Genomic DNA, 57,671 nt, shown 5'->3' with positions numbered 1-57,671 from the left:
GTCCAGGGAGTGGCCGAGACGGGTGGTGCACTCCCACAGGCGGGCCCCGTCGAAGTGCACCACGGCGTCGCGTTCGCGCGCCGCGTCCGTGACGGCGACCAGTTCCTCCCAGGAGGGCAGCACGAAACCGGCCTCCCTGAGGGGCAGTTCGAGGAAGAGCGTCCCGAAGGGCTCCGCCAGGTCGCGTATCTCCTCGGCGGAGGGCATCCGCGGCTCGCGGGTCGGATGGACGGTCCGCAGGCCGCTGACCGTGCCGAGGGCATTCCGTTCGTGGACCTCCGGGTGGGAGAGGGGATGCATCGCCACCGTCGTACTGCCCGTACGGCCCGCCCAGCAGCGCAGCGCGACCTGCTGGGCCATCGTGCCCGAGGGGAAGAAGGCGGCGGCCTCCTTGCCGAGCAGAGCCGCGACCCGCTCCTCCAGGGTCTCGACGATCCCGTCGCCGTACATGTCCACCGGCTTGTCCAGGTCGTACACGTCCGGTGCGGCGTCCGTCAGCCGGGCCAGCAACTCACCGACCGTGGCGTGGAAACCGGGCCGCCACAGCACCCGCCGCGCCCCTCGCCAGGCGACCCTTCGCCGCTCGCGCCGCTGCTCGGCCGTCTCCTCCGCGGCCTGCCCGGCCGAACCGTCCGCCGCCCGCTCAGATGCCTGGTCCGCCGCCCGCGCAGTCGCCTGGTCCGCCGCCTGTTCCACCGAATGCTCCGTCGTATCGCCCATGCCCGGATCATGCAGGACACGACGGCGACCGGTCATATGAATTCCCCACAGCCTGTGGACAAAAAAACGGCCCTCGGACCAATCGCGTTAACATGACGAGAAATCGTCCGGTACCCCGAGCGGACTGGAACGGAAGGCCGCCGTCGAGTGAGTACATTCCCCCAGCCAGACCCCAAGGACCGCCCCGCACGGCTCACCGTCGGTGTGGTCGGCGCCGGTCGTGTGGGCCCCGCCCTGGCCGCGTCGCTGCGGCTCGCCGGACACCGCCCGGTGGCCGCCTCCGGAGTCTCCGACGCCTCCCGGCGACGAGCGGCGCAGCTGCTGCCCGACGTGCCGCTGGTGACCCCCGAGCAGGTCCTGGAGCGGGCCGACCTGGTGCTCCTGACCGTCCCGGACGACGCCCTGCCGGGACTGGCGGAGGGCCTCGCCGAGACCGGTGCCGTACGGCCGGGACAGCTCATCGTGCACACCTCCGGGCGGTACGGCACGAGGGTCCTGGACCCCATGCTGCGCGCCGGTGCGCTGCCGCTCGCGCTGCACCCCGCGATGACGTTCACCGGCACCCCCGTGGACGTGCAGCGCCTCGCCGGATGCTCCTTCGGGGTCACCGCGCCCGAGGAGCTGCGTCTGGCCGCCGAGGCCCTGGTCATCGAGATGGGCGGCGAGCCCGAGTGGATCGCCGAGGCCTCCCGGCCGCTCTACCACGCGGCCCTCGCGCTCGGCGCCAACCACCTGGTGACGCTGGTCGCCGAGTCCATGGAGCTGCTGCGCGCGGCGGGCGTCGAGGCCCCGGACCGGATGCTCGGCCCGCTGCTGGGCGCCGCCCTGGACAACGCGCTGAGGTCGGGCGACGCGGCCCTCACCGGACCGGTGGCGCGCGGTGACGCGGGCACGGTCGCGGCCCATGTCGCCGAGTTGCGCAAGCACGCGCCCCAGACCGTCGCCGGCTATCTGGCGATGGCCCGTGCGACCGCCGACCGGGCCCTCGCCCACGGCCTGCTCAAGCCGGAACTCGCCGAGGACCTCCTCGGAGTACTCGCCAACGGGACGGCCGGAACGGCCGGGACCGCCGGGACCGCCGGGCCGGGCGGACCGAACGGCCCGAGCGGAACCGACGGAACGAACGGACCCGACGGGCCCGAAGGAGACGCCCGATGACGCGCGCAGGTGCCGAGAACGGAGCCACCCGATGACCACCACCGTGCTGCGCACCGCCGACGAGCTCCACGCGCGCGTGCGCACCGGCCGCCGTGCCGTCGTGATGACCATGGGCGCCCTGCACGAGGGCCACGCGACGCTGATCCGCACCGCCCGTGAGATCGCGGGCGACGGCGAGGTCGTCGTCACCGTCTTCGTGAACCCTCTCCAGTTCGGCGCGGGCGAGGACCTCGACCGCTACCCGCGCACCCTGGACGCCGACGTCAAGATCGCCGGACTGGCGGGCGCGGACGTCGTGTTCGCCCCCTCCGTGGACGAGGTCTACCCGGGCGGCGAACCCCAGGTCCGCATCAGCGCCGGCCCCATGGGCGGGCGCCTGGAGGGCTCGACGCGGCCCGGGCACTTCGACGGCATGCTCACCGTCGTCGCCAAGCTGCTGCACCTCACCCGCCCCGATCTGGCGCTGTTCGGGCAGAAGGACGCCCAGCAGCTCGCCCTGATCCGCCGCATGGTGCGCGACCTGAACTTCGGCGTGGAGATCGTCGGCGTCCCGACGGTGCGCGAGGCGGACGGCCTGGCCCTGTCCAGCCGCAACCGCTATCTGTCGGCCACCGAGCGCCGTACCGCGCTGGCCCTGTCCCAGGCCCTGTTCGCGGGCAGCGACCGGCACGCCGCCCAGGAGGCCCTGCGCGCGCGTGCCCGTGAGGTGCCCGCCACGCACGCGCGTGCCGCGGCCCTCAGCGCCATCGGCGAGTCCCGCGCCGCGGCCGACACGCACGCCGTCGCCAAGGCGGCCCCCGGCGGCCCCGCCGCGGTCCGCGCCGCAGCCCGCCTGGTCCTGGACGACGCGGCCCGCCTCAACCCGCCGCTCGCGCTCGACTACCTCGCGCTGGTCGATCCGTCCGACTTCACCGAGATCCCGGACGACCACACCGGCGAGGCGGTCCTCGCCGTCGCCGCCCGGGTCGGGACGACCCGGCTGATCGACAACATTCCTCTGACCTTCGGAGCCGCCTCGTGACCAGCACAGGCACCAGCACAGGCATACGTCTGCACGCGCCCGCACCCGGCTGGTCCCTCACCGCCGACGTCGTGGTCGTCGGCTCCGGAGTCGCCGGACTCACCGCGGCCCTGCGCTGCGACGCCGCCGGTCTGCGCACCGTCGTCGTCACCAAGGCCCGCCTCGACGACGGCTCCACCCGCTGGGCCCAGGGCGGCATAGCGGCGGCCCTGGGCGAGGGCGACACCCCCGAGCAGCACCTCGACGACACGCTGGTGGCGGGCGCGGGCCTGTGCGACGAGGACGCCGTCCGCATCCTTGTCACCGAGGGCCCCGACGCCGTACGCCGGCTCATCGAGACCGGCGCCCACTTCGACGAGTCCGAAGGGGGTGTCCTGGAGCTGACCCGCGAGGGCGGCCACCACCGCCGGCGCATCGCCCACGCGGGCGGCGACGCCACCGGCGCCGAGATCTCCCGCGCCCTGGTCGAGGCGGTACGCGCGCGTGGACTGCGTACGGTGGAGAACGCGCTCGTCCTGGACCTCCTCACGGACACCGAAGGGCACACCGCGGGCGTGACCCTGCACGTCATGGGAGAGGGCCAGCACGACGGCGTGGGAGCCGTCCACGCCCCCGCCGTGGTCCTCGCGACCGGCGGCATGGGCCAGGTCTTCTCGGCGACCACCAACCCCTCCGTCTCCACCGGCGACGGCGTGGCGCTCGCCCTGCGCGCCGGCGCCGAGGTCAGCGACCTCGAGTTCGTGCAGTTCCACCCGACCGTGCTGTTCCTCGGTGCGGACGCCGAGGGCCAGCAGCCGCTGGTCTCCGAGGCGGTCCGCGGCGAGGGCGCCCACCTGGTCGACGCGCACGGCACGCGCTTCATGCTGGGCCAGCACGAACTGGCCGAACTCGCCCCCCGCGACATCGTCGCCAAGGGCATCATGCGGCGCATGCAGGAGCAGGACGCCGAGCACATGTACCTGGACGCCCGGCACTTCGGCGCCCACATGTGGGAGCACCGCTTCCCGACGATCCTCGCCGCCTGCCGCGCCCACGGCATCGACCCGGTCACCGAGCCCGTCCCGGTCGCCCCGGCCGCCCACTACGCCTCCGGAGGCGTCCGCACGGACTCCCGGGGCCGTACGACCGTCCCCGGCCTGTACGCGTGCGGCGAGGTCGCCTGCACCGGCGTCCACGGCGCCAACCGGCTCGCCTCCAACTCGCTCCTGGAGGGCCTGGTCTACGCCGAGCGCATCGCGGCCGACATCGTGGGCAGCCACCAGGAGAACCGCCTCCACGCGCGCGTGCCCGCGCCGGTCGCCCACCCGGAGAGGCCCGCCCATCCGCTGCTCGCCCCCGAGGCACGCTTCGCGATCCAGCGGATCATGACCGACGGCGCCGGCGTCCTCCGCTCGGCCGCCTCCCTGGAGACCGCGGCCGAGCGCATCCAGCAGTTGCACACCGAAGCCCGCGACGCCCTCGACGAGAACGGCAAGACGGCCGAGCCCGGCGTCGACACCTGGGAGGCCACCAACCTCCTGTGCGTGGCCCGCGTCCTCGTCGCCGCCGCCCGGCTGCGCGAGGAGACCCGCGGCTGCCACTGGCGCGAGGACAAAGGTGAACGGGACGACACGAACTGGCGGCGCCACATCGTCGTACGGCTGAATCCCGACCGGACACTCGCCGTACACACCACCGACACCCCAGACTTCCCCCCGACACAGCAGTCCCGTCCCCAGGAGCAGTGACAGAAGTGAGCACCCCCGACCTTCCCCTCCTCACCGGCGGTGGCTGCGGCGACGGCTGCGGCTGCGGCGCCGCAGGGGAGTACGACGTCGATCCCCTGGAGTACGCCGAGTGCGGGCTCGACCCCGCCCTCGCGCAGCTCCTCGCCGACGCCGGGCTCGACCCCGTAGAGATCGAGGACATCGCCCATCTGGCCATCGAGGAGGACCTCGACCACGGCGTGGACGTGACCACCGTCGCGACCATCCCCGAAGAGGCCGTCTCCACCGCCGACTTCACCGCCCGCGAGGCCGGTGTCGTCGCGGGCCTCAGGGTCGCCGAGGCGGTCGTCTCCGTGGTCTGCACGGACGAGTTCGAGGTCGAACGGCACGTCGACGACGGCGACCGCGTCGAGGCCGGCCAGAAGCTCCTGAGCGTCACCACCCGCACCCGCGACCTGCTGACGGCCGAGCGCAGCGCCCTGAACCTCCTGTGCCGCCTCTCCGGCATCGCGACGGCCACGCGCGCGTGGGCCGACGTTCTGGAGGGCACCGACACGCGCGTGCGCGACACCCGCAAGACGACGCCGGGACTGCGCTCCCTGGAGAAGTTCGCGGTCCGCATGGGCGGCGGTGTCAACCACCGCATGTCCCTCTCGGACGCGGCCCTCGTCAAGGACAACCACGTGGTCGCCGCGGGCGGCGTCACCCAGGCATTCAAGGCCGTACGGGAGACCTTCCCGGACGTGCCGATCGAGGTCGAGGTCGACACCCTGCATCAGCTCCGCGAGGTCGTGGACGCGGGCGCCGACCTGATCCTCCTGGACAACTTCACGCCCGGCGAGTGCGAGGAGGCCGTGGCCATCGTGGACGGCCGCGCCCTCCTGGAGGCCTCGGGCCGCCTCACCCTGGACACCGCCCTCACGTACGCGAAGACCGGCGTCGACTTCCTCGCGGTGGGCGCCCTCACCCACTCCTCGCCCATCCTGGACATCGGCCTCGACCTGCGCGAGGCCGACGAGATGTCCGAGGCCTCCGACGCGTCGACGACGAGCGAGGCTGAGTAGGCATGCTGCTCACGATCGACGTAGGCAACACGCACACCGTCCTCGGCCTCTTCGACGGCGAGGACATCGTCGAGCACTGGCGCATCTCCACGGACGCCCGCCGCACCGCGGACGAGCTGGCCGTACTCCTCCAGGGCCTGATGGGCATGCACCCGCTCCTGGGCGACGAGCTGGGCGACGGCATCGACGGCATCGCGATCTGCTCGACGGTCCCCTCGGTCCTGCACGAGCTGCGCGAGGTCACCCGCCGCTACTACGGTGACGTACCCGCCGTCCTCGTCGAGCCGGGCATCAAGACGGGCGTCCCGATCCTGATGGACAACCCCAAGGAGGTCGGCGCCGACCGCATCATCAACGCGGTCGCGGCCGTCGAGCTCTACGGGGGACCGGCCATCGTCGTCGACTTCGGCACGGCGACGACGTTCGACGCGGTCTCCGCGCGCGGGGAGTACGCGGGAGGCGTCATCGCCCCCGGCATCGAGATCTCCGTCGAGGCACTCGGCGTCCGCGGCGCCCAGCTCCGCAAGATCGAGATCGCCCGCCCCCGCACCGTCATCGGCAAGAACACCGTCGAGGCCATGCAGTCGGGCATCATCTACGGCTTCGCCGGCCAGGTCGACGGCGTCGTCAGCCGCATGGCCCGCGAACTCTCCGAGGACCCCGACGACGTCACGGTCATCGCGACCGGCGGCCTGGCCCCCATGGTCCTCGGCGAGTCCTCGGTCATCGACGAACACGAACCCTGGCTGACACTGATCGGCCTCCGCCTGGTCTACGAAAGAAACGTCTCCAGAACCTGACAGCGCCCCCGGCGGCGCCCCAAAGGGGCGCGGGGAACTGCGCGACAAGCCCCCACTCACCCGCAGACAACAACTGAACCGGCGGAGCCACGCCAATCAACATGGCGAAGCCACGCCACACGGTATCCGATCTACGGATTTTGTCTGATTAGCGCGTATCGTCGCGAGCATGCCCACGCCCTATGGATCCCGCGGCGGCATGGCGTTCGGTGCGGAGGAGCTGCGAGTGCTCCGACGCGCGCTCGCTCTCGCCCTCCACCCCCGCCCCGCCTCGGCCGAGGACGTGCAGGACTGCCTCCGCCTGGCGGAGGCAGTCGACGAGGCGGCCCGCGAGGGCGCCCGGCTGCGCGCCTTCCTGCTGGCCGACCTCGCCCGCTACCGCGCCGCGCTCCCCGGCACGGCGGCCGGCTTTCTGACGCTTCTGGAGGAGGCCCTAGTGGTTGGCTACCGCCCGGTCCCGGACGACCTCGCCGCGCTGCGCGCCCTGCGCGGCAACCCCGTCGCGGCCGCTCTCCTCGACCGCTGCCACGACCTCGCGGAGCAGGACGTACGCATGCGTCTCGCCCTCCGTACGGTCCCGGCCTCCCGCGGTCGTGCGCGGACCCGTCTGACGGCCCTCCCGGGCGGCCTCGCCGCCGCCACGGAGGAACCCGGCAGGAAGAAGCCCGCGGAAAAGCCCGCCGAGAAGCCGGCCGCCCCCCAGCCCAAGCCGCAGACCCCGCGCCGCGACCGCCCCATCCCCACCCCCGGCGAGGTCTTCCCCCCGAGGCGCAAACCGGCCGCCCCGCCCGCGAACGCACCGCAGCAGCTCGCCGCGGTCTAGTCGCACCCGGGGGCGGTCCAGGCCACCCCCACCCCGCACCCGCTCCGCGGCCCCTGGCTACTCTGGACGGCATGGACTACGTCTCCGCGCTCGTGCCCCCGGTAGTGATGGCCGTGTTCTTCACCGGTCTGATCGTGACGATCGTGAAGACCCAGGGCGGCGCCAACAAGGCCAAGGAGGACGCGGTCGTCGACGCGGCCCTCGCCCGCGCCGAGAGCACCCGCCAGGCCTCCCGCGACACCGGCGCCTGAGCTCCACCGGGGCGCCGGACGGCGTCCACCCCGTGGCGTACGACTCATCAGCTTTTCGAGTCGTACGCCCTTTTTGTTGCTGTTTGTCATCCAAAGCCACGTCCACCACATGATTGGCGACATCTCCCCCTATTGTTCTGAGCTGTGCCTCGCCCATTGGGAGAACTCGAAGACGCGGTCATGACGCGGGTGTGGAAGTGGAACCGCCCGGTGACCGTTCGGGAAGTCCTGGAAGACCTTCAGCAGGAGCGGTCCATCGCGTACACGACGGTGATGACCGTTTTGGACAATCTCCATCAGAAGGGCTGGGTGCGCCGCGAAGCGGAAGGCCGGGCCTATCGATATGAGGCGGTCTCGACCAGGGCCGCCTACTCGGCGGCACTGATGAACGAAGCCTGGACCCAGAGTGACAACCCGGCCGCCGCTCTCGTCGCCTTCTTCGGCATGATGTCCGCGGAACAGCGCGAAGCACTGCGCGATGCCGTGCGTATGGTCCAAGGGCCGGAGGAAACCCCGGCGCCACAGAAGCCAGAGCCACAGAACCCGGCGCCACAGAACCCGACGGCGGAGAACCCGGCAGCCGAGAACTCGAAGGCCGGGAACTCGACGGTCGAGAACCCGGCGGTCGAGAACGCCGTCGGCGAGAACCCCGCCGCCGCTGGGGGCGAGACCGGGCGATAACGTCCGCTCATGCCAGCAGAGCAGCCCGAAGCCGCCACTAAAGCCCTCACCGTCCGCCGGGCCAGGACCAGCGATGTCCCGGCGGTTCGCCGTCTCCTCGACGCGTACGTCCGCGGCGGCATCCTGCTCGACAAAGCGACGGTGACGCTTTACGAGGACATCCAGGAGTTCTGGGTGGCGGAACGCGACACCGGTTCAACTACGGAGGTCGTGGGCTGCGGCGCGCTGCACGTCATGTGGGAAGACCTCGCGGAAGTCCGCACTCTCGCCGTGGACGGCTCGATGAAGGGCGCCGGCGTCGGACATCAGTTGCTGGGGAAGTTGCTGGAGACCGCCCGCTGGCTCGGTGTTCGCCGCGTATTCTGCCTGACCTTCGAAGTCGACTTCTTCGCGAAGCACGGCTTCGTGGAGATCGGTGAGACGCCTGTAGACACCGATGTCTACGCCGAGCTGTTGCGTTCCTATGACGAGGGCGTGGCCGAGTTCCTCGGTCTCGAACGAGTGAAACCGAACACCTTGGGCAACAGCCGGATGCTTCTGCATCTGTGATCGCCGCCCCGCAATACCCGTGGCATACCCCTGCCACTAGCCCGGAGCCCCTTGCCCGCGGGCCCTATGTCCGAAACGCGCACGTTTCCGGTCTTCCCGGGTCCGTCGGTCTCTGCCAGGGGTTTGTGTTTTTCCAGCAAAAGCGGTTTGCTTTCCGACGTACTGCAGTAGTGCATATAACAGGGACGTGAAACAGCGGCGGCCGCCGCGGACCCCGCCCCTGAAGATATCGATGAAAGGAAATCCGGTGGCACAGAAGGTTCAGGTCCTTCTTGTCGACGACCTCGACGGTGGCGAGGCGGACGAGACCGTGACGTTCGCGTTGGACGGCAAGACGTACGAGATCGATCTCACGACTGCCAATGCGGACAAGCTCCGTGGACTTCTCGAGCCGTACGTCAAGGGCGGTCGTCGTACCGGAGGCCGCGCCTCGGGGAGCCGTGGAAAGGCGCGTGCCGCTTCCGGTGGCAGCCAGGACACCGCGCAGATCCGCGCGTGGGCGAAGGAGAACGGCTACGAGGTCAATGACCGCGGTCGCGTTCCGGCGTCCATTCGTGAGGCTTACGAGAAGGCCAACGGCTGAGCAGAGGCCTACGACATGGCCAAAGGCTGAGCACAGGAACGGCGCAGCCGGACGCGATGGCATTCAGTCGCCATCGTGTCCACGAGTCGTACGAGATCGGGGGCGCCCCCAACGCCCCCACCGAGCGCCGACAGTGTCGGCAGCGACGGCTCCACCTCGCAGCCAGGCTCAGGGGGTCGCAGCCAGACGGCGGCCCCCTGCGAGCTGTCCACAGCGGTATCCACAGCAATATCAGCAGCGGTTTCCACAGATGTGTGCGGTGTGCGCGACGTATGCGCGGGGATGTGTACGGGGGTCCCTGCGGGTCGCGGAGTGCAGGGCGCCGGAGTGCCGGGCGGCAGTGGCGCCTCGATGCGCCCGCCCTCGCCGATCGCCCTGAGATCCAGCGTGAGAGCCCCCCACTCCAGCCAGTCGAGCAGCCCGGGCAGTTCGTCCGCGCTTCCCGCCGCCACCAGAATCCGCATCCGGTCCGCCCGCAGGGCCACCGGAGAGCCCGGCGCCAGATGCCGCAGCGCCGCGTAACCCGCCTCCACTGGCGCGTCCATTACGTCGAAACGCAGCCCCGTCGGCAGGTCCACGGGAGTGCCGGGCACGGTCGGCCAGCCCAGTTCGTTCTCGTACCAATGCCGGACCGCGCGACTCGTGTGGCTCGGGTGACCCGAGTCGCTCGGGTGGCTCGTGTCGAGCGGTCGGCGGGGAGAAGGGACCGTGAAGACCATGCAGAGCCAACCGCCACAGAGGCGTTCGAGTTACGCTGGGTGGCTTCGCGTGTGCGCAGAGTGTCTGAAAAGTGGGCGCTCCGAAGCGGTCCGCGGCGCAAGGATGTTCGCCCATAGCGGAGGGAACCGGTGCGTTCGGCATGGAGTGTCAGTGCGTGCGGGTAAGACATCCCTAGTGGGAGGGGCGACACGCATGGCTCGGGCATCTCACGTTCGCCATCGGCGTACAGATGGTGGGGGTATCTGCCTGGCCTGCGGGAACATCGTCTCGCACCATCAGGTTGGAGCAGATGTCGGCGTTCGGGGTCAGGAGGCCAAGGACGGTGTCGGCAGTTGGAATGAGCGGTCCCCGCTTGCGGGACTAAGCTGCGGAAGGACAGGGAGGGGAGCGTCCCCTTACTGCCTGACCGCTCTGAGGAGCGATTAACGATGTTCGAGAGGTTCACCGACCGCGCGCGGCGGGTTGTCGTCCTGGCTCAGGAAGAAGCCCGGATGCTCAACCACAACTACATCGGCACCGAGCACATCCTCCTGGGCCTGATCCACGAGGGTGAGGGTGTCGCCGCTAAGGCCCTGGAGAGCCTCGGGATTTCGCTCGAGGCGGTCCGCCAGCAGGTGGAGGAGATCATCGGCCAGGGCCAGCAGGCCCCGTCCGGGCACATCCCCTTCACCCCCCGTGCCAAGAAGGTCCTGGAGCTGTCGCTCCGCGAGGCCCTTCAGCTGGGCCACAACTACATCGGCACGGAGCACATCCTGCTCGGCCTGATCCGCGAGGGCGAGGGCGTCGCCGCCCAGGTCCTGGTCAAGCTGGGCGCAGATCTCAACCGGGTGCGGCAGCAGGTCATCCAGCTGCTCTCCGGTTACCAGGGCAAGGAGACCGCCGGCGCCAGTGGCGGTCCCGCCGAGGGCACCCCCTCGACGTCCCTGGTCCTCGACCAGTTCGGCCGGAACCTCACCCAGGCCGCTCGTGAGTCCAAGCTCGACCCGGTCATCGGGCGCGAGAAGGAGATCGAGCGGGTCATGCAGGTGCTGTCCCGGCGTACGAAGAACAACCCGGTCCTGATCGGTGAGCCCGGCGTCGGCAAGACCGCCGTCGTCGAAGGTCTCGCCCAGGCCATCGTCAAGGGCGAGGTGCCCGAGACCCTCAAGGACAAGCACCTCTACACCCTGGACCTCGGCGCGCTGGTCGCCGGCTCCCGCTACCGCGGTGACTTCGAGGAGCGCCTGAAGAAGGTCCTCAAGGAGATCCGCACCCGCGGCGACATCATCCTGTTCATCGACGAGCTGCACACGCTCGTGGGTGCGGGTGCCGCGGAAGGCGCCATCGACGCGGCTTCGATCCTGAAGCCCATGCTGGCGCGCGGCGAGCTGCAGACCATCGGTGCCACCACGCTGGACGAGTACCGCAAGCACCTGGAGAAGGACGCCGCGCTGGAGCGCCGCTTCCAGCCCATCCAGGTCGCGGAGCCGTCGCTGCCGCACACCATCGAGATCCTCAAGGGTCTGCGCGACCGCTACGAGGCACACCACCGCGTGTCCATCACGGACGAGGCCCTGGTGCAGGCGGCGACGCTCGCCGACCGGTACATCTCGGACCGCTTCCTGCCGGACAAGGCGATCGACCTGATCGACGAGGCCGGCTCCCGGATGCGCATTCGCCGGATGACCGCGCCGCCGGACCTCCGCGAGTTCGACGAGAAGATCGCCGGCGTCCGCCGCGACAAGGAGTCCGCGATCGACTCGCAGGACTTCGAGAAGGCCGCCTCCTTGCGCGACAAGGAGAAGCAGCTCCTCGCCGCGAAGGCCAAGCGGGAGAAGGAGTGGAAGGCCGGCGACATGGACGTCGTGGCCGAGGTCGACGGCGAGCTGATCGCCGAGGTCCTCGCGACCGCCACCGGCATCCCGGTCTTCAAGCTGACCGAGGAGGAGTCCTCGCGTCTGCTGCGCATGGAGGACGAGCTCCACAAGCGGGTCATCGGCCAGGTCGACGCCGTCAAGGCGCTGTCCAAGGCGATCCGTCGTACGCGCGCCGGTCTGAAGGACCCGAAGCGTCCCGGTGGTTCGTTCATCTTCGCGGGCCCGTCCGGTGTCGGTAAGACGGAACTCTCCAAGGCTCTGGCCGAGTTCCTCTTCGGCGACGAGGACGCGCTGATCTCCCTCGACATGTCGGAGTTCAGCGAGAAGCACACGGTCTCGCGTCTCTTCGGCTCGCCTCCCGGTTACGTGGGCTACGAAGAGGGCGGCCAGCTGACCGAGAAGGTCCGCCGCAAGCCGTTCTCCGTCGTCCTCTTCGACGAGGTCGAGAAGGCCCACCCGGACATCTTCAACTCGCTGCTGCAGATCCTGGAGGACGGTCGCCTGACCGACTCCCAGGGCCGGGTCGTGGACTTCAAGAACACGGTCATCATCATGACGACCAACCTCGGCACCCGGGACATCTCCAAGGGCTTCAACCTGGGCTTCGCGGCCTCGGGCGACAAGAAGACCAACTACGAGCGCATGAAGAACAAGGTCTCGGACGAGCTGAAGCAGCACTTCCGGCCCGAGTTCCTCAACCGCGTCGACGACGTGGTCGTCTTCCCGCAGCTCACCCAGGAAGACATCCTCCGGATCGTCGACCTGATGATCGGCAAGGTCGACGAGCGCCTCAAGGACCGGGACATGGGCATCGAGCTCTCCCAGTCCGCGAAGGAGCTGCTGGCGCAGAAGGGTTACGACCCGGTGCTCGGCGCGCGTCCGCTGCGGCGCACGATCCAGCGCGAGGTCGAGGACTCGCTGTCGGAGAAGATCCTCTTCGGCGAGCTGCGTCCCGGCCACATCGTGGTCGTCGACACGGAGGGCGAGGGTGAGGCCAAGACCTTCACCTTCCGCGGCGAGGAGAAGTCCGCGCTGCCGGACGTCCCGCCGATCGAGCAGGCGGCCGGCGGCGCCGGTCCCAACCTGAGCAAGGAGGCGTGACCCCCAGGGGTTCCGTCTGAGAACGCCCGAAGGGGCCGGTGCCGACAAGGCACCGGCCCCTTCGTCGTGCCCGGCGGTGTCGTAGCGCCCGGCAGTGGTTACGACAGCTGGCCGTCGTAGTCCGGCAGCTTGTACGCCTTCTCGGCGTGCCCGCCCGACAGGTCGGTGGCGCTGTTGCCGATGTTCGCGATGATCGTGTAGCCCTTGGCCTCGATGGCCGTGCGCTGGGCCGTCTTGTACTCGGCCACGTCCCTGAACAGGTCGATGAAGTTGCGTACGTACAGGCCGGAGACCTTGTAGCCGACGTGCTTGAGGTTGTACTCGGTCACCGACTTGATGATGTCCGGGCGGGCCGTCACGAAGAACAGGGCGACGCCGCGGTCCTGGGCGTACTTGGCGACGTCCAGGACGGGCGCGTTGGCCGGCGACGGGTAGCTGAAGCCGAAGTCGGTCTCCAGCGTGGTGTTGTCGATGTCGAAGACGATGGCCTGCTTCTCGCCGGATGACGCGTCGGCGATTCGTTCCTTCAGGTAGGGCAGCGCGTCGGCCATGACGGCCCGGCAGTCCTTCTGCCAGGTGTCGTAGTCCACGTCCGCCGCGGCGGCGGAGGCGGCGGTCGCGACGGTGGTGGTCGCGACGGTGGCGGCCGCGGCGGGGGCGGCGGCCGGGGTCGCGGCGGTGGCAGGGATCGCCAGGGCCGCGGTGACGGCGGTGGCGGCGGCGGTCAGGCCTATGAGGCGCTGCCAGCTTCTTCCTGTCATGGGATGGGGGGTTCCTCTCGCGTCGGAGCGCTGCGGACATGGGTCGTGGTGCATGCTCATGTGCGTGTGAGGCCACAGGGAAGCGAAGGGATTACTCGCCGGTAACTGTAGGGTGCCCAGGTGGGGTTGGGCTAGAGGACGGTGTGCGTCCTCGTCACCGTGTGGATCCCGGGGAAGAGTTCCAGGACGTGTTCCGGCACTTCCGACACCTCCGGAAGGAGGCGGAATGCGACGGACTCGAGACCAGGAAAGAGAACCGGCACCGCCGAGAGGTCTTCGTCTCCGGTGAAATTGTTCAGCCAAAGACGCCTGACGCCGGGCAGGACGGGCCCGTTGGTCCACGGGACCGCAGCCCAGCGGAGGCGCAATTCCTGCAGCTGGGGGAGGAGCGCGACTTCTGCGCAATCCTCCGGCGTGAGCGGTTCGTACAGGCTTGCCAGGCTCAGGCTCTTCACCGAGTGCATATGGCGCAAGCCGCGCAGCCCGGTCAGGCGAAGGGCGTTCTTGGTGAACCGCAGATACGTCAGCGGCAACCCCTGGGGGAGTGCGGCATCAAGGGAATCGCCTATGAGCGGCACACCGGTGTCGAACTCGCGCAGGGTGGCCGACGCCGAAAGCGGAGCCAGCGCATCCGGCCTTTCCAGCCCCTCCATGAGATCCAACGACAGCCATTTCAAAGGGAGCCCGGCCAGGGATTCGATGTTGTCGACGGATGGAATGCCGGAGATATCCAGGTGAGTGAGTTCGCGCAGCGGTGAAACGAAGTCCAGGTCGCGCAGTGAGCGGTTGTCCTTCAGAACGAGCTTGCGCGTCGTGTCCGGCGCAAGGGCGATGCTCAGTTCCGAGGCCTCTACGTCCCCGACGACCTGGAGCCGGGGTCGGCCCCCGAGTTCGCGCAGGGCGCGCAGGTGCGCGGCGGAGTGCGCCGTGAAGTAGAGGTCGGCCGGCGGCAGGTGGGCGATGACATCGGCCGCGTACCGCTCGGTGTCGAACCGGTGCCAGGTCCAGGTGAGCTGGCCCAGGACCGACACGGCCGGGTGGGAGCGGAAGCGGGCAAGGATCGGGATCGCCGCGTCGCCGCCGATGAGGGATGCGGTGACCACGACGGCCCTCGCCTCCGCGTCGGAGAGGTCCTCCGGCCCGGGCAGCAGCTCCAGGACCAGGGCGCCGGCCGAGGCCAGATCCTTGGCCTCCTCCGGCGTACGCGGCGGAATGAGCGTGGCCGCCTGTTCCTCCACGCCGGCCCGGACCTGCGGGTCGAGTTCCGTGGCGTGTTCGAGGCCGGCCAGGGCGAGGAGGCGGACACGGGTGCCCGCGGTGCCCTCGACGCCCTCGGCGGAGTCGACCAGGTCGCGCAGGAGCTGGGCCCGTTCGCGCGGACGGGCGTGGGCGACGGCCATGCGGATCACGTCGGACCACTGGGAGTCGGCGGCGTTGCGGACGAGGAGCCCGAAGTCGCCGTCCTCCACCGCGGCCTTCGCACCCAGGTAGTCCTGGAAGGTGCGGTGGACGAACTCGACGGTCCCCACCGCGGGTTCGCGGAGCAGGCCGCTGCGGATGAGCAGATAGCGGTAGATCGCGGGCGCGTCTCCCTGGCTCGCCACCGCGGGAAGAGAGGGCAGTGCGTCGGCGATGATGCGCTCGGCCCGTTCGCGGTCCATCTCCGCCTGGTTGTTGCGGATCAGCCAGTAGGCCAGGCGCTGGAGCAGCTGGATCTGCGGGAGTTCGCTGAGCTGGATGTGGTCGAGCTCCATCGACCGCTCCTGGTCGCGGCGCGAGAGGAGTGCGGAGAGAGCCGCGTCGTACAACTCCTGGCGCCCGTGCGGGAGATAGCCGCGCCGGTCGCGGTGCAGGGCGCAGATGAGGCCGCACATCAGCGGGTTGGTGGCGAGGCGGCCGAGATCCTGTTTGACGCCGACGGCCTCCAGGAGCGAGTGCTCGTACGAGGCGAGCAGTTCCCTGTCCGGTGCGTCGGCGGCGGCCGCCGTGTGCCAGCGCCGGATGAAGGCGGTGACATCGGCGCGGCTCATGGCCGTCAGGAGCAGTTCGGTGAAGCCGTCCGGGGTGAGCCAGTCCTCGCCCACGGCGGAGGGGCGGGAGGTGACCAGCCACTGGTTGCCGGGGTACGCGTCGAGGAGGTCCCGCAGCCAGTGCCTCGTCCGCTCGCGGTCGCACTCGGGGATCTCGTCGATGCCGTCGACGAGGAGGAGCCCGCGGCCCGCGGCCAGGACCCGGTCCGCCCAGCCGTCCGGGGCCGTGCCGTGGAACGGCACGCGCACGGCCGCCAGGAAGTCGGCGGGCGCCGGCAGTCCGTCGGCGCGGCGGATGAGCGTACGCAGCGGAAGCACGAAGGGGATACGGTCCCCGCGCTCGGCCCGGGCGGCCGTCACCGCGAGCCACTGGACGAGGGTCGTCTTGCCCGAGCCCGCCACTCCGCGCAGCAGCACCAGGTCCTGGTCCGCGAGCGCCTCCTCGGCGGGCAGCGGGGTACCCGGCGAGGCGAGGTAGGCGTCCCCGGAGGCGGCCGACTCCCCGTCCGTGGAGCGGCGCATCGCCTGCAGGGTCATATAGGCGGCGTCGAGCTGCCAGCGGTTCGGGGTGTTGACGAGGTCGATGCCGTAGATGGTCAGCTTGCTGTGCTTGGTGGCGACGTACGCGAGATACCGCCCCTCGAACGCCCCGTCCCCGTCGCCCGGTCGCGGAGTGCGGGCGATCAACTCGTCGACCTTGGCGATGAGTTCGGACTGGCGGCGGGTCTGCTCGACGAGGGTGCGGGGGACGAACGTCGAGCGCTGGGTGAAGAAGTGCAGGATGTGCAGACAGGCCGTGTCGAGCAGCCGCTCGTAGAAGACGGCCGCGTCGAAGTCGAGGTCCCGGTCGGGGCTCCCGGCGGCATGACGGAGATGTAGCGCGAGGCCCGCGTGGCCGAGCGCCACCGCCTGGGCGTCCGTCATGGTGATGTCGCCGAGGGCACGGAGGGTGTCGGCCAGGGCGTGGACGACGGGTTGCGCCTCGTCGGGGGCGATGGGGCGCTCATCGGCTTCCTTCAGAGCCCGCCTGACCAGCTCGGAGGCGAGCCGGGTGACGTCCTTCTCGTCGAGCGTGCGCTGCTCGCCCTTGAAGGAGACGCGGGACGAGATGCGTACGGGCCTGTCGACCAGCCCCGCGCCCGGCCCCTCCGGCGTGAAGAGCTTCTTGATCAGCGGTGTGGCCACGGTGGATGCCAGTCGGACTCCGACGGCCGCTGGTTCCATGGCGCGCTCCCCCGAGGGCATGGTTTGTCGTCTGCGGGTTCGTTGTGGCTGGTGGCGCAGTTCCCCGCGCCCCTTTGGGCCGCTGGACCAGCCTAACCGCCGGGGCGCGCCCCTTGGGGCGGCAAAAACCGTTGGCCCTGGCGTCCGGTTCGACGGGATGATCCGCGATGACCGGACTGTCTGCAGAGGGAGCCGTGATGGGCGCCGACGAACCCGAGGTCCGTACGACAGCAGGTGTGGTGCGGGGAGCCGGACAGGCGTCGGGATCGGCGGTGTTCAAGGGCATCCCGTTCGCCGAACCGCCCGTGGGAGCACTGCGGTTCGGGGCGCCGGTGCCCGTGCGGAACTGGGACGGCGTACGGAAGGCGGTCGCGTACGGGACGCCGCCTCCGCAGTCCGCCGCGTTCGGCATGGACGCGCTGGTGTCCGGCGACGCGGTGGACGAGGGGGACTGGCTGACCCTCAACGTCTGGACGCCCGACCCCGGCCCCGACGCGGGGCTGCCGGTCATCGTGTGGATGCACGGCGGCGCGTACGTCATCGGGATGTCCGGACTGCCCGAGTACGACGGCGGCCGGCTGGCGCGCGAGGGTGCCGTCGTCGTGGTGACGCTCAACTACCGCGTCGGCATCGAGGGGTTCGCGCACATCGAGGGGGCGCCCGCCAACCGGGGCCTGCTCGACCAGGTCGCCGCGCTGGAGTGGGTGCGGGACAACATCCGCGCCTTCGGCGGCGATCCGGGCTGTGTCACGGTCGTCGGCCAGTCGGCGGGCGCGGGTTCGGTGGCCGCGCTGCTCACGATGCCCCGCGCGGCAGGGCTCTTCGGCCGGGCGGTCGCGCAGAGCGTGCCCGGTACGTTCTTCTCCCCCGAGCTGGCCGCCGACATCGCCCGGGAGTTCGCCGCGGAGCTGGGCGTGCGCGCGACTGTGGAGGAGATGGGGACGGTGGCGCCGCGACGGCTGCCAGCGGTGGCGGACGCGGTCGGCGCGAAGGGCGGGGCGTTCGCGGATCGGTGGGGGCCGACGGCCCACGCGCTGATCCCGGTCGCGCCCGTCGTCGACGGCGAGGTGCTGCCGGCCGCCCCCTGGGAGGCGCTGGCCTCCGGCGCGGGACGGGACGTCGAACTCGTGGTCGGCCACACCCGTGACGAGTTCCGGCTGATGATTCTGCTCCGCGGGCTGACGGGAGAGGTGACGGAGGATCAGGCGGCCGTCGCACTACGGACGTTCGGACCGGGCGGTACTGCGAGCGGTTCTGGGGGCGGCGACGCCTACCGGGCCGCGTTCCCGGCCGCGAGCGCCGAGGAGCTGTACGAACTTGTCCAGTCCGACTGGCTGTTCCGCATGCCCTCACTCCACCTGGCCGAGGCGCAGATCGCGGGCGGCGGTCGCGCGCACGTCTACGAGCTGCTCTGGGAGGCGCCGGGCATGGGCGGAATGCTGGGCGCCTGCCACGGGCTCGACGTACCGCTGGTGTTCGGCAACCTCGGCGAGGGCCTGCCGGCACTGCTCCTCGGTGAGGAACCGCCCGCCGAGGCCGAGGAGTTGTCGCGGTTCGTCCGGGCCGCCTGGACGGGGTTCGCGGCGGGGGAGGACCCGGGGTGGCCCGCGTACGACGTCGAGCGGCGCTCGGTGCGGCTCTTCGACGCGAAGCCCGCGGTGGCCCCGTACCCGGAGGAGGTGTCGCGGGGGCTCTGGCGCGAGCATGTGTTCGGGGCGCTGCCGCTGTTGGGCGGATAGGGAGCGCGTGTGCTGCTCGCACGGACCCGCGCGCTCACACGCGTTCACGCTCAGGGTTGTACGGTGTCGATCGCGTTCTGGACCACTCGGCTCAAGTCCTCTTCCGTAGGGACGAGTTCGCGGTCGGCGGGGGACAGCGTCGAGTAGTTCGTCACGGCGAGCGGGTTGTTGCTGGCGTCGAGAGCGAGCTGTACGGCCGCCTTGTTGTGCCGGGTTCCGATGAGGAAACCGATCGTCGCGTCGTCGCGCTTCTCGTCGCGGACCATTTTGTCGACCACGCTGACATAGAAGTTGAGCTTGCCGACGTGTTCGGGGCGTACGTCCTTCGTCTTGAGCTCGAAGACGAAGTAGCGGTGCAGTTTGAGGTGGTAGAAGAGCAGGTCGATGCGGTACTCCTCGCCGCCGATGAGCACGGGGTACTGGCGACCCACGAAGGCGAACCCGACGCCGAGTTCCGTGAGGAATCGGACCATGTTGGCGACGATCGCCTCTTCGAGCTCGTGCTCGGCGTGGTGCTTGTCGAGGCCGAGGAAGTCGAGGCGGTACGGGTCTCGGGCCAGGTCCTTGAGCGCGGCCGAGCCCTCCGGGACGGTCACCTCGAAGTTGGTGGCGGCGGAGCCCTGGGAGAGGTGCAGGTCCTGGTGGATGAAGCGGCTGAGGAGGTCTCGGGACCAGCCGTTCCGGACGGTTTCTGTGGCGTAGAAGTCCAGGTCGGGGCGGGTTTCGAGCTTGTCCATGAGGACCGTGACGTGGCCCCACGGCAATTGTCCAACAGGCTGTTGGACAATTGGCTCCGGCCAGGTGCGGGCCATCTTCTGCATGTACATGAGGTTGCTCCGTGAGAAGCCCCGCTGATTCGGGAACGCCGCCTTCAGGTCCGCGGCGAGGCGGCCCACGACCTTGGTGCCCCAGCCCTCCTGCTGCTGGCGGGCCAGGATGAGCTTGCCGATCTGCCAGTACATCTGGACCAGTTCGGTGTTGACGGCCCGCTGCGCGCGGAGGCGGGCGCCCGTGACGGTTTCCTTGACCTCGCCGAGGAGGTCCCCGTACCAGGAGGGCAGGGCGCCGAGCTGGGCGGGGATGGTGGCTTCGGCCTCGGTGTTGTTGTGCATGGGGTGAGGCTTGCGCATGGTGATCTTTGTGCGCGGGCGAATGGGGTCAGGTCATCCGAACGTGTGGGTTTGCGGTGAGTGTTCGTATGAGGGCCGAGAGGGTGGCGGGTGTTGTGGTGAGGATGATGTCGGGGGTGTCGCTTTCGTGGAGGTGGATGGCTTCGGTGGGGGTAGACGCGGCTATGTAGAGGCAGTTGTCGCCGGCGCCGTCGCTGAAGGAAGACTTTTGCCAGGTGAGTTCCGACATGGCGCGCTCCCTAATACGTGTAGAGGACGTGGTGGATGAGCCCCCAGGAGTCCCGGTGGTCGTGACTGCCGGGAGGGCCGTCTGCCGTCACCGGTGAGAGGGCGTTACGGCTGAGGGTGTCGAAGGTGCCTTTGTAGCGGGCGATGGACTCGGCGTCGCCCAGACGGAGGGGTTCGGCCGGGTGTTCAAGGATGACCGTCTCCAGTCCGTGGGCCGTTGAGTCGAGAACCAGGAGTGGCGTGCCGAACCAGGCACGGGCTCCGGCGTCGAACGGCAGGACCTGGACGGTGGTTTCTGGGCGTTGCGCGGCCCGGAGCAGGTGGGTCAGCTGGCCACGCATCACCTCCGCGCCGCCGACGGTGATGCGTAGGGCGGCTTCGTGGATGACGGCGTGGGCTTTGGTGGGGGAGTCCTCCGAGAGGATCTGTTGGCGTGCCCGGCGGTAGCTGACCAGAGTCTCGATCTCGGCCGGAGAGGCACCGGGGCGCGAACTGAGGAACAGGGCTCGCATGTATGCCTCGGTCTGGAGCAGGCCGGGGATCAGCAGGGTTTCGTAGCTCTGGATTCCGGTGGCCAGCGACTCCAACTCGGCAAGGTCCAGGCTGCGTTGGGGTAGCGCCTTGCGATACTCGGTCCACCAGCCCTTGCCCTTGCTCTCGGCCAGGCTCACCAGGGCGTCGAGGTACTCCTCATTACTGCATCCGTATCCCTTGGCGAGGTCGCGGAGGCGCCGCGAGGGGATGCCGGTACGGCCTGCCTCGATGTGTGTGAGGTGCGGGCCGCCCATGTCGATCAGGCGACTGCCCTCGGTGACGGAGAGTCCTGCCTGTTGACGCAACTTGCGTAGCTCGGCCCCGACCCGTCGCTGGCGCTCGCTGATGTTGATTCGCAGTGCCACGTGTCGCCTTCCCCGCTCGCTTGAGCCACAGTGTGCCGCCGTGTCGAGGCCCGGTCCACTCAGTAGCCGAAGTAGGTTGCAGTTCTGTGGAGTTCAGGCCTACTCTGAGTGAGGCGACGCTCACTCAGTGATGCAGGAAGCCTCGCTGTCGACGTATGCGCATGCACGCCGTGTCGTGGAAGAGCACCGCCGGATTCTCGGGCCCATTCCGGGTGGGCCCGTGCCCATGGGGGCGGTAGAGCCACCGCGACCGGCGTTCGTCGACGAGGCGTAGACATTCCGAAGTCTTCCGAGATCCGCATCCCGCGTTCAGCGCCCTGGAGGCGTCACCCATGGAACTTCCGCTCAGCTACACCCTGTTCACCCCTGCCGTCGCGACCTCACCCAAGGTCTGCCGGGACTTCGTGCGCTCGATGCTGGAGACACTGGGGCTCGGCGAACTCGCCGACACGGCCGCGCTCTGCACCTCCGAGCTGGTGACGAACGTGCACCGGTACGCGGAGGGCGACGTGCACCTCAGAGCCGCCATTGACCCGACACATGTGCGGGTTGCCGTGTACGACGGGAGCACGCGGCTGCCCTCGCCCCGCCGGGCGTCGGCCGGGGACGACGGCGGTCGGGGCCTGTTCCTCGTCACCGCGTTGTCGGACGTGTGCGGGGTGACGCCGACGGAGCAGGGCAAAGGGGTGTGGTTTCAGCTCAATCGGCGCTGATTGACGCGTACGGTGTCGGGCAGGGTCGGAGATGCCGAAGGAGCCGCACACCGAAGTGTGCGGCTCCTTGTCGGGTGGCGACCGGCCGGAGATGGTCGGACTCGGCCGGACGCCCGGTCGTGGGTCAGCCGCAGTGGCCGGTCCCCTTCGTGGAGTACGTGGTGATGCCGCCCTCCCACGTGACGCACTCGCCGGGGGCCTCGATGTAGACGGGCCCCGCGTACGTCGTGAACTGGCCGCGGTCGGTGGCCGTGCCGCCGGTCTTCGAGCTGAGCCGGGCGAACATCTTCACCGGCGCCCCGGGCTTGGTGCGGACGGTGACCACGCAGTTCTCGCCGGTCGTCTTGTTGTAGGTGAGGAAGGTGGTGCCGAGGTTCTCCATGTTGGCGGAGTCGATCACCTTGTGACCGGCACCGCAGGCGCCGTTGTACTTCGCGACCGGAGCCTCCGACGGGGCCGCGACCGCGGCCGACTTGGCCCCCGTGGGCGCGGACGCGGCTGCCGACGCGGAGGCGGGCGCCGCGAGGGCGAGGGCACCACCGGTGACGACGACGGCGACGGCGGCTGCGTGACGGACGAGCTTCATTTCTGTTCCCCCAGTTTGGTGTGCCCGTGGATCCGCGGGCGTGGATCTGCGCCTGTGGATCCATGTCCGTGGAGCGTCCGGTCGGTCAACTGCCGTCCGCCCCACACCAGGTGAGACCAGGGGGCCTGGGGGTTGGTTGTGGCCTCTTTTGTCACTGTTCTTTCGCCGCGTGTCACTGAACGGTCACCACGCCGGTCCGCCCGCGCACTCCTCGCCCTACATCGTGATCGTCACGGCTCTACGCCGTGATCGTCACCCCCTCCGGCACGTTCCGTACGCGTGGCAGGCGTGGATTGACGCGCAGGATCTGGAGGTTGGGGAAGAGGGACAGCCAGGACATGTCCGGGTCGGTGGGTTCGGCGTTGAGCCAGAGGTGGGTGAGGCGGTCGCGGTCGAGGCCGTCCATGAGGTCGGTGGTGGGGATGACGCCGGCCACCTGGACGCGGGGTCGGCCGCCGAGGTGACGCAGGGCCGCGAGTTCGGCGGTGTCGGAGACCGGGAAGTACACGCCGTCGGGGTCGAGGTGGGCGATGATCTCGCGCGCGTACCGCTCGGTGTCGAAGTGCCGCCAGGGCCGGGCGAGTTCGGTCCGTACCGCGAGCGAGGAACGTCCCCGCAGGCGGGCCAGGTAGTCGATGGCGGCGTCGTCCTCGACCCGGGTCGCCGTGAGGGCGAGCAGCAGCGCCTGCTGGTCGCTCGGCACCTGCTCGGGGTCGGGCAGGAGTTCCAGGACGATGGGCCCCACCCAGCCCAGACTGCGGGCGCCGAGTTCGCTCGTGGGGCGTACGAGGTTCTTCGTACGGTCGTGGACGAGCCGCCGGACCGACGGGTCCAGCTCGGTGACATGGTCCAGGCAGGCCGCGGCCATCAGACGGCGGTGGTTGACCTGGGGTCTGCGCAGCGCCGGCGCGGCGGACAGCAGGCGTTCGAGGAAGTCGCCGCACTCCTCGGGACGGGCGTGGGCGGCGGCCATGCGGATGACCTCCTCCCACTCGGGCTGGTGGGCGTGGTCGACCAGGTCGCGCAGCCGGCCGCGCGCCACGATCTCCTTGGCGGCCAGATAGTCCTGGAAGGTGCGGTGCACGAAGTCCACCGAGAGACCCGCCTGTTCGCGCAGCAGCCCGGTGCGGTGCAGCAGATGGCCGAAGATCTTCTCGCCGTCGCCCGCCGCGCGTGCGGCGGGGATCGCGGGCAGCGCGCCCTCCAGGATGGCGACGGCCCGTCCACGCGGCAGCTCCGAGACGCCGTCCTCCAGCATGGCGTGCGCGAGTTTCTGCAACAGCCGTTCCCGCGGCTCCTGTTGCAGGCGCACGTCGTCCGCGTACAGCACGTCCCGCTCGGGGTCACGGCGTTGCAGGAGCATCTCCAGGGCAGCCTCGTACAACTCCTTGCGGCCGTGCGGGAGGGAGCCGGAGCGGTCCCGGTTCAGCGCGCAGATCAGGCCGCACATCAGGGGGTTGGTGGCGAGCTGGCGCAGCTCCCGGTAGATCCGTACGGAGTGGAGCAGCCGTTGCTCGTACTCCTTCAGCTCGTCCCGGTCGCGCTGCTCGCGGCAGTTCTCGTCGCCCATCGCCGCCGTGTGCCAGTCCCGGACGAACCGTGTCACCTGGTCCCGGGACATCGGCGCGAGCGACAGCTCCGCGAAGCCCTCCTCCGCGAGACGTTCCTCCGCGAGCCAGCCGTCCGCCACGGCGGAGGGGCGCGAGGTGACCAGGCAGCCGTTCCCCGAGAACACGCGCAGCAGACGGCGGAGCTGGTCGCGCAGCTCGCCGCGCGTCGCCTCCGGGGCCTCGTCGATCCCGTCGACCAGCAGCAGGGCACGGCTCGCGAGCAGCGTCCGTACGACCCAGCCCTCCGGTGCCTGGTCGGCGAGCGGATGGCGGATCGCGCGCAGGAAGTCGTCCGGGGCGGGAAAGCCCTCGCGGGCGAACCGGCGTACGGGCAGGACGAACGGCACCCGCGCACCCTCGCGGGCGGTCGCCACGGCGAGCCACTGGACGAGGGTCGTCTTCCCGGAACCCGCCACCCCGCGCAGCAGCACCCGCTCGTGCCCCTCCAGCGCCCGGTCCGCGAGCAGCACCGTCCGCTGCCCGCCCCCGCTCCCGTCGCCGGTGCTCTCCTCGGCCTCCAGGCTCAGATACGTGTCCTCAAGCAGCCAGCGGTCCGGCGCGTTCGGGAAGTCGACGCCGACGATGGTCAGCCAGCCGTGCTGGCGTACGACCTCCTCGGCGTACCGCGCCTCGAAGTCCGCGTCCTGCTGCGAGCGTTCGGGACGGCGGGCCGCCGCCTCGGTGTCGTTGAGATCGACGAGCTGACGGATGCGGCTGGCCCGCTCCGGCATGTGCTGCTGGATGTGGGACGAGCGCCCGATGAAGTGGTCCAGCACATGCAGACACACGTTCACGAGCAGCGCGTCGTGGAACCACGCCGCGTCGGGCGACAGTCCCCGGTCCGCGCCCGGCACGGCCCCGCGCAGCCGGCGCGCGTAGTCCTGCGGCCCCAGTCGTACGGCGTCCACGTCGGTGAGGTCGAGTTCCCCGACCGCGAGCAGCGTACGGGCCAGGACGTCCACCACTGCGGGCAGTTCGGACGTGGGGGTCGTGTGCTTCTCGGCGGCCAGCTGGATGAACTCGGCGGCGACCCGGTGGACGTCGTCCGGGTGCGCGGGGGAGGGCTGGGGTCCTGGTGTGTGGAAGAGCCGTTGTACGAGGGGTGCGGCGTCGGGGGAGGGGATACGGACAACGGGCTCCATGGGCATCGAGGTCCCTGTGGGGTGGGGCTGTTGTGGGAGTCAAGGGTAGGTCAACTCGGGCTGGATCAGGGGGTGATGAGTGTGGTCCGGGTCGGTACCTGCTGCGCCACGGTCACGCTCACCTCTGTCCCCACGTGCACGTCCTCCAGGTTGGGGAAGGCCGAGAGCCAGGCCAGCCCTTCGACCGGATGGGGTGCTTCCACCAGGAGAACGGTCAGTTGCTCGGGCACGATGAGTTCCGTGAGCTCCTCGACCCGGTAGGCACCGGCGATCTTGATGTGCGCCCAGCCGCCGATGGAGCGGAGCAAGCGGAGGTCCTTGGTGCTGCGGACGGTCACCGTGCTCTGCCGGATCATGTGCGCGAGGATCTCGCGCGCGTAGAGCTCCTGGTCGAAGTGGTGCCAGGAGTTGGCCAGGACATGCTGGACCTGTGAGTCCCGGTGGTCCCGGAAGCGGGTCAGGAAGTGCAGGGCGGCGTCACTGCCCAGTTGGGCGGCCGACCACGCCACCAGGTAGGCGGTCTCGTTGTCGATTCTCTCCGGCCCCGGCAGAAGGGTCAGCACCAGATCGCCACCGGCGCGTGTCAGTTGCTCGGCCTCCGAGACCCCGCGCGGAGGCACCAGCGACCCCACCCCCTCCTCCACCAACTGCCTCACCGCCGGCTCGACCTCCGCCACATACCGCAGCCCCGCCGCGGCCAGCAGCTTCCCGCGCGAGGTGTCCAGCCCCACCAGCCGCCGCAGCATCTGCTCGGCTTCCTTCGGCCGGGCATGCGCGACGGCCAGCAGGATGACGTCCTCCCAGTCGTCCTTCTCCGCGTTGTTCACCAACAGATCGAAGTCCAGCTCCTGCACGGCAAGTCGGGACCCCAGATAGTCCTGGAAGGTCCGGTGGAGAAAGTCCACCCGCCCCTCCGCCGGCTCCCGCAGCAGCCCCGACCGCAGCAGCAGCGACCGGTAGACGTCCTCGGCGGTCCCGTCGAGGTTCACAGCGGGCACCGCCTGCCCGATGATGTGCAGCGCGTCCGAACGGTCCATCTCCGCGCGGCTGTTGCGGATCAGCCACCACGCCAGCTTCTGCAGCAGCTGGACCTGTGTCGCGTACGGGATGCGCAGTCCGTCGGGGTGGTCCAACTCCCGTTCCCGGTCCCGCCGTTCGAGGAGCATGGTGAGGGCGGCCTCGTACAGGGACTTCCTGTCCTGGGGGAGGAAGCCGCGCCGGTCACGGTGGAGTGCGCAGAGCATGCCGCACATCAGCGGGTTGGTGGCCAGCCGGTTCAGTTCGGACGTGGTCCGCACGGCCTGGAGCAGTGACATCCCCTCGGCCTCGTCCGCTCCGGCGGCGCGGTGCCAGCGTCGTACGAACGTGGCGACGTCGTCGCGTGCCATCGGCGAGAGCGTGAGTTCGTGGAAGTCCGCCGCCTCCAGCCATCGTTCGGGGACGGCGGACGGGCGGGAGGTGACGAGCCACAGGTTTCCCGGGAAGGTCCGGGTCAGTTCGCGCAGCCAGCGCCGGGCCGCGTCCCGGCGGTCACCGGCGATCTCGTCTATCCCGTCGACCAGCAGCACACCCCGCCCGGCCCGGAGCACGCGCTCCGCCCAGCCGGCCGGCTGCTCCCCGGCGACCGGGCAGCCGACGGCCTTCAGGAAGTCCCCCGGGATGGGGAACTCCGTCCCCGGGCGCACGATCCTGCGCATCGGCAGGACGAACGGCACCCGTCCGATGAGGTGTGTCAGGCCGTGGTCGTACGTGCGGCTCGCCGTCGTCACCGCGAGCCACTGGACGAGGGTCGTCTTCCCGGAGCCCGCGACCCCGCGCAGCAGTACCTGGTCGTGCTGTGCCAGGACCTGCTCGGCGGGGATCTGGAGGCCGCCGTCCTGCCCGTCGCGCTCCCGGGTCGCCTCCAGGCTGAGGTACGCGGTGTCGAGCGACCACTCGCTCGTCCCGGTGTCCAGGCCGTAGATGGTCAGCGTTCCGTACCGCCCGGTGATGTGCTCCGCGTACCGCGCCTCGAACCCCGCGTCCTCGGCCGACTGCGAGGGCAGGCGCCCCAGCAGGACGTCCACGGCCCGCACCAGCCGGGCCAGCTGCCGGCTCTGCGCGGTCTGCTGCCGGGCGATGTAGGTGGAGCGCTGGGTGAAGAAGTTCAGGATGTGCAGCGCGGACGTGTGCAGCAGCTGCTCGTAGAAGAGCTCGCCGTCGCCGCTGAGTCCGTACGAGATGACGGCCGCGTGGGAGCGGAGTGTGCGTGCGAACTCCTCGGGTCCGAGGTCCACGGCCTCGCAGTCCTCGATCGTGAGGGTCCCGAGGGAGGCGAGCGAGTGCGCGAGGGCGTGGGTGACCGCCGTGGCCTCCTCGGCCGTCACCGGCTGTTCCCCCGGCCCGGCCGTCTTCAGGGCCCTGCGGACCAGTTCCGCCGCGACCTTCTCGACGTCCTTCGGCGTGACGCTCCGCTTCTCCCGCCCGAACGACACCAGCGCCGATATCCGTACCGGTCTGCTCACCAGTCCGGCCCCCGGCTGGTCCTTCACGAAGAGCTTCTTCACGAGCGGTGAGACCGCGCTGGACGCGATACGGGCCCCGAGCACTCCGGCGTCGACCATGCACCGAGCGTAGGCGAACCACCTGGGCCCTTGTGTAGCCCCCGCCACATTCTCCGGCCCCTGGATCATGCCCTCCGGTGACATGACGCACAGGCGATTTGTCTGGTACTAGGGCGAGTAGTGGTGGAGTGGAAACGGGCAAAAAGGACCTTTGGCCCAGGGGTGATGACGGGGTCGGAGGCCGTGCGGCGCGGGCCCGGCCTCAAGGCTCCCGGGCCGGGGCGCACGGCCCTGAAGTGGGCGTAAACGCGACTTCTCGTAGAAAACGCGGAGGATTTCGTCCCAGACGTTTCTCTTGTCAAGGAGTCGGAAGTTTCAGTGTCAAGTACGACTTGAGGTCGTAGATGGGCCCTTTGTGGGATGGCGGGGGCGCGGGTTACCAAGGGATGCCTCGCCCGGTGCGCCGACAGCGCGCCGGGTGTGTTGATGTCCGTCCCCCTGGAGGTAGTCCCCATGTCGCAGCGCATCACGTCCCACCTTCCCGGCACGCCCAAGCTCCGTGTCCGGGCCGCCGCCATGGCTCTCGGCCTGGGCGCCTCGGTCGCGCTCGGAGCCGGGGTCGCGGTCGCCGCCGACACCAAGGCGAGTGCCGTCGCGCTGCCGGGTTCCGCCGCTGTGTCCGTGCAGCAGCAGGCCGCCGCGCAGGCCAAGGCCGCCGCTCAGACGACGGCCAAGAGCAAGGCGGCCGCCAAGAAGGCCGCCGCCAAGCCCGTCGCGGCGAAGAAGGCCGCCTCCTGGGTCGACCCCGTCAAGAAGTACAAGCTCTCCGCGAAGTTCGCGCAGGCCGGAAACCTCTGGTCGTCCACCCACTCCGGCCAGGACTTCGCCGTCGCCTCCGGCACGCAGGTCGTCGCCGCGCACGGCGGCACCGTGGTCAAGGCCGGCGGCAACGGCGCCGGTGACGGGCCCGCGTACGGCAACGCCGTCGTGATCAAGCACGGCAACGGTACGTACTCGCAGTACGCGCACCTGTCCCGCGTGGACGTGAAGCCCGGCCAGGTCGTGAAGACCGGCCAGCGCATCGCCCTGTCCGGGAACACTGGCAACTCCAGCGGGCCGCACCTGCACTTCGAGATCCGCACGAAGGCCAGCTACGGCTCGGCGGTCGACCCGGTCGCCTTCCTGCGCTCGAAGGGCGTCAGCCTCTAATAGGCCTCGGGGTCTGGGGGCCCGGCGTCTAGGGGCTCGGAGCCCAAGGCTCAAGGGCCCAGCCCAAACCAGGCTGCGCCCGGCGCCCGGCGCCCGGCGTCCAGGGCTCAGGGTGACTCGGTGGCGCCGGCGTGCGCCCGCGTGACCAGATCGATGGCGACCTCCAGGACGGCCTTCCGCTTGTCCTCGGGGTCGCCTTCCATGTCCTTGAGGGCGAACATCCCGGCGTGCATCGTGAACAGCGCGCTCACGCACCGGACCTGGTCCGTCAGCGCGGCGTCCGGCTCCTTGATGATGTCCAGCATCCCGAGCATGCGGTCCTTGAAGGACTCGCCGATGCTCAGCTCGCGGACCGTCGCCTGGTTCTCCTGCATGAAGCGGAAGAGGGGGGCCGCGTTGGTGAGCGCCTCGCTGTAGCGGCTCAGCAGCTCCTGCTTGGTCTCCAGGGTGTGCGGCTGCCCCTTGCCCCACTCGATCAGCTCGTCCATCGGCCTCGTCAGGTCCTGGAAGAGGCTGATGAGGATGTCTTCCTTGGTCTTGAAGTGGTAGTAGAGCGCCGCCTTGGTGACGTCCAGCCGTTCGGCGATCTCCCGCAGTGACGTCTTCTCGTAACCCTGCTCGGCGAAGAGCTCGACGGCCACGTCCTGGATGCGCTGACGGGTGTCTCCGCGCCGCCGCTGCCTGCTGCCGTCCATCGTGGCTGCTCCTCGTCCTTGTCGTCCCTACGTGTCGTAGGTGCTCGCCGTAAGGTAAAGAAAAACTTACTTGACGCCCGGCTAGTTACGGGTCTACTTTCCCTCAGTGTAGTCAACTTGCCGGTCGGCAAGTAAGTACAAGTAAGTGCAGCTAAGTGCAAGCAAGCAGCAGTGCGGTACCCAGGGGAGTGGGGACAGTGGCGGACACCAAGGCGGCTGACGCAGCCGAGGCAGTGGCGGAAGCGGGGGCGGAACCAGGAGCGGAACAGGGGACGGCCGAGGTCGGGGGCAAGCAGCCCAGGAGCGTACGGGTCGTCCTGCTCGCGCTGATGATCGCGATGCTCCTCGCGATGCTCGACAACATGATCGTCGGCACTGCCATGCCGACCATCGTGGGGGAGCTGGGCGGGCTCGAACACCTGTCGTGGGTCGTCACGGCCTACACGCTCGCGACCGCCGCCTCCACCCCGATCTGGGGCAAGCTCGGCGACATGTACGGGCGCAAGGGCGTCTTCATGACCTCGATCGTGCTCTTCCTGATCGGGTCGGCGCTGAGCGGAATGGCCCAGGACATGGGGCAGCTCATCGGGTTCCGGGCGATCCAGGGACTCGGCGCCGGCGGTCTGATGGTCGGCGTCATGGCGATTATCGGGGACCTGATTCCGCCGCGGGAACGCGGCAAGTACCAGGGCATGATGGCCGGCGTGATGGCCCTCGCCATGATCGGCGGACCGCTGGTCGGCGGCACCATCACCGACCACTGGGGCTGGCGCTGGTCCTTCTACATCAACCTGCCGCTCGGTGTCGTCGCGCTGATCGCCATCAGTGCCGTACTGCATCTGCCCAGGAAGCGGGCGCAGGCGCGGATCGACTACCTCGGGGCCGGGCTGCTCACCGTGGGCATCACCGCGATCGTGCTGGTCACCACCTGGGGCGGGACCGAGTACGCCTGGGGCTCCGCCATGATCATGGAGCTGGTCGGGATCGGGGTCGCGTCGCTCGTCGGGTTCCTGTTCTGGCAGACCAAGGCCGCCGCGCCGGTCGTGCCGCTGCACATCTTCCGGAGCGGCAACTTCTCGCTGATGTCCGTCATCGGCTTCATCGCCGGGTTCGTGATGTTCGGCGCGGTGCTGTTCCTGCCGCTCTACCAGCAGTCCGTACAGGGCGCGTCCGCGACCAACTCCGGGTTGCTGCTGCTGCCGATGCTCGGCGCGATGCTCGTCACCTCGATGGTCGCCGGGCGGGTCACCACCAACACGGGGCACTACAAGGCCTTCCCGATCGTGGGCAGTGCGCTGATGGCCGTCGGGCTGTACCTGCTGTCGCTCATGGACACGGATACGTCGCGACTGACGTCCGGGGTCTACATGGCCGTGGTCGGTGCGGGGATGGGCTGCCTGATGCAGATCACCATGCTGGTGTCGCAGAACAGCGTCGAGATGAAGGACATGGGCGTCGCGTCCTCCACGACCACCCTGTTCCGTACGCTCGGGTCGTCCTTCGGGGTCGCGATCATGGGCGCGCTCTTCAACAACCGCGTCCAGGACGTGATGGCCGAGCGGGCCGGGGCGCTGGGCTCGAAGGTCACCGAGCAGTCCGCCCAACTGGACGCGGCAAGCCTCGCGAAGCTGCCGGTCGCTGCGCGCGAGGCGTACCAGCACGCTGTGTCCGCCGGTACGCACTCGGCGTTCCTCCTCGGAGCGGTGGTGGCGGTCGTCGCCCTTGTCGCGGCGGTGTTCGTGAAGGAGGTCCCGCTGAGGGGCGGCTCGGCACCGACGCCGACCGAGACGGTCTGAGTATCCGTTGATGGCAGGGCTTGCGTTGTGTGTTGGCTGCGGGCCCGGTGGGGGCTGGTCGCGCAGTTCCCCGCGCCCCTTAAAAGCAAGGGCTACCGCCCCCTCAAGGCCAAAGGCCGGGGCGGTAGCCCTGGCCTTTGTCTTCAGGGGCGCGGGGAACTGCGCGCTCAGCCCCCACGGCGCGGCACGCACACCACAACGCTCAGCCCCACAACCCAGGGGCGCGGGGAACTGCGCGACCAGCCACACACGACCCGCAGGTGCTAAGGAAGCATCGGGAAGCTTCCCGTGCTCGTCGGAGCGTGTTCCGGCAGCCACAGCACAGCGACCGCCCCCTCGACCGGCCCGGGCCCCACGTCGAGCCCCACGTTGCGGAACGTCAGCCGCGCGCCGAGCACCCGGGCCTGCCCCGCCGCGATGGTGAGGCCGAGCCCGTGACCGTGCCCGGCCCGGTCGCTGCTGCCCGTACGGAAGCGGCTCGGGCCCTCCGCCAGGAGATCGGCCGGGAAGCCGGGCCCGTGATCGCGGACCCGGATGACCCGCCCCTCGACGGAGATCTCGATGGGCGGCTTGCCGTGCTTGGCGGCATTGGCGATGAGGTTGAAGACAACCCGCTCCAGACGACGCGGATCCGTGGTGACCAACGACTCGTGCACCACCCGCACCTCGATGTCCGGATGCGTCGAGGCGACCCGCCGACTGATGAACTCGCCGAGGTTGATGTCCTGCAACTCGGCCCGCTCGGACGCCCCGTCGAGCCGAGCCACCTCCAGCACATCCTCGACGAGCGTGCGCATCGCCTGGGCCCGGTCCCTGACCAGCTCGGACGGCCGCCCCGGCGGCAGCAGTTCGGCCGCGGTGAGCAGCCCGGTCACCGGCGTACGCAACTCGTGCGCGATGTCCGCGGTGACCCGCCGCTCGGCCTCGTACCGCTGCTTCAGCGCGTCCGCCATGGCGTCCACCGCGTGCGCGAGGTCGTCGGTCTCGTCCCGTACGACACCGCCGATGGCGTCCCGCACCCGCACATCGCTCTGCCGCTGCGCGACCAGGTTCGCGGCGCTCGCCGCCTTGCGGAGGCGGCCCGAGAGCTGGCCGCCGACCAGCACGCCGAGGGCGCAGCCGCCGAAGATGACCGCGATCGACCCGATGAGCAGGGCCTGGTCGAGGTCCGCCATGACGTTGGCGCTGCGGTCCGTGAAACGGGTGTGCAGCGACAGGGTCCGGCCGTCCCGCATCGGCATGGCCGCCCAGATGTCGGGCACCCCGTCGTCGTTGTCCTGCACGAAGGTGGCCCGCCGGCCGGCCTCGACCTTGCGCAGCAGCTCCTGGGGTATGCCCGGATCGTTCACCCTGGTGCCCAGCCGGGCCGCCCCGCTGGAGGTGTCGTAGTACCGCGCCGCGATCTGCAGCCGCTCGTCCTGCACATCGCGGGCGTTGTCCAGCATGGTGACCCAGGCGGCGTTGTGCACGACGATGCTGAGCACCAGCGCCACCAGCGCGCTGACCAGCGCGATCGCCGCACTCAGCTTCCAGCGCAGCCCGATCCGCAGCCCTCTGGGCAGCACCGGGCACCTCATCCCTTGAGCTTGTAGCCGAAGCCGCGGACCGTCTCGATCCGGTCCTGGCCGATCTTCGTACGCAGCCGCTGCACATGGACGTCCACGACGCGGGTGTCGCCGCCCCAGCCGTAGTCCCACACCCGCTCCAGGAGCTTGTCGCGGGACAGGACCGTGCCGGGCGCCGACGAGAACTCCAGGAGCAGCCGCATCTCGGTGGGCGTCAGCGCCACCGGCGTACCGCCCCTGCGCACCTCCATGCCCACGGTGTCGATCTCCAGCTCGCCGTCACCGTCACCGAAGGACAGCACGCCACCGGCGGGGACGGACGAGCCGCCCTCGGACTCGCCGGCGGACCGCGGCCCGCTCGCGTGCCCGAACCGCCGCAGCACGGCACGGATCCGCGCGACCAGGACGGCCCCGTCGAAGGGCTTCGTCACATAGTCGTCGGCGCCCGCCTCAAGGCCCAGGACGACGTCGATCGAGTCGGCGCGGGCCGACAGCATGATCACCGGCACGGTCGACTCGTCCCGGATCCGACGGCACAGCGACACACCGTCGAGCCCCGGCACCATCACGTCGAGCAGCGCGATGTCGGGGCGGTCGGTGCGGAACGCCTCAAGACCCGACAGGCCGTCGGGCATCGCGGTCACCACGAAGCCGTCGCGCTCCAGCGCGAGTTGGGTGGCCTCGCGGATGACGTCGTCGTCCTCGACGAACAGGACGTGGGTCTGCTCTGCCATCCGGTGCTCTCAGTTTCTCGGTCGGTCGGGTCGGCTGCGGAGGCGGCCGGTCTAGTTCTCGGTCGGGACCGGCGTCTCGCCGCCCACCACCTTGCTGTAGTCGTTCGTCGTCCGGGCCCGCTCCGCGAAGCGGTTCGCCGTCCAGCGGTACGTGATGACCTCCTCGCCGGACGGATACTCCAGCGAATCGCCCTTCCCGTACACCTGCTGGGTGACCACGAGGTCGCCCCGGTCGATCTCCGCGTAGACCGGAGGCTCCTCGGCCCGGAAGACATTCTTGTACGCGTCACCGTCCTCGCGGTACACGTACGAGCCGACGCCGACCGCGTCGCCGCAGGTCATCACGTTGACCAGGACGTCGTCCTCGGTCCCGCCGGTGAGGTTTCCGTACGACACGTCGACCGGGTACTCGTCGCCGAAGCAGGGCTTCAGGTCGCGCTTGACCGCCGCGCTGACACCCGGGTCGGCCCGGACGAGCCTGATCGCGTCCGCGCGTTCTTTGGTCGGGGAGGCCGAGGGCGTGCCGGCCTCCTGCACGGCGCTGGCGCTCACCGAGTCGGAGGCGGGGCCCTCGTCCCGGGCGCCGGTGCCGCCCGTACCGCAGGCGGACACCAAAAGGCCGAGGGCGGCGAGCACGGCCACCGCCGTGATCACCGCCTTCAAGGCCCTGCCGGGCCGTGGAACCGTCGTGCCTAGGCCGCGCAACGCTCCCGCTCCTCACGCTCCGGCACACCCGCGCCGAGCCCGTCGTGTTCGTCGGACGCCCGGCGCTCCAGCTCCTCGCGGAGCCGGGCGAGCGCCCGGTGCAGTGTGCTCTTGACCGTGCCGGCCGACATACCGAGGGCGGCGGCGGTCTCCTCCGTGGACATCTGCTCCCAGTGTCGCAGCACGACGACACTGCGTTGCTTCGGAGCGAGAACCTTCATGATGTCCATCAGGAGCGCGCGGTCGGCGTGCTGCTCGGTGGAGTCGTCCACGCTCGCGTCCGGCAGCTGCTCGGTGGGGACCTCCTCCAGCTTGCGGGCCCGCCACCACTCCGTACGTGTGTTGATCATGACGCGGCGCAGATAGGCGTCGGCGAGACGCTTGTCGGCGATGCCGTCCCAGCGGCCGTACGTGCGGACCAGCGCGGTCTGCAGGAGGTCCTGGGCGTCGACCGGGTCGGGGACCAGGCGGCGTGCGCTGCGCAGCAGCGCGTCCTGCCGGGTGCGTACGTACTCTTCGAACTCGAGCACCTCGCCATGCGCCATTCCAACCGCCTCCATCCCCGTTTCCGACCTGTGTGCTGCCGGTTGTCCGTTGCCTGCCGTACCGCTGGTCCGCGGTACGGCAATGAAGTTACGGAGCGGTTGTCACGGGGCTGTCCGAACGAGCCTGCGGGAAGCGCTCGGCTGTCCGTCGGTTGTGTAACGGAAGTAGGGGATGGGTAAAGCGAGGTGACGACTGGGGCGGGTATGGGGCGTTTTGCCTGCCGGGAGTTGTCAAGACGAACTGTCACTGACCCCGGTGGAACCTGTGAGTCAGCTCAGCGGGAGCCGGTACAGACCGCCCGCGAGGGGCTCGACGAGTCCGTCGGCGACCAGCCCGTCCAGGGCCCGGGCGCGCTGGACCGGCTCGTCCCACACCCGGTCCAGGACCGACTGCGGGACCGGCGCGACCGCCTCGCGCAGCACGGCGAGCAGCCGGCCGCGCACCTGCCGGTCCGTGCCCGCGTACGTCTGTCCGCGCCGCGGCGGCCCCTCGTGCGCGGGCTTGCCTCCCAGCCGCCACGCGCACTGGGCCGCGATCGGGCACCGCACGCAACTCTCGTTCTTCGCCGTGCAGACGAGCGCGCCCAGCTCCATGGACGCGGCGGCCCAGAGCGAGGCCGTGTGCTCGTCGTCGGGCAACAGGGCGCGGGCGAGCTTGCGTTCGGCGGCGGTTGTGGCGTTCGGCGGGTACTGGACGCCGGTGACGGCCCGCGCGAACACACGCCGCACGTTCGTGTCGAGCACGGCGTGCCGCTGCCCGTACGCGAACGAGGCCACCGCGGCCGCCGTGTACTCGCCGATGCCGGGCAGCGCGAGCAACTGGGCGTGCTCCGTGGGTACGTCGCCGCCGTGGCGCTCCGTTATGGCGACCGCGGCGCCGTGCAGCCGCAGCGCGCGGCGCGGATAGCCGAGGCGGCCCCAGGCGCGGACGGCCTCGCCCGGCGCGTCCTCGGCGAGGTCCGCGGGGCGCGGCCAGCGGGCGAGCCACTGCTCGTACACCGGCAGCACCCGGCTCACCGGCGTCTGCTGCAGCATGAACTCGCTGACCATCACTCCCCACGGTCCCGCGTCGGCCCGCCGCCATGGCAGGTCGCGCGCGTTGTCCTCGAACCAGTCGATGACAGGGGCGTGCAGGTTGTCGCCGACGGTTTCTTGCGCGTCGGCCTGGGCGTGGGATGCGGGTTTCGTGGGCGCAGTCATGGCACCCCGATCCTCCCATGCGGTGACGTCTCCGACGGTTTGGCTGGGGGTTGCGTCGTGTTGTCGGTGCGGGTGGGTGAGGGCTGGGTGCGCAGTTCCCCGCGCCCCTAAAAGATTGCGCCGTTCCCCGCGCCCCTGGGTGGGTGGGGGCTGGTGTTGTGGTGTGCGTGCCGCGTCATGGGGGCTGAGCGCGCAGTTCCTCGCGCCCCTAAAGACTGCGCAGTTCCCCGCGCCCCTGAAGGTTGGGCCGTTGTCCCGCCCCTTACAGGGCGTCTCCGGGACGATGATCTGTAAAAGATGATGGTCTGAGCGGCGGGTGGGGACGGTGAACTCCCGGATCTCTCGTACAGTTTGCGCCGTGGGATCTATGCGCAATCCGGTCGGGCCGCTTCCCTCCTCCATCTACTGGCGACGGAGGGCCGTTCTCGTGTCCGTGGTCGCGGTGTTGGCGCTGCTGGTCACGTGGGTGGTGACCTCGGGCGGCGGGGGCGGCGGCAAGAACGACGCCGACGGGTCCAACGGCAAGAACCCCACCGCCTCGATCACACCGGGCCCCTCCGGCTCCGACCCCGCGATCAGCCAAGCCCCGGGCGGGCGCGACGAGTCGGACGACGGAAGCGACGACGGCTCCGGCGGTTCGGCGGGCTCCGGGGACTCGGACGGTTCCACCGCCGGGGGAGCTGGGGGATCCACCTCGGGCGGTGGCAGTGTGGACGACGGCGCGGGCGGCGGAGGCTCCGGTGACACGCTCCCGGCCGGTTCCAGCCTGCCCGACTGCACCACCGGCGCAGTGAAGTTGACCCTGCGCAGCGTCAACAACGCGTACGCGCCCGGTGAGAAGCCCACCTTCGAACTGATCGCCAGAAACTCCTCCGGCAGCGACTGCAAGCTCGATCTCGGCCCCAAGAGCGCGGTCCTGACCATCACCCAGGCGGACAGCGACGACGAGATCTGGTCCTCGGCCGACTGCCCGACAGGCGCCGCGAGCATCCTCTACCGCATCCCGGCAAACGACCGCGTCACCCACACCATCCAGTGGAACCGCAAGTCCAGCGCCCCCGAATGCGCCACCCCACCGGCCATCACAGCAACAGCCGGAACCTACTTGGTAGAGGCCAAGGCCCCAGGCTTCACAAAGACCCAGACATCATTCGTCCTGAAGAAGGACTGACGAGCCCCCCACAGGAGCGCCCCGAAAGGGGCGCGAGGAACAGCGCCATCTTCTAGGGGCGCGGGGAACGGCGCAGTCTTTAAGGGGCGCGGGGAACTGCGCGCTCAGCCCCCATGACGCGGCACGCACATCACGACATCAGCCCCCACCCACCCAGGGGCGCGGGGAACGGCGCAGTCTTTAAGGGGCGCGAGGAACTGCGCGACCAGCCCCCACCAACCCGCACCCAACCACCAACGCACACCCCGCCAAACCGCCGGACGGGGCTACACGTACCGCTCAAGAATCGAAGACTCAGCCAACCGAGAAAGCCCCTCCCGCACACTACGGGCCCGAGCCTCCCCCACCCCATCCACAGTCTGCAGATCATCCACGCTGGCAGCGAGCAGCTTCTGCAGCCCCCCGAAGTGCTCGACCAGCCTGTCGATAATGGCCCCCGGCAACCGCGGCACCTTCGCCAGCAACCGGAACCCGCGGGGCGAAACCGCGGAGTCGAGCGCCTCGGGCGACCCCGTGTACCCCAACGCCCGAGCCACCGTGGGCAGTTCAAGAAGCTCCGCATGCGTGAGCGCGTCGAGCTCGAACAACGCCTCGTCGACTGTCCGCGATCGCTTGGCGGTCGGCTCGGGCACATAGTCCCGCACGACAAGCTCCCGCTCGGGCTCGACCCCGGCGATCAACTCGTCCAGCTGAAGCGCGAGCAACCGCCCGTCCGTGCCCAACTCGACCACGTACTCGGCGATCTCGGTCGCGATCCGGCGCACCATCTCCAGCCGCTGGGCCACAGCCGAGACGTCCCGGACGGTGACCAGGTCCTCGATCTCGAGGGCCGACAACGTGCCGGCGACCTCATCGAGGCGGAGCTTGTACCGCTCCAGCGTGGCCAGCGCCTGGTTCGCGCGGGAGAGGATCGCGGCCGAGTCCTCCAGGACCCGCCGCTGCCCGTCCACGTACAGCGCGATCAGCCGCATGGACTGGGAGACGGAGACGACGGGGAAGCCGACCTGCTTGCTCACCCGGTCCGCCGTGCGGTGCCGGGTGCCCGTCTCCTCCGTCGCGATGGTGGGGTCGGGCACCAGCTGCACACCGGCCCGCAGGATCTTGGTGATGTCCTTGTCGACGATGATGCCGCCGTCGAGCTTGCACAGCTCGCGCAGCCGGGTCGCCGTGAACTCGACGTCCAGCACGAAACCGCCGCTGCACATCGCCTCGACGGTCTTGTCCCAGCCGAGCACGATGAGCCCGCCGGTGTTGCCGCGGAGAATTCGCTCCAGGCCGTCACGGAGCCCTGTGCCGGGTGCCACGGCGCTGAGTGAGGTGCGCATCAGGCCATCGGCACCGGAACTCCCGCCGGACTTGCCGGGAACTGCTGCCCGGTCGTTGGCTGCCACTGCACTCCTCCGGTCGCAGGTGTCTGGGGGCGCCCTGAGTTCGTACGGACGGGCGAGACCTGGGCAAAGTCTACCGGCGCTCTTCCTCGTCCCGTGGGGCCTCTCGCCGACGCGACCTCGGGAGGACCCTCAGCGCGTCCCCCATGTCGCCGACTTCCAGGACCTTCATGCCGGGAGGGATCTTGCCCGGATCGCCCGGAACAAGGGCGTGGGTGAAGCCCAGCCGATGGGCTTCGGCAAGTCTGCGCTGGACGCCCGTGACCCGTCTGACCTCGCCCGCGAGGCCCACTTCGCCGATCGCGACGAGGTTCTTGGGCAGCGGGGTGTCACTCGCGGCGCTGGCCAGCGCGAGCGCGATCGCGAGGTCCGCGGCCGGCTCGGTGAGCTTCACACCGCCGACCGTCGCGGTGTAGATGTCCCGCTTCCCGATGGCGCTGATCCGGCCGCGCTGCTCCAGGACGGCGAGCATCATCTGGACCCGGGAGGTCTCCAGACCGGAGGTCGTACGCCTCGGGGTGGGGATCTGGGTGTCCACGGTGAGCGCCTGGACCTCGGCCACCAGGGGGCGGCGGCCTTCAAGGGTGACGGTCAGACAGGTGCCGGGAACGGGCTCGGCACGCCGGGTCAGGAACAGACCGCTCGGGTCGGTCAGGCCCGTGATGCCCTCGTCGTGCAGCTCGAAGCAGCCGACCTCGTCCGTCGTCCCGTAACGGTTCTTGACGCCTCGTACGAGCCGAAGGCGCGCGTGCCGGTCGCCCTCGAAGCTCAGGACGACGTCCACGAGGTGCTCCAGGAGGCGCGGTCCCGCGATGGCGCCGTCCTTGGTGACATGGCCCACCAGCAGGGTGGCCATGCCGCGCTCCTTGGAGGCACGGATCAGCGCGCCGGCCACCTCACGGACCTGGGACATGCCTCCGGGGGCGCCGTCGATCTCCGGAGAGGCCACCGTCTGTACGGAGTCGACGATGAGCAGGGACGGCTTCACAGCGTCCAAGTGGCCGAGGACCGCGGCCAGATCGGTCTCCGCCGCCAGATACAGATGGTCGTCGATCGCCTTGATGCGGTCGGCGCGCAGCCGGACCTGGCTCGCCGACTCCTCGCCCGTGATGTAGAGCGTGCGATGTTCGTCACTCGCCGCCTTCGCCGCCACGTCCAGCAGCAGCGTGGACTTGCCGACACCCGGCTCGCCCGCCACCAGCACGACCGCGCCCGGTACGAGCCCGCCGCCGAGCACCCGGTCCAGCTCGGGCACGCCGGTCGAGCGGGCGGTCGCCTGCCGGCCGTCGACCTGGCCGATGGGCAGCGCGGACGTGGTGACCCGGCCGGGGGCCGTCGTACGCACCGCGGGCGCGCCGTACTCGTCGATCGTCCCCCATGCCTGGCATTCGGGGCAGCGACCGAGCCACTTGGCCGCCTGCCAGCCGCACTCGGTGCAGCGGTAGGACGGCCGGTCCTTCGCGGTCTTCGTACGGGCAGCCATGACACGAACCGTAACCGCCCCCACTGACAGCGCGGTGCCGGTCCGTTCCGCGCCCGATGCCGATAACCGGGCACCCTTCGCAAACCAGCCACGGCTCGTCAGGGACACGCCACGGAATTCAGGGTTCCTGTCCCCTTATGAGGGATCGTTTCACCCGTACGGATTAAATGTGCGCAAGCAGGAAGAAGGGGCCACCGCCCGGCCCCTACGGTCGCACGGGTGATGAGCCGCAGTCCCGAGACCTCGACCCGCACCACCAGCGCACACCGGGCGCACCGCGAGGCGCGCGACCGGGCGGCGGCGCGCACGCTGGCACAGTGCCCGCCTCCGCGCTACGAGCCGTACCTGGACGGTCTGTTCACCTACTGCCTGTCCGTGCTGTGCGACCACGACACGGCGACCGCCGCCCTCGGCGACGTTCTCGCGCTCGCCGAGCGCCGCGGCCAGCGCGGCCCGGACGCGCCCGACGACCGCAGGGCCTGGCTGTACGCCCTCGCCCGCTGGTCGTGCCTGCGCAAGCTCGCCGAGGCCAAGCAGAAACGTCATGGCGCCCATGCGCTGGGACGATCCGAGGGCGCACACGCCTCCGGCCGCCCCCAGGGCGCGCACGCCGACGGCCGTCCCCAAGGCGCGTACGCCGGAGTCCACCGCGCCGCCGCGGCTGCCGCGGTTGCCGATCGCCCCGGCGGCCAGACGTCCGACCGGGCGGCCGAGCGCGCCTCCGATCGGACCTCGGACCGGACCGCCGACCTCCTCGCCGCCGCGGAGGAGGACCGTCGGCGGCGTGAACTCGCCCTGCTGGCCTGGCCGGAGGCCGCCGGTACGACGCCCGAACAGCGTGAGGCCCTCGAACTGGCCGTACGGCACCAGCTCGCCGCCCACGAGGTGGCCGCCGTCCTCGGCATGGACCTGGCCGCCGCCCGCGAACTCCTCGCGACGGCCGCCTGCGAGGTCGAGCGCACGCGCGCGGCCCTCGCCGTCGTCGAGACCGGCACCTGTGCGGGAGTCAGCCGGCTCACGGGCGACAACCACCTCGTCCTCAGCACGGCCCTGCGCCGCGAACTGGTCCGGCACGTCGACGACTGCCCGCGCTGTCGCCGTACGGCGGAGCGCGCGGTCCCCGGCTCCTGGCCCGGCACCAGCGTCACGCCCGCCGCGCTGCCCGTACTCGAAGCCCCGCGCGCGGCCCTCCACCGGGCCATGACGCACGTCCCACGCGCGCGGGGCGGCGGTCCGCGCTTCGACCGGCGCGGTTTCCCGATGGACCCCAAGGACCGCGCGGCCCGCCGTGACCGCTTCCGCGCGCGTGCCGTCACCACCACGGTCGTCGCCACCGTCGTGGCGGCCCCCGTACTGGCCCTGTGGGCGGCCTACCGCGGCGCGCCCCTCACCGGCGAGGGAACGGACGGCCGCCCGGTCACCGCGAACGAGGCGCACGGCCCCGACGGACTCGGCGGCGAGTCACCCGGCTACGAGAACGCCGGCAACGCCAGTACCAGGCCCGACCCCCGCTTCACCCCGGGCCGTGACTCGGCCGACGTCTCCGTGGAAGTCATCGGCGTGGCCTCGGGGCAACAGAAAACCGGCCTCTCCGTAGAGGCCGGTTCCAGCGGCGACACGACACTGATCACCCTCAGCGCGTCGGGGAGTTCGGCGGTCCGCTGGTCCGCGCACACCGGGGCGTCCTGGCTCTACCTCAGTCAGTCGTCCGGAACGCTGGAGCCGGGCGAGTCGCTGACGATCAAGGTGTACGTCGATCATCTGCGCGAGCCGATCGGTCCCTGGAGCGCGAGCGTGTCGGTCGCACCCGCGGGCGCGGTGGTCACGATCGACGGCTACGGGACGGCGGGTCCGAGCCCGACGCATCCCGGGCCCCGTCCGGATCCGCCGACGCCGGCACCGACCGATCCCGGTCCGACCCGGCCGGGGCCCGACCCGGAGCCGACGCCGACGCCGAGCGATCCGCCGCCGTCCAGTCCCGATCCCGAGCCGACGCCCAGCGACACGGCTCCGTCGGATCCGGAGCCGGAACCTCCGCCGGAGTCCTCCGGAGGTTCTACGCCGCCTGGTGGTGGCCCCGGTGACAGTGGTGCCCCGAGTCCGTCGGAGGGTTGAACGCTCCCGCGGGTGGAGTCGTCGACCGCGGGTGGTTGTGGGCTGGTCGCGCAGTTCCCCGCGCCCCTTACGGGGCGCTGCCCCTTACGGGGCGCTGCCCCTTACGGGGCGCTGCCCCTTACGGGGCGCTGCCCCTTACGGGGCGCTGCCCCTTACGGGGCGTCCGCTCCTCAGCGGCCGACCGGGTCCGCCGGGTGCGGAGCCAGCAACGGCAGCTGGGACGCCAGGCGCTCCTCGCACAGCTCGACCAGGCGGTCGTAGCCGGACTTGCCCATCAGTTCGATCAGTTCGGGCCGGTACGAGACGTAGACCGGGTCGCCCGCGCCGTGTGCCGAGGTCGCCGAGGTGCACCACCAGTGCAGGTCGTGGCCGCCAGGACCCCAGCCGCGGCGGTCGTACTCACCGATCGAGACCTGGAGCACCCGGGTGTCGTCGGGCCGGTCGATCCACTCGTACGTACGCCGGACTGGGAGCTGCCAGCAGACGTCCGGCTTGGTCTCCAGGGGCTCGCGGCCCTCCTTGACGGCCAGGATGTGCAGCGAGCAGCCCGCGCCGCCCGCGAAGCCGGGCCGGTTCTGGAAGATGCACGAGCCCTGGTACGGCCGGGTCTGCCGGTCGCCGTCCTCGTCCTTCGAGACCCAGCCGGTCTCCGTCCCCACCTCGTGGTTCTGCCACATCTCCGGCGTGAGCCTCGCCACATGTCCGGCGACGCGCTTCTCGTCGTCCTCGTCCGAGAAATGGGCACCCAGCGTGCAGCACCCGTCGTCCGCGCGGCCCGCCTGGATGCCCTGGCAGCCGCTTCCGAAGATGCAGTTCCAGCGAGAGGTCAGCCATGTCAGATCGCAGCGGAAGATCTGCTCGTCGTCGGCCGGATCCGGGAACTCCACCCACGCACGCGCGAAGTCGAGCCCCTTCTCGTCACCCTGCTTCGGGACGGCCGGGGACTTCTTGGACTTGGGCGAACCCTTGGCGGACTTGGCGGACACTGCCGACTTGTCGGCCTTTGCCTTTTTCGTCTTTGGCACAGGTCCAGGGTAAGTGGCCGAGAAGCCATCCGGGGACTGCTGGGCGTTCCGCGCGCAGTAGCGTTCCGTACATGAGACTCGGTGTCCTGGACGTGGGTTCGAACACGGTGCATCTGCTGGTGGTGGACGCACACCCCGGCGCGCGCCCGCTGCCCGCGCATTCGCACAAGGCGGAGCTGCGGCTCGCCCAACTCCTCGACGAGAGCGGCGCGATCGATTCTGTAGGAGTCGACAAACTGATCGCCGTTGTCCAGGAGGCGCTGGAGGCCGCCGAGGACAAGGGCGTCGAGGACCTGCTGCCGTTCGCGACCTCCGCGGTGCGCGAGGCCAGCAACGCGGACGACGTACTGGCCCGGGTGCGCGCCGAGACCGGCGTCGAGCTCCAGGTCCTCACCGGCGCCGAGGAGGCGCGGCTCACGTTCCTGGCGGCCCGCCGCTGGTTCGGCTGGTCGGCGGGGAAGCTGCTCGTCCTCGACATCGGCGGCGGCTCCCTGGAGATCGCTTACGGCATCGACGAGGAGCCGGACGCGGCGGCCTCGCTGCCGCTGGGCGCGGGCCGGCTGACCGCGGGCTGGCTGAAGAACGACCCCGCGGACCCGGGGGACATCAGGGCCCTGCGCCGCCATGTGCGGGCCCAGATCGCCCGTACGGTCGGGGAATTCAGCCGCTTCGGCGCGCCCGACCACGTGGTCGCGACCTCCAAGACCTTCCGGCAGCTGGCGCGTATCGCGGGGGCCGCCCGCTCGGCCGACGGCCTGTACGTCCAGCGCGAGCTCAAGCGCCGCTCCCTGGAGGACTGGGTCCCCCGCCTGGCCGCCATGACCACCGCCGAACGCGCCGAACTCCCCGGCGTCTCCGAAGGCCGCGCCAACCAACTCCTCGCCGGCGCCATCGTCGCCGCCGGCGCCATGGACCTCTTCGGCGTGGAAACCCTGGAAATCTGCCCCTGGGCCCTGAGAGAGGGCGTAATCCTCCGAACCCTGGACCAGATGGCCACCCCCTAGACCACCCCACCCATCCCCCCCCACAAGATCCACGTCAACGCCCGCAACCGTCCCGGGGCGCGGGCACCACCGCAGCCTTGAGAAACGCGAGAACCACCGCACCCGTGAGGGCCGCAAGACCCGCCGCAACCTGCCGGGAGCACGAAGCCCGCCGCAGCCTGCCGGGAGCGCGAGGCCTGCCGCAGTCTCAGGGGCGCGAGGTCCGTCGCAGTCTTGAGAAGCGCGGGCACCGTCGCAGTCTTGAGGGGCGGCGCGGGCACCACCGCAACCTTCCGGGAGCGCAAGGCCCGCTGCGATCTCAGGGGCGCGGGGAACGGCGCAATCTTTCAGGGGCGCGGGGAACGGCGCGAGCAACCCACGAAAACGGTCAGTCGACACACACCCCCAGACCCCACCCACCCAGGGGCGCGAGGAACTGCGCGACCAACCCAATCCGACCGCCACACGACACACACGCTCAGCCCCACCCCCCCCAGGGGCGCGGGGAACTGCGCGACAAGCCACACCCAACCCGCACCCACCCACTCATCCACCCACCCACGACCCGATTCCCCAACCCCGACCAGTCACCCGGACCGGCCACCCCGACCCGTCACCCCCCAGCCAAAGCCCCCCACCCGAACACAACCACCAGAGCCACCCCGTAACCTGTCCCCGTGGCAGAACCAGTCGTGCGCATCCCGGATGCGAAGGTCGCCCTGTCCACGGCCTCCGTGTACCCGGAGTCGACGGCAACGGCCTTCGAGATCGCCGCGCGCCTCGGCTACGACGGCGTAGAGGTCATGGTCTGGACCGACCCCGTCAGCCAGGACATCGAGGCCCTCCGCCGCCTCAGCGACTACCACCAGGTCCCGATCCTCGCGATCCACGCCCCCTGCCTGCTCATCACCCAGCGCGTCTGGTCCACCGACCCGTGGACCAAACTCCAGCGCGCCCAGTCGGCAGCCGAGAAACTCGGCGCGAGTACGGTCGTCGTACACCCCCCGTTCCGCTGGCAGCGCCAGTACGCGCGCGACTTCGTCACCGGGATCTGGCGCATGGCGAACGAGACGGACGTCCGGTTCGCCGTCGAAAACATGTACCCCTGGCGCTACCGCGACCGCGAGATGCTCGCCTACGCCCCCGACTGGGACGTCACGAAGGACGACTACCGCCACTTCACGATCGATCTCAGCCACACGGCGACCGCCCGCACGGACGCGCTCCAGATGATCGACCGCATGAGCGACCGCCTCGGCCACGTCCACCTCGCCGACGGCAACGGCTCCAACAAGGACGAGCACCTCGTCCCCGGCCGCGGCACACAGCCCTGCGCCGAGCTGCTGGAACGCCTCGCCCTGTCCGGCTTCGACGGCCATGTCGTCATCGAGGTCAACACCCGCCGCGCCATGTCCAGCGCCGAACGCGAGGCCGACCTCGCGGAGGCACTCGCCTTCACCCGACTCCACCTGGCCTCGGCCGTACGGATCCCGCGCTCGTGACCAGCGCCACCCCGCGCCGCCGCGGACGCCCCTCCCACGCGGACTCCGCGGACGCCCCCGCCGCCCGCGACCGCATCCTGACGGCGGCCCGCGAGGAGTTCTCCGAGCGGGGCTACGAGAAGACGTCCGTACGCGGCATCGCCAAGGCCGCGGGCGTGGACTCGGCGCTCGTCCACCACTACTTCGGCACCAAGGAGCAGGTCTTCGAGGCGTCCATCGAGGTCGCCTTCGGCCCCCTCCTGAGCGCCCCGGGCTCGATCGCGGAAGGCCCCCTGGACGGCGTCGGCGAGCGGCTGGCCCGCTTCTTCTTCGGGGTCTGGGAGAACCCGGCGACCCGCAAGGCGCTGCTCGCGATCATCCGCTCAGCCGTGAACAACGAGGTCGCGGCCTCGGTCTTCCGCCGCCTCATCTCGGCCCAGCTGCTCCGCCGCGTCGCCGCCCAGCTGGACGCGCCGGACGCCGAACTGCGCGCCGAGCTCGCGGCCGCCCAGCTCGTGGGCATCGCGATGCTGCGGTACGTGATCAAGGTGGAACCCCTGGCCTCGGCGAACCCGGAACAGATCATCGCGAGGGTGGCCCCGGTGGTCCAGAGCCACATCACGGGCCCCTGAGGGGACACCGCCGAAAGCCGAGACGGTCATCCCGCATTCCGGACACCGTGTCCAACCCCTGGATGACCGGCGTACGCTCGACGTGAGTCATTACTCTCCGAAGGAGCGAACGACGATGCCCGAGCTGAGGTCCCGCACAGTCACCCACGGCCGCAACATGGCGGGCGCACGCGCCCTTATGCGCGCCTCCGGTGTACCGGGCGCGGACATCGGCCGCAAGCCGATCATCGCGGTCGCCAACTCCTTCACGGAGTTCGTGCCCGGTCACACGCACCTCCAGCCGGTCGGCCGGATCGTGAGCGAGGCCATCACGGCCGCGGGCGGCATCCCGCGCGAGTTCAACACGATCGCCGTGGACGACGGCATCGCGATGGGCCATGGAGGCATGCTCTACAGCCTGCCCTCCCGCGACCTGATCGCGGACAGCGTGGAGTACATGGTGGAGGCCCACTGCGCCGACGCCCTGATCTGCATCTCGAACTGCGACAAGATCACGCCGGGCATGCTGATGGCGGCCCTGCGCCTGAACATCCCGACGGTCTTCGTCTCCGGCGGTCCCATGGAGTCCGGCCGCGCGACCCTGGTCGACGGCACGGTCCGTACGCTCGACCTGGTCGACGCGATCTCCGACGCCGTGAACGACAAGATCTCGGACGAGGACATCCTCCGTATCGAGGAGAACGCCTGTCCGACCTGCGGTTCCTGTTCCGGCATGTTCACGGCCAACTCCATGAACTGCCTGACGGAGGCCATCGGCCTCTCGCTCCCCGGCAACGGCTCGGTCCTCGCCACGCACACCGCCCGCAAGGCGCTGTACGAGGACGCGGGGCGCACGGTGATGGACATCACCCGCCGCTACTACGAGCAGGACGACGAGACGGTCCTGCCGCGCAACATCGCCACGATCGCGGCCTTCGAGAACGCCATGGCGCTCGACATCGCCATGGGCGGCTCGACCAACACGATCCTCCACCTGCTGGCCGCCGCCCAGGAGGCCGAGGTCCCCTTCGGCCTGGACGAGATCAACGCCGTCTCGCGCCGCGTGCCCTGCCTCGCCAAGGTCGCCCCGAACGTGGCCAAGGACCGGACGTACTACATGGAGGACGTGCATCGGGCCGGAGGTATCCCCGCTCTGCTCGGCGAACTGCACCGCGGCGGTCACCTGAACGAGGACGTGCACTCGGTGCACAGCCCGTCCCTGGCGGACTGGCTGAAGACCTGGGACGTCCGCGCGGGCTCCCCGTCCCCCGAGGCCCTGGAGCTGTGGCACGCGGCGCCCGGCTGTGTCCGTTCCGCCGAGGCCTTCTCGCAGTCCGAGCGCTGGGAGGCCCTCGACGAGGACGCGGAGGGCGGTTGCATCCGCTCGGCGGAGCACGCGTACTCGAAGGACGGCGGCCTGGCGGTCCTGAAGGGCAACCTCGCCGTCGACGGCTGTGTCGTGAAGACGGCAGGCGTGGACGAGTCGATCTGGACCTTCGAGGGCCCGGCGGTCGTCTGCGAGTCGCAGGAGGAGGCCGTCGACAAGATCCTCAAGAAGGAGATCACGCACGGCGACGTGGTCGTCATCCGCTACGAGGGCCCCAAGGGCGGCCCCGGCATGCAGGAGATGCTCTACCCGACGTCCTTCCTGAAGGGCCGCGGCCTCGGCAAGACCTGCGCCCTGATCACCGACGGCCGCTTCTCCGGCGGCACGTCCGGCCTGTCCATCGGCCACGCCTCCCCGGAGGCCGCCTCCGGCGGCACGATCGCCCTCGTCCGGGACGGCGACCGCATCCGCATCGACATCCCGAACCGCGGCATCGAGCTCCTGGTCTCCGACGAGGAGCTGGCCACCCGCCGCGAGGCCCTGAACGGCGTGTACGCCCCGGCCGCCCGCGACCGCAAGGTCTCCGCCGCCCTCCGCGCGTACGCGGCGATGGCGACCAGCGCCGACAAGGGCGCAGTCCGAGACGTCTCCAAACTCGGCTAGCCCCGCACCACCCCCACCACGTGGGCCCGCCCGGTCCTCACCACCGGGCGGGTTCGCCGTTCGCGGGGCCTTCCCCCTTCGACGGGCCCTCTTGTCACGGGTGCCTTCCCAGCGGGCTACGGGCCTTTTCGGGGTCCGGGGCCTACGGGCTGTCCGGCGGCGTGCTCACCAGCCGCCGGGCCTGTTCCTGTCCACCGCGACGACACTGCCGTCCGGCGCGCTTCCGTAGACCCGGTCGCCCACGACCAGCGGCACGGGCAACTCCGCGACGACCCCCTCGGTCCCCCCGCCGCTGAGCCGCGGACGGGTCTGGCCCAGGAGCTTGCCGGTGCGCGCGTCGGCCGCGAGCAGCCGGCCGTCGGGGGAGGTGACGTACACCTGCCGGTCGTCGACGGTCGGTACCGAACCCCTGCTGACCGATGTCTCCAGCCGCCACCGCTGCTTGCCGGCGTCGAGGTCCACCGCGACCAGCGCCCCACCCGTGGCCAGGAAATAGACCGTCCCGTCATGCAGGGCGGCCGTGGCGGACGGGAGCGGGAGGCCGAGAGGGATCCGCCGTACGCGGCCCGAGTCGGGCGTGTAGCCGACGACGCTCACGGTCTCCTGGGACGAGTTCTCCCGGGTGAACCAGAGCGTGCCCTTCGCGGCCCCGACGGGAACGAGCAGTCCGTCGAGGCTGTGGCGCCACCGCACGTCCCCGGTCCGCAGATCCACCGCGGTCACCTGCGTGCTCGTGTTGTCGGCGCCCAGCGTCGTCGCATACGCGAGCCCACCGCCGAAATACACGAAGGAGGGCTGGGCCCGGCCGGCCACGCGATGACGCCACAGCCGGTCCCCGGTCCTGCCGTCGACACCGGTGACCATGCCGTCGGGCGAACTCAGCAGAACCGTATCGCCCGCGCTCTGCTGCACGTTGCCCTCGGTCGCCGGGACGTCCAGCGTCCAGCGGGTCCTGCCCGTGTCGGGGTCGAGCGCGAGGAGCTGCTTCTGGTCCGGGGTGACGGCGTGCACCAGCCCACCCGACAGGACGGGTGTGAGCACGCTGCCGCCTCCCGCGGTTCCGGTCTTCCGCGTCCACCGCACCTTGCCGTTCAGCGGGTCGACGGAGGCGGCGAGCACACCGGGGGCGGCGCACCGCAGGGCCCCGGCGCCGTAGGTGCATTGGGGCATGCCGCTCTTCCCGGTGCCCACCTTCGTGACCCACGGGCGGAACGTGTCGGCGGCTGCCCGGCGTTCGGTCCCCGGGTCCGGGCTGCCGCCGGAGTCACCGTCGCCGCTCGGCACACCGAAGAGAAGCGCACCGCCCACCGCCAGTACGGATACGACACCGGCGGCGACGGAGACAAGGACACGGCGACGGCGGGTGCGCGGCGAGGGGTCACTGGAACCGACGGACGGATCCGGCCCGGATGCCCCGAAAGCCCCGGATGCCCCAGCAGCCGTACGCCGCTTGCCGCGCACATGAGTCGGACCGTCTCCGGGGCGGGGCGCGGGCTCGTTCCCGGACACGACTTCGACGTCGACTTCGGCCTCGGATGCGGCCACGGCCTCGGCCTCGGATGCGGCCTCGGATGCGGCCTGGGTTTCGGCTTCGGTCTCGGCCCCGGGATCCGATGTGCGCTGCGCGGGGATGAACGCCTGGGTGTCGTAGAGCGAGGAGACGAGCCGCAGTTCCGCCATGAGCTCGTCGGGCGTGGGCCGTTCGTCCGGCTCCTTGGCGAGGCAACGGCCGACGAGCTGGGCCAGATCATCGGGGACACCCGTCAAGTCCGGCTCGTCGTGCACCACTTGATACGCGACGATGTAAGGACTGTCGGAGTCGAAGGGCCCGCGCCCCGTGGCCGCGTGCACCAGGACCGACCCGAGGGCGAAGATGTCGGCGGCCGGGCCCACCTCGCGGGGGCGGCGGAACTGCTCGGGGGCCATGAAGGGCGGGGTACCGATCAGCTTGCCGGTCTCCGTGCGCAGCTCACTGTCCGATGGCCGGGAGATGCCGAAGTCGATGACCTTGGGACCGTCGTCGGCGAGCAGGACGTTGCTCGGCTTGAGATCGCGGTGCACGACACCGGCACGGTGGATGTCGCGCAGCCCCTCGGCGAGTCCGGCCATGACCTGACGCAGCTGCGCGGACGACAACGAGCCGTTCCGCTTCACGTGCTCGGCCAGCGTCAGCCCCGGTATGAACAGGGTGGCCATCCAAGGCCGCTCCGCCTCGGGGTCGGCGTCCACGACCGGTGCCGTGAAGGCACCGCTGACCCGCCGCGCGGCCGCGACCTCCTGCCGGAACCGCCCCCTGAACTCGGGGTCCTTGGCGAACTCGGCATGCACGACCTTCACCGCGAGCCGCAGCCCCGACGTCGATCGCGCCAGATGGACGACACCCATACCGCCCGAGCCGAGGCGTGACTCAAGGCGGTACTGCCCGGCGTATTCGGGAAGTTCCGCTTCGGCACCGGATCCGGCGCTGCGTCGTGGCGGCATGGTCCACCCCCGTGAATTACGTACGCACGCGCGACGCACGGAGCCTAGTCGATGGTTCGTACGAGACCCACGCGGCTTGCTAGCCTCCGCGTGCACAAAGAAAAGAAAGTGTTTCAAGCCAACGCGTTCGCGACGATCAAGACAGTGCGTCCAAACGCATCCAACGGGGGAGGCCCATATGGCTGTTGAAGAGATGGAGAGCGCGGAGGAGAGTACGGGCGCGAGGGCGGAGGCGACCGTCACCGCGGCCCAGACGCTCTACCCGATCGCACCCGGCTACACCGTGAACGTGCGCAGCGGCCCCGGCACCCAGTACCGCCTGGTCCGCACCCTGGCGGTGGGCTCCAAGGTCCCGATCTTCTGCCAGCGCCCGGGCGAGACGATCAGCGGTCCCTACGGCACGACGAACATCTGGGACAACATCAAGGTCGGGGAGTACGTCTCCGACGCCTTCGTGAAAACGGGCAGCGACGGCTACGTGGCACCGCGCTGCAGCTGACGAAGCAGAAGCGACTCGGCTCGCCGGACCAACGGTTCCGCAGACCGGCGAGCCGGGCCGCTCCCTCACGCACTTTCACTTGACCCTCACCACCCGCACCGACCCCGTCGGCACTCCGAAGCACTCCGAGGCACTCCGAGGGACTTCATGGGACTTCGTGGGACTCCGACACTTCGGCACTCCGCCGCGCGGGGCGATAATCGAGCCGTGAGCGACGAAACCGGCACCCCCGCAGGCCCCCGCCCCGAACCGATCCGTTTCTTCGGAACGACCTGGGTGGACCACGACGGCGGCTACGCGGGACGCCGCGCGGCCGTGGCCGCCGGTTCGCTGGCGGCCGCCGTGGCGAGCTGCCTGATCCTCCGCTTCGCCTACGAGGGCCTGGCGATCGCGGCCGTGGGCGGCTTCGTCACCCTCCTCGTCGTCGTGATGTTCGCGATCTGCAGCGCGATCGCCTTCCGCCGCACCTGGGAGGGGTTCGGCGAGCGCCCCGACCCCGACACCCAGGCATCCCTCCGCGGCCTCCTGGCGATCGGCTTCGTAGGCGCCCTCCTGGCCTACTTCTTCCGCTCCCTCACCGAGGCCCCCGGCGAAAAACTCCACCGCCAGGAGTACGAGGCGGCTCGCGCCGAACACGCCCGCCGCACCGCCCGCCGCACGGGAAACCCGTCCCGCAAACGCCGCCGCTAGGGGCTCTGCCCCAGGCCCCGTGGGGGTTTGTTGTCGGGTGCGGGCCGGTGGGGCCTGATCGCGCAGTTCCCCGCGCCCCTGGGACTTTGGGGGCGCGGGGAACTGCGCAGTCTTTTGGGGGTTCGGGGGCGGAGCCCCTGAGTCAGGGACGGGAATGGGTAGGGGCGGCGGGGGCGAAAAACACTGCCCCCCACCCCCACCCAAGGCCACGATGGCGGCATGACCGCCTCCTCCCGCGCTCACCACCACACCCGAGCCCACTCCTTCAACGCCGCCGCAGCCCAGTACGCCGCAAACCGCCCCTCCTACCCACCCACCCTCTTCGACACGATGGAGACCGCCGCGGGCCGCCCCCTGACAGGCGCCCGAGCCATCGACGTGGGCGCAGGCACAGGCATCGCCACCACCCTCCTGCACGCCCGCGGAGCGAACGTCGTAGCGGTCGAACCCGGCGCCGGCATGGCACGCCAGTTCCGCCAGACCCTCCCGGACATCCCCCTCGTACGAGGCGACGGCAACGCCCTCCCCTTCACCGACGCCTCCGCCGACTTCGTGACGTACGCCCAGGCCTGGCACTGGACGGAGCCGGCCCGGGCCGCCCCGGAGGCGATGCGCGTCCTGCGCCCGGGCGGCGCCCTCGCGCTCTGGTGGAACATGGACGCCCTGGACATCCCATGGATCGCCGCCCAGGAGCAACGCGTCGCGCGGTACTTCGGCGGCGACGCCGTCGGCAAGAAGGGCGGCACCTCGGCCCGCGCCGAGAGAGCCTTCGCCGACGCGATCACGGTCCCGGACATCACGCATCACCAGGTCCGCTGGACCCGCAGCGTCCCCCTCGACACGCACCTCGCCAACATCGGCAGCCACTCGATCTTCCTCGTCCTCGGCGAGGAGGGCACGGCGGCCTTCCTCGCCGAGGAGCGCGAACACCTCCTGGAGGTCTTCCCGGACGCCGTCGTCGAGGAGACGTACGACGTCGACCTCCTCGTCGCACTCCGCCCCTGACCCCACCACCGGCCGCCCACCACCGGGCGCCGGCCACCGAGCACCCGGGCGCCCCACGCACCGCACGAGCCCCCATCACGCGCCTCAGCCCAGCCATGCCCCGCCCAGCCATGCCCCCGCCCAGGCTTGACGCCTACATCCCGCAGGCGCATTATTCATCACATGATGAATTACTCGCCCGGTCCACCCAAGACCCCGCAGAACCACCCCCTGGCCCCAGCGGTCCACGCCGCCGCACTCACCGTCGTCCGCGGCATCCGCCAAGTCCTCCGCGGACTCGACTTCGAGGTCTCCCGCGGCCAGATCACCGGCCTGCTCGGCCCCTCGGGATGCGGCAAGTCCACCCTGATGAGGTCGATCGTCGGCACCCAGGCCAAGGTCACCGGCACCCTGGACGTCCTCGGCCTCCCCGCGGGCCACGCCGCACTCCGCTCCCGCATCGGCTACGTCACCCAAGCCCCCTCCGTCTACGACGACCTGACCGTCCGCCAGAACCTGGACTACTTCGCCGCGATCCTCGACCCCGGCCGCGCCGCCGCCGAACGCCGCCACGAGAACGTCACCCACGCCATCGCCGACGTGGACCTCACCTCCCACGCCGACGCCCTCGCGGGCAACCTCTCCGGCGGCCAGCGCAGCCGCGTATCCCTCGCCGTCGCCCTCCTCGGCACCCCCGAACTCCTCGTCCTGGACGAACCCACGGTCGGCCTCGACCCCGTACTCCGCCGCGACCTGTGGCAGCTCTTCCACACCATCGCCGCCGACCGGGGCGCCACCCTCCTCGTCTCCTCCCACGTCATGGACGAGGCCGAGCGCTGCCACCGCCTCCTCCTGATGCGCGAGGGCGAGATCCTCGCCGACGACACCCCGGACGCCCTGCGCACCCAGACCGGCACCGACACTGTCGAGGCCGCCTTCCTCCACCTGGTCGACGAGGCGATCGCGGCCGGCAACCAGTCCCGCAAGGAGTCCGTTCGATGAGCACCACGACCACCACCACCACCCGTACGGGCACGACCACGCTCCTGAGGCAGAGCGCGATCAGCTACTCCCGCACCACAGCCACAGCGGCCCGGGTCCTGCGCCAGCTCCGGCACGACCCGCGCTCGATCGCGCTGATGATCCTCATCCCGTGCGTGATGCTCCTGCTGCTCCGCTATGTCTTCGACGGCAGCCCGCGCACCTTCGACTCCATCGGCGCCTCACTGCTCGGCATCTTCCCCCTCATCACGATGTTCCTGGTGACCTCCATCGCCACCCTCCGCGAACGCACCTCCGGCACTCTGGAACGCCTCCTCGCCATGCCCCTCGGCAAGGCCGACCTGATCGTCGGCTACGCCCTCGCCTTCGGCGCGCTCGCCGTCATCCAGTCCGCCCTCGCCACCGGTCTCGCCGTCTGGGCCCTCGGTCTCGACGTCACGGGCTCGACCTGGCTACTCCTTCTGGTGGCTCTTCTCGACGCCCTGCTCGGCACGGCCCTCGGCCTCTTCGTCTCGGCCTTCGCGTCCTCGGAGTTCCAGGCCGTCCAGTTCATGCCGGCCGTGATCTTCCCCCAACTGCTCCTCTGCGGCCTGTTCACCCCGCGCCCCGACATGCACCCCGTACTCGAAGGCATCTCCAACGTCCTCCCCATGTCCTACGCCGTTGACGGCATGAACGAAGTCCTCAAGCACACCGACGTCACCGCCAACTTCATCCGCGACGCCCTGATCGTCGCGGCCTGCGCCCTCCTCGTCCTGAGCCTCGGCGCGGCAACTCTCCGCCGCCGCACCGCGTAACACCGAACACCACCCCCGCCCCCGGACGGCCGCGTCCCGCCCACCGGACAACGCGGCCCACCCCCACGCCCCCGGTGCGAGGATGGGCCTCGGACGACGCACCCCCGGAGGGCAACCGAACATGACCCAGAAAGTCGCAGTGCTCGGCACCGGCAAGATCGGCGAGGCCCTGCTCAGCGGAATGATCCGAGCCGGCTGGGCCCCCGCCGACCTCCTGGTCACGGCCCGCCGCCCCGAACGCGCCAAGGAACTCCAGGAGCGCCACGGCGTCACCCCAGTCACCAACGCCGAGGCGGCCAAGAGCGCCGACACCCTGATCCTCACGGTCAAGCCCCAGGACATGGGCACCCTCCTCGACGAACTCGCCCCGCACGTCCCCGCCGACCGCCTGGTCATCAGCGGCGCCGCGGGCATCCCCACCTCCTTCTTCGAGGAGCGCCTCGCCCAGAGCACCCCCGTCGTCCGTGTCATGACGAACACCCCCGCCCTCGTCGACGAGGCCATGTCCGTCATCTCCGCCGGCAGCCACGCCACCGCCGAGCACCTCGCCCACGCCGAGGAGATCTTCGGCGCGGTCGGCAAGACCCTCCGCGTCCCCGAGTCCCAGCAGGACGCCTGCACCGCTCTCTCCGGCTCGGGTCCGGCGTACTTCTTCTACCTGGTCGAGGCCATGACCGACGCCGGCATCCTGCTCGGCCTGCCCCGCGACAAGGCCCACGACCTGATCGTCCAGTCCGCGATCGGCGCCGCCGTGATGCTCCGCGACAGCGGCGAGCACCCCGTGAAGCTCCGCGAGAACGTCACGTCCCCCGCGGGCACCACGATCAACGCCATCCGCGAACTCGAGAACCACGGCGTACGAGCAGCCCTCATCGCCGCCCTGGAAGCCGCCCGCGACCGCAGCCGCGAACTGGCCTCCGGCAACAGCTAGGAGCCCCGGGGCCGGGCCCACCTCCGGCCCCACCACTCCTCGTCACATCGCCGGCAGCAGCCCGATCGCCCGGTACGCCGCGTCCACCCTCGGCCTCGCCATCTCCCTGGCCTTCGCCGCACCCTCCCGCAACACCCCCTCCACGTACGCAGGATCCGCGCACAACTCCTTGTGCCTCTGCTGTACGGGCCTGAGGAGCTCCACCACGGCCTCGGCGGTGTCCTTCTTCAAAGATCCGTACGACTCATATACACCGGCCAAGGCCTCCGGGTTCCCACTCCCGCACGCCGCGAGGATCTCCAGCAGATTCGAGACCCCCGGCCGGGCCTCCGGGTCGTACGCCACATCCCGCCCGCTGTCGGTCACGGCCCGCATGACCTTCTTCCGGATCACCTCCGGCTCGTCGAGCAGATAGACGATCCCGGGCCCCACATCGGCCGACTTCCCCATCTTCGACGTCGGCTCCTGCAAGTTCATGACCCGGGCCGCCAGCTCCGGATGCGTGGCCCGCGGCACCACGAACGTGTGCCCGTACCGCTGGTTGAACCGCACCGCCAGATCCCGGGTCAGCTCCACGTGCTGCGACTGGTCGTCGCCCACCGGCACCTCGTCGGTCCCGTACGCCAGGATGTCCGCCGCCATCAGCACGGGATATGTCAGCAGCGACAGCCGCACACTCCCGCCGCGCGCACGCTCAGCGGCGGCCTTCTCCTTGTACTGGATCATCCGCCGCATCTCGCCGTCCGTGGCCACGCACTCCAGCAGGTACGACAGTCGCGCGTGCTCATCCACATGACTCTGGGCGAAGACGGTGCACAGCTTCGGATCGAGCCCAGCGGCCAGCAGCAGCGTGGCCGCCTGCCTACTGAGCCTGCGCACCCGGCCGGGATCGTGGTCCACGGTCAGCGCGTGCAGGTCGACGATGCAGAACAGCGCGTCGGCCTCGTGCTGATCGACCGCACTCCACCGCCGCATCGCCCCCAGGTAGTTCCCCAACGTCAGATGCCCGGTCGGCTTGACCCCGCTGAAGACCCGCTTCATTCCGCTACCTCCTGGTCGAGGCCGCCACCACCGCCGGCCGGCGCTCCAGGAGGGAGAAACAAGAACGGCCGCCGAGGCGGCGGCCGTTGGGTACACGCGTATGTACGGCCGCCGTCAGGCGGCCCACCACAGTTGGGTGCACGCGTGCGTAGTCATGGCCCCAAGAGTACGCCTCCAGGGCGGCTCCCGGCGTCAAGTTGACACGCCCTGGACCCCTACGTAGTGTTCTCCGAGTTGTCCGACGTGAGCGCCGACTTCGGTTGGTCCCCGGACAGCCATTCCGCAACAAGCACACAGCGATCGACGACCCGTCGTCGGACCGCTTTCATGCGCGTTTGCGAAATGAGGAATCAGCGTTCGAAAGAGCGCGACCCCGATTAGCTCGGGGGCCAGGATTCCGCTAAAGTCTCACTCGTCGGAACGGCCCAACAGCCGCGAAGACAACCCGCTCTGACCGGGAATCAGGCCCGAAAGGATCTGATAGAGTCGGAACCGCCGGAAAGGGAAACGCGAAAGCGAAAACCTGGAAAGCACCGAGGAAATCGGATCGGAAAACGGTCTGATAGAGTCGGAAACGCAAGACCGAAGGGAAGCCCGGAGGAAAGCCCGAGAGGGTGAGTACAAAGGAAGCGTCCGTTCCTTGAGAACTCAACAGCGTGCCAAAAATCAACGCCAGATATGTTGATACCCCGTCCACCACGGTTGTGGTGGGTGGAGGTTCCTTTGAAAAAGTCCTGCCGGGGTAACACTTGGCAGGCGCACAGCGAGGACGCTGTGAACCATCGGTCTTATTCCGGTCGGTGGTTCCGCTCTCGTGGTGTTTCGCCGGATGACCGGCATACATTCACGGAGAGTTTGATCCTGGCTCAGGACGAACGCTGGCGGCGTGCTTAACACATGCAAGTCGAACGA

General features: G+C 70.3%; 48 protein-coding genes and 1 rRNA gene (1 of these 49 running past the window's edge). 28 read left to right on the top strand and 21 right to left on the bottom strand.

What is annotated here, in order from left to right; translation table 11 throughout:
* A protein-coding gene (locus ACIBEI_RS23980; RefSeq protein WP_398892039.1) for a threonine aldolase family protein crosses the window boundary here: on the bottom strand, positions 1-720 show its 5' portion. It extends 528 nt beyond the left edge of the window; the window shows 720 of its 1,248 coding nt (coding positions 1-720); it begins with the start codon at positions 718-720; its stop codon lies beyond the left edge, outside the window.
* A gap of 147 nt (positions 721-867) precedes the next feature.
* Between ACIBEI_RS23980 and ACIBEI_RS23975 the strand changes: the two genes are divergently transcribed.
* The 10 genes from ACIBEI_RS23975 (at position 868) to ACIBEI_RS23930 (ending at position 9,356) form a co-directional block, all read left to right on the top strand.
* A complete protein-coding gene (locus ACIBEI_RS23975) occupies positions 868-1,878 on the top strand; it encodes a Rossmann-like and DUF2520 domain-containing protein (RefSeq protein ID WP_398892037.1) in 1,011 nt (336 codons plus the stop codon).
* A 31-nt stretch (positions 1,879-1,909) separates the two neighbouring features.
* Positions 1,910-2,899 carry a pantoate--beta-alanine ligase gene (gene panC / locus ACIBEI_RS23970; protein WP_398892035.1) on the top strand — a complete coding sequence of 330 codons (990 nt, stop codon included), beginning with the start codon at positions 1,910-1,912 and terminating at the stop codon, positions 2,897-2,899.
* Positions 2,896-4,626, top strand: a complete 1,731-nt coding sequence (locus ACIBEI_RS23965) for an L-aspartate oxidase (RefSeq protein ID WP_398892033.1) — start codon at positions 2,896-2,898, stop codon at positions 4,624-4,626. Before panC ends, ACIBEI_RS23965 begins: the two co-directional genes overlap by 4 nt.
* Positions 4,627-4,631: 5 nt before the next feature.
* Positions 4,632-5,669, top strand: a complete 1,038-nt coding sequence (gene nadC, locus ACIBEI_RS23960) for a carboxylating nicotinate-nucleotide diphosphorylase (protein WP_398892031.1) — start codon at positions 4,632-4,634, stop codon at positions 5,667-5,669.
* A 2-nt stretch (positions 5,670-5,671) separates the two neighbouring features.
* Positions 5,672-6,469, top strand: coding sequence for a type III pantothenate kinase (locus ACIBEI_RS23955; protein ID WP_398892029.1), 798 nt, complete (start codon positions 5,672-5,674; stop codon positions 6,467-6,469).
* 199 nt (positions 6,470-6,668) lie between these two features.
* Positions 6,669-7,292 carry a hypothetical protein gene (locus ACIBEI_RS23950; protein ID WP_398892403.1) on the top strand — a complete coding sequence of 208 codons (624 nt, stop codon included), beginning with the start codon at positions 6,669-6,671 and terminating at the stop codon, positions 7,290-7,292.
* Between the two features lie 71 nt (positions 7,293-7,363).
* The gene (locus ACIBEI_RS23945; RefSeq protein ID WP_189843148.1) at positions 7,364-7,543 is read left to right on the top strand and encodes a hypothetical protein; all 180 of its coding nucleotides are present in this window, start codon (positions 7,364-7,366) and stop codon (positions 7,541-7,543) included.
* Between the two features lie 180 nt (positions 7,544-7,723).
* Positions 7,724-8,224: a BlaI/MecI/CopY family transcriptional regulator gene (locus tag ACIBEI_RS23940; RefSeq protein ID WP_398892401.1), complete on the top strand. Its 501-nt coding sequence runs from the start codon at positions 7,724-7,726 to the stop codon at positions 8,222-8,224.
* Between the two features lie 9 nt (positions 8,225-8,233).
* Positions 8,234-8,773 carry an amino-acid N-acetyltransferase gene (locus tag ACIBEI_RS23935; RefSeq protein WP_189843146.1) on the top strand — a complete coding sequence of 180 codons (540 nt, stop codon included), beginning with the start codon at positions 8,234-8,236 and terminating at the stop codon, positions 8,771-8,773.
* A 247-nt stretch (positions 8,774-9,020) separates the two neighbouring features.
* Positions 9,021-9,356 (top strand): Lsr2 family protein, encoded by a 336-nt coding sequence (locus tag ACIBEI_RS23930; RefSeq protein WP_055618215.1) that lies wholly within the window; start codon positions 9,021-9,023, stop codon positions 9,354-9,356.
* Positions 9,357-9,364: 8 nt separating this feature from the next.
* On the opposite strand, the gene ACIBEI_RS23925 is transcribed toward ACIBEI_RS23930, so the two are convergent.
* On the bottom strand, positions 9,365-10,075 hold the full coding sequence (locus ACIBEI_RS23925) for an SCO3374 family protein (protein WP_398892026.1): 711 nt from the start codon (positions 10,073-10,075) through the stop codon (positions 9,365-9,367).
* Between the two features lie 429 nt (positions 10,076-10,504).
* Here ACIBEI_RS23925 and ACIBEI_RS23920 point away from each other — a divergent pair, with 429 nt between their 5' ends.
* Positions 10,505-13,033, top strand: a complete 2,529-nt coding sequence (locus tag ACIBEI_RS23920) for an ATP-dependent Clp protease ATP-binding subunit (protein ID WP_269651524.1) — start codon at positions 10,505-10,507, stop codon at positions 13,031-13,033.
* Positions 13,034-13,131: 98 nt separating this feature from the next.
* On the opposite strand, the gene ACIBEI_RS23915 is transcribed toward ACIBEI_RS23920, so the two are convergent.
* Complete coding sequence (locus ACIBEI_RS23915; protein WP_398892024.1) at positions 13,132-13,794, bottom strand: HAD family acid phosphatase; 663 nt, start codon at positions 13,792-13,794, stop codon at positions 13,132-13,134.
* Positions 13,795-13,925: 131 nt separating this feature from the next.
* A complete protein-coding gene (locus ACIBEI_RS23910) occupies positions 13,926-17,048 on the bottom strand; it encodes an NACHT domain-containing protein (RefSeq protein ID WP_398892022.1) in 3,123 nt (1,040 codons plus the stop codon).
* Positions 17,049-17,215: 167 nt separating this feature from the next.
* On the opposite strand from ACIBEI_RS23910, the gene ACIBEI_RS23905 reads away from it, so the two are divergent.
* A complete protein-coding gene (locus tag ACIBEI_RS23905; protein WP_398892020.1) occupies positions 17,216-18,787 on the top strand; it encodes a carboxylesterase/lipase family protein in 1,572 nt (523 codons plus the stop codon).
* A gap of 50 nt (positions 18,788-18,837) precedes the next feature.
* On the opposite strand, the gene ACIBEI_RS23900 is transcribed toward ACIBEI_RS23905, so the two are convergent.
* Genes ACIBEI_RS23900 through ACIBEI_RS23890 form a run of 3 tightly spaced genes read right to left on the bottom strand, consistent with a single transcriptional unit; the run spans position 18,838 to position 21,044 of the window.
* Positions 18,838-19,917, bottom strand: coding sequence for a YhcG family protein (locus ACIBEI_RS23900; RefSeq protein WP_398892018.1), 1,080 nt, complete (start codon positions 19,915-19,917; stop codon positions 18,838-18,840).
* 28 nt (positions 19,918-19,945) lie between these two features.
* Entirely contained in the window at positions 19,946-20,146 is a 201-nt protein-coding gene (locus tag ACIBEI_RS23895; protein ID WP_398892016.1) for a DUF397 domain-containing protein, read from the bottom strand.
* A 10-nt stretch (positions 20,147-20,156) separates the two neighbouring features.
* Positions 20,157-21,044 carry a helix-turn-helix domain-containing protein gene (locus tag ACIBEI_RS23890; RefSeq protein ID WP_398892014.1) on the bottom strand — a complete coding sequence of 296 codons (888 nt, stop codon included), beginning with the start codon at positions 21,042-21,044 and terminating at the stop codon, positions 20,157-20,159.
* 332 nt (positions 21,045-21,376) lie between these two features.
* Here ACIBEI_RS23890 and ACIBEI_RS23885 point away from each other — a divergent pair, with 332 nt between their 5' ends.
* Complete coding sequence (locus ACIBEI_RS23885; protein ID WP_398892012.1) at positions 21,377-21,757, top strand: ATP-binding protein; 381 nt, start codon at positions 21,377-21,379, stop codon at positions 21,755-21,757.
* Positions 21,758-21,881: 124 nt separating this feature from the next.
* Here ACIBEI_RS23885 and ACIBEI_RS23880 read toward each other — a convergent pair whose 3' ends face one another.
* The 3 genes from ACIBEI_RS23880 to ACIBEI_RS23870 all read right to left on the bottom strand — a co-directional run bounded on the left by ACIBEI_RS23880 (position 21,882) and on the right by ACIBEI_RS23870 (position 27,698).
* Positions 21,882-22,343, bottom strand: a complete 462-nt coding sequence (locus tag ACIBEI_RS23880; protein WP_398892010.1) for a spore-associated protein A — start codon at positions 22,341-22,343, stop codon at positions 21,882-21,884.
* 238 nt (positions 22,344-22,581) lie between these two features.
* A complete protein-coding gene (locus tag ACIBEI_RS23875; RefSeq protein ID WP_398892008.1) occupies positions 22,582-25,095 on the bottom strand; it encodes an NACHT domain-containing protein in 2,514 nt (837 codons plus the stop codon).
* Between the two features lie 65 nt (positions 25,096-25,160).
* Entirely contained in the window at positions 25,161-27,698 is a 2,538-nt protein-coding gene (locus ACIBEI_RS23870; RefSeq protein ID WP_398892007.1) for an NACHT domain-containing protein, read from the bottom strand.
* A gap of 453 nt (positions 27,699-28,151) precedes the next feature.
* Between ACIBEI_RS23870 and ACIBEI_RS23865 the strand changes: the two genes are divergently transcribed.
* Positions 28,152-28,847: a M23 family metallopeptidase gene (locus ACIBEI_RS23865; RefSeq protein ID WP_398892005.1), complete on the top strand. Its 696-nt coding sequence runs from the start codon at positions 28,152-28,154 to the stop codon at positions 28,845-28,847.
* Between the two features lie 107 nt (positions 28,848-28,954).
* Here ACIBEI_RS23865 and ACIBEI_RS23860 read toward each other — a convergent pair whose 3' ends face one another.
* Positions 28,955-29,542: a TetR/AcrR family transcriptional regulator gene (locus ACIBEI_RS23860; RefSeq protein WP_398892003.1), complete on the bottom strand. Its 588-nt coding sequence runs from the start codon at positions 29,540-29,542 to the stop codon at positions 28,955-28,957.
* Positions 29,543-29,775: 233 nt separating this feature from the next.
* On the opposite strand from ACIBEI_RS23860, the gene ACIBEI_RS23855 reads away from it, so the two are divergent.
* Entirely contained in the window at positions 29,776-31,338 is a 1,563-nt protein-coding gene (locus tag ACIBEI_RS23855; RefSeq protein WP_398892399.1) for an MDR family MFS transporter, read from the top strand.
* A gap of 263 nt (positions 31,339-31,601) precedes the next feature.
* Here the strand turns inward: ACIBEI_RS23855 and cseC are convergent, their stop codons facing one another.
* The 5 genes from cseC to ACIBEI_RS23830 all read right to left on the bottom strand — a co-directional run bounded on the left by cseC (position 31,602) and on the right by ACIBEI_RS23830 (position 36,087).
* A complete protein-coding gene (gene cseC, locus ACIBEI_RS23850; protein WP_398892397.1) occupies positions 31,602-33,023 on the bottom strand; it encodes a two-component system sensor histidine kinase CseC in 1,422 nt (473 codons plus the stop codon).
* The gene (gene cseB, locus ACIBEI_RS23845) at positions 32,912-33,637 is read right to left on the bottom strand and encodes a two-component system response regulator CseB (RefSeq protein WP_398892001.1); all 726 of its coding nucleotides are present in this window, start codon (positions 33,635-33,637) and stop codon (positions 32,912-32,914) included. Before cseB ends, cseC begins: the two co-directional genes overlap by 112 nt.
* 51 nt (positions 33,638-33,688) lie before the next feature.
* The gene (locus tag ACIBEI_RS23840) at positions 33,689-34,342 is read right to left on the bottom strand and encodes a hypothetical protein (RefSeq protein ID WP_398891999.1); all 654 of its coding nucleotides are present in this window, start codon (positions 34,340-34,342) and stop codon (positions 33,689-33,691) included.
* The gene (locus ACIBEI_RS23835) at positions 34,330-34,887 is read right to left on the bottom strand and encodes a SigE family RNA polymerase sigma factor (protein WP_269651889.1); all 558 of its coding nucleotides are present in this window, start codon (positions 34,885-34,887) and stop codon (positions 34,330-34,332) included. Before ACIBEI_RS23835 ends, ACIBEI_RS23840 begins: the two co-directional genes overlap by 13 nt.
* A gap of 270 nt (positions 34,888-35,157) precedes the next feature.
* The gene (locus tag ACIBEI_RS23830) at positions 35,158-36,087 is read right to left on the bottom strand and encodes an A/G-specific adenine glycosylase (protein ID WP_398891997.1); all 930 of its coding nucleotides are present in this window, start codon (positions 36,085-36,087) and stop codon (positions 35,158-35,160) included.
* Between the two features lie 358 nt (positions 36,088-36,445).
* On the opposite strand from ACIBEI_RS23830, the gene ACIBEI_RS23825 reads away from it, so the two are divergent.
* Positions 36,446-37,258, top strand: a complete 813-nt coding sequence (locus ACIBEI_RS23825) for a hypothetical protein (RefSeq protein ID WP_398891995.1) — start codon at positions 36,446-36,448, stop codon at positions 37,256-37,258.
* 266 nt (positions 37,259-37,524) lie between these two features.
* Here ACIBEI_RS23825 and disA read toward each other — a convergent pair whose 3' ends face one another.
* Together disA and radA are read right to left on the bottom strand one after the other, a co-directional pair.
* On the bottom strand, positions 37,525-38,649 hold the full coding sequence (disA, locus tag ACIBEI_RS23820; RefSeq protein WP_398891993.1) for a DNA integrity scanning diadenylate cyclase DisA: 1,125 nt from the start codon (positions 38,647-38,649) through the stop codon (positions 37,525-37,527).
* Between the two features lie 70 nt (positions 38,650-38,719).
* Positions 38,720-40,129 (bottom strand): DNA repair protein RadA, encoded by a 1,410-nt coding sequence (gene radA, locus ACIBEI_RS23815; RefSeq protein ID WP_398891991.1) that lies wholly within the window; start codon positions 40,127-40,129, stop codon positions 38,720-38,722.
* Between the two features lie 222 nt (positions 40,130-40,351).
* Between radA and ACIBEI_RS23810 the strand changes: the two genes are divergently transcribed.
* A complete protein-coding gene (locus tag ACIBEI_RS23810; RefSeq protein ID WP_398891989.1) occupies positions 40,352-42,244 on the top strand; it encodes a hypothetical protein in 1,893 nt (630 codons plus the stop codon).
* Between the two features lie 170 nt (positions 42,245-42,414).
* Here ACIBEI_RS23810 and ACIBEI_RS23805 read toward each other — a convergent pair whose 3' ends face one another.
* Positions 42,415-43,269: a hypothetical protein gene (locus tag ACIBEI_RS23805; protein WP_398891987.1), complete on the bottom strand. Its 855-nt coding sequence runs from the start codon at positions 43,267-43,269 to the stop codon at positions 42,415-42,417.
* 71 nt (positions 43,270-43,340) lie between these two features.
* Between ACIBEI_RS23805 and ACIBEI_RS23800 the strand changes: the two genes are divergently transcribed.
* The 4 genes from ACIBEI_RS23800 to ilvD all read left to right on the top strand — a co-directional run bounded on the left by ACIBEI_RS23800 (position 43,341) and on the right by ilvD (position 48,334).
* Positions 43,341-44,273 carry a Ppx/GppA family phosphatase gene (locus ACIBEI_RS23800; protein ID WP_398891985.1) on the top strand — a complete coding sequence of 311 codons (933 nt, stop codon included), beginning with the start codon at positions 43,341-43,343 and terminating at the stop codon, positions 44,271-44,273.
* A 656-nt stretch (positions 44,274-44,929) separates the two neighbouring features.
* Entirely contained in the window at positions 44,930-45,754 is an 825-nt protein-coding gene (locus ACIBEI_RS23795) for a sugar phosphate isomerase/epimerase family protein (protein WP_398891983.1), read from the top strand.
* Complete coding sequence (locus ACIBEI_RS23790) at positions 45,751-46,365, top strand: TetR family transcriptional regulator (RefSeq protein WP_398891981.1); 615 nt, start codon at positions 45,751-45,753, stop codon at positions 46,363-46,365. The genes ACIBEI_RS23795 and ACIBEI_RS23790 overlap by 4 nt, the downstream gene beginning before the upstream one ends.
* Positions 46,366-46,480: 115 nt before the next feature.
* Positions 46,481-48,334 carry a dihydroxy-acid dehydratase gene (gene ilvD, locus ACIBEI_RS23785; RefSeq protein WP_398891979.1) on the top strand — a complete coding sequence of 618 codons (1,854 nt, stop codon included), beginning with the start codon at positions 46,481-46,483 and terminating at the stop codon, positions 48,332-48,334.
* Between the two features lie 165 nt (positions 48,335-48,499).
* Here ilvD and ACIBEI_RS23780 read toward each other — a convergent pair whose 3' ends face one another.
* Positions 48,500-50,815 (bottom strand): serine/threonine-protein kinase, encoded by a 2,316-nt coding sequence (locus ACIBEI_RS23780; RefSeq protein WP_398891977.1) that lies wholly within the window; start codon positions 50,813-50,815, stop codon positions 48,500-48,502.
* 178 nt (positions 50,816-50,993) lie between these two features.
* On the opposite strand from ACIBEI_RS23780, the gene ACIBEI_RS23775 reads away from it, so the two are divergent.
* From ACIBEI_RS23775 to proC, 6 genes are all read left to right on the top strand, one after another.
* Positions 50,994-51,314, top strand: a complete 321-nt coding sequence (locus ACIBEI_RS23775) for an SH3 domain-containing protein (RefSeq protein ID WP_398891975.1) — start codon at positions 50,994-50,996, stop codon at positions 51,312-51,314.
* Between the two features lie 207 nt (positions 51,315-51,521).
* Positions 51,522-52,004: an EamA/RhaT family transporter gene (locus tag ACIBEI_RS23770; protein ID WP_398891973.1), complete on the top strand. Its 483-nt coding sequence runs from the start codon at positions 51,522-51,524 to the stop codon at positions 52,002-52,004.
* A 219-nt stretch (positions 52,005-52,223) separates the two neighbouring features.
* Positions 52,224-53,009: a class I SAM-dependent methyltransferase gene (locus ACIBEI_RS23765; protein WP_398891971.1), complete on the top strand. Its 786-nt coding sequence runs from the start codon at positions 52,224-52,226 to the stop codon at positions 53,007-53,009.
* Between the two features lie 162 nt (positions 53,010-53,171).
* The gene (locus tag ACIBEI_RS23760) at positions 53,172-53,990 is read left to right on the top strand and encodes an ABC transporter ATP-binding protein (protein WP_398891969.1); all 819 of its coding nucleotides are present in this window, start codon (positions 53,172-53,174) and stop codon (positions 53,988-53,990) included.
* Positions 53,987-54,787, top strand: coding sequence for an ABC transporter permease (locus ACIBEI_RS23755; RefSeq protein ID WP_398891967.1), 801 nt, complete (start codon positions 53,987-53,989; stop codon positions 54,785-54,787). The genes ACIBEI_RS23760 and ACIBEI_RS23755 overlap by 4 nt, the downstream gene beginning before the upstream one ends.
* Positions 54,788-54,908: 121 nt before the next feature.
* Positions 54,909-55,718 (top strand): pyrroline-5-carboxylate reductase, encoded by an 810-nt coding sequence (gene proC, locus ACIBEI_RS23750; protein WP_398891965.1) that lies wholly within the window; start codon positions 54,909-54,911, stop codon positions 55,716-55,718.
* A 42-nt stretch (positions 55,719-55,760) separates the two neighbouring features.
* On the opposite strand, the gene trpS is transcribed toward proC, so the two are convergent.
* Positions 55,761-56,759 (bottom strand): tryptophan--tRNA ligase, encoded by a 999-nt coding sequence (trpS, locus tag ACIBEI_RS23745; protein WP_398891963.1) that lies wholly within the window; start codon positions 56,757-56,759, stop codon positions 55,761-55,763.
* Positions 56,760-57,602: 843 nt separating this feature from the next.
* Between trpS and ACIBEI_RS23740 the strand changes: the two genes are divergently transcribed.
* Positions 57,603-57,671 (top strand): 16S ribosomal RNA (locus ACIBEI_RS23740); the annotation flags it as partial.

Source organism: Streptomyces sp. NPDC050988, from assembly GCF_044456225.1.
GTDB lineage: Bacteria > Actinomycetota > Actinomycetes > Streptomycetales > Streptomycetaceae > Streptomyces.
Note: the sequence above shows the minus strand (reverse complement) of the source record. Positions and strands in the feature narration are given on the sequence as shown.

Coding starts and splice junctions, on each gene's coding strand:
- ACIBEI_RS23810 (WP_398891989.1), top strand. CDS start 40,352: ATGAGCCGCAGTCCCGAGACCTCGACCCGCACCACCAGCGCACACCGG.
- ACIBEI_RS23905 (WP_398892020.1), top strand. CDS start 17,216: ATGACCGGACTGTCTGCAGAGGGAGCCGTGATGGGCGCCGACGAACCC.
- ilvD (WP_398891979.1), top strand. CDS start 46,481: ATGCCCGAGCTGAGGTCCCGCACAGTCACCCACGGCCGCAACATGGCG.
- ACIBEI_RS23900 (WP_398892018.1), bottom strand. CDS start 19,917: ATGCGCAAGCCTCACCCCATGCACAACAACACCGAGGCCGAAGCCACC.
- ACIBEI_RS23830 (WP_398891997.1), bottom strand. CDS start 36,087: ATGACTGCGCCCACGAAACCCGCATCCCACGCCCAGGCCGACGCGCAA.
- ACIBEI_RS23835 (WP_269651889.1), bottom strand. CDS start 34,887: ATGGCGCATGGCGAGGTGCTCGAGTTCGAAGAGTACGTACGCACCCGG.
- cseB (WP_398892001.1), bottom strand. CDS start 33,637: ATGGCAGAGCAGACCCACGTCCTGTTCGTCGAGGACGACGACGTCATC.
- trpS (WP_398891963.1), bottom strand. CDS start 56,759: ATGAAGCGGGTCTTCAGCGGGGTCAAGCCGACCGGGCATCTGACGTTG.
- ACIBEI_RS23755 (WP_398891967.1), top strand. CDS start 53,987: ATGAGCACCACGACCACCACCACCACCCGTACGGGCACGACCACGCTC.
- ACIBEI_RS23860 (WP_398892003.1), bottom strand. CDS start 29,542: ATGGACGGCAGCAGGCAGCGGCGGCGCGGAGACACCCGTCAGCGCATC.
- ACIBEI_RS23950 (WP_398892403.1), top strand. CDS start 6,669: ATGGCGTTCGGTGCGGAGGAGCTGCGAGTGCTCCGACGCGCGCTCGCT.
- ACIBEI_RS23800 (WP_398891985.1), top strand. CDS start 43,341: ATGAGACTCGGTGTCCTGGACGTGGGTTCGAACACGGTGCATCTGCTG.
- ACIBEI_RS23775 (WP_398891975.1), top strand. CDS start 50,994: ATGGCTGTTGAAGAGATGGAGAGCGCGGAGGAGAGTACGGGCGCGAGG.
- ACIBEI_RS23920 (WP_269651524.1), top strand. CDS start 10,505: ATGTTCGAGAGGTTCACCGACCGCGCGCGGCGGGTTGTCGTCCTGGCT.
- ACIBEI_RS23895 (WP_398892016.1), bottom strand. CDS start 20,146: ATGTCGGAACTCACCTGGCAAAAGTCTTCCTTCAGCGACGGCGCCGGC.
- ACIBEI_RS23865 (WP_398892005.1), top strand. CDS start 28,152: ATGTCGCAGCGCATCACGTCCCACCTTCCCGGCACGCCCAAGCTCCGT.
- ACIBEI_RS23760 (WP_398891969.1), top strand. CDS start 53,172: ATGATGAATTACTCGCCCGGTCCACCCAAGACCCCGCAGAACCACCCC.
- ACIBEI_RS23885 (WP_398892012.1), top strand. CDS start 21,377: ATGGAACTTCCGCTCAGCTACACCCTGTTCACCCCTGCCGTCGCGACC.
- ACIBEI_RS23910 (WP_398892022.1), bottom strand. CDS start 17,048: ATGGAACCAGCGGCCGTCGGAGTCCGACTGGCATCCACCGTGGCCACA.
- ACIBEI_RS23765 (WP_398891971.1), top strand. CDS start 52,224: ATGACCGCCTCCTCCCGCGCTCACCACCACACCCGAGCCCACTCCTTC.
- proC (WP_398891965.1), top strand. CDS start 54,909: ATGACCCAGAAAGTCGCAGTGCTCGGCACCGGCAAGATCGGCGAGGCC.
- ACIBEI_RS23880 (WP_398892010.1), bottom strand. CDS start 22,343: ATGAAGCTCGTCCGTCACGCAGCCGCCGTCGCCGTCGTCGTCACCGGT.
- ACIBEI_RS23935 (WP_189843146.1), top strand. CDS start 8,234: ATGCCAGCAGAGCAGCCCGAAGCCGCCACTAAAGCCCTCACCGTCCGC.
- ACIBEI_RS23945 (WP_189843148.1), top strand. CDS start 7,364: ATGGACTACGTCTCCGCGCTCGTGCCCCCGGTAGTGATGGCCGTGTTC.
- ACIBEI_RS23940 (WP_398892401.1), top strand. CDS start 7,724: ATGACGCGGGTGTGGAAGTGGAACCGCCCGGTGACCGTTCGGGAAGTC.
- ACIBEI_RS23925 (WP_398892026.1), bottom strand. CDS start 10,075: ATGGTCTTCACGGTCCCTTCTCCCCGCCGACCGCTCGACACGAGCCAC.
- ACIBEI_RS23915 (WP_398892024.1), bottom strand. CDS start 13,794: ATGACAGGAAGAAGCTGGCAGCGCCTCATAGGCCTGACCGCCGCCGCC.
- ACIBEI_RS23875 (WP_398892008.1), bottom strand. CDS start 25,095: ATGGAGCCCGTTGTCCGTATCCCCTCCCCCGACGCCGCACCCCTCGTA.
- ACIBEI_RS23955 (WP_398892029.1), top strand. CDS start 5,672: ATGCTGCTCACGATCGACGTAGGCAACACGCACACCGTCCTCGGCCTC.
- radA (WP_398891991.1), bottom strand. CDS start 40,129: ATGGCTGCCCGTACGAAGACCGCGAAGGACCGGCCGTCCTACCGCTGC.
- ACIBEI_RS23780 (WP_398891977.1), bottom strand. CDS start 50,815: ATGCCGCCACGACGCAGCGCCGGATCCGGTGCCGAAGCGGAACTTCCC.
- ACIBEI_RS23870 (WP_398892007.1), bottom strand. CDS start 27,698: ATGGTCGACGCCGGAGTGCTCGGGGCCCGTATCGCGTCCAGCGCGGTC.
- panC (WP_398892035.1), top strand. CDS start 1,910: ATGACCACCACCGTGCTGCGCACCGCCGACGAGCTCCACGCGCGCGTG.